Origin of the sequence: Halalkalibacter lacteus, assembly GCF_036663595.1 — a bacterium.
GTDB lineage: Bacteria > Bacillota > Bacilli > Bacillales > Bacillaceae_D > Halalkalibacter > Halalkalibacter lacteus.
The window spans coordinates 1-57671 of sequence record NZ_JAWRVL010000023.1 but is presented as its reverse complement, the minus strand read 5'-3'; the positions used below and the strand labels follow the sequence as shown (position 1 = coordinate 57671).

The 57671-nt window shown below is 36.7% G+C and carries 44 protein-coding genes and 5 pseudogenes (1 of these 49 running past the window's edge); 39 read left to right on the top strand and 10 right to left on the bottom strand.

What is annotated here, in order from left to right; genetic code table 11:
- The 8 genes and pseudogenes from SAZ04_RS15965 to SAZ04_RS15930 form a co-directional block, all read left to right on the top strand.
- Positions 1–898: the 3' portion of a sugar ABC transporter substrate-binding protein gene (locus tag SAZ04_RS15965; protein ID WP_332697025.1), read on the top strand. It extends 65 nt beyond the left edge of the window; 898 of the gene's 963 nt are visible here — the last part of the coding sequence; the start codon falls outside the window, past its left edge; the stop codon is at positions 896–898.
- A gap of 49 nt (positions 899–947) precedes the next feature.
- Complete coding sequence (locus SAZ04_RS15960) at positions 948–1214, top strand: phosphocarrier protein HPr (RefSeq protein ID WP_332697023.1); 267 nt, start codon at positions 948–950, stop codon at positions 1212–1214.
- Entirely contained in the window at positions 1214–2935 is a 1722-nt protein-coding gene (gene ptsP / locus SAZ04_RS15955) for a phosphoenolpyruvate--protein phosphotransferase (protein WP_431309019.1), read from the top strand. Before SAZ04_RS15960 ends, ptsP begins: the two co-directional genes overlap by 1 nt.
- Before the next feature lie 127 nt (positions 2936–3062).
- Positions 3063–4409 carry a glucose-6-phosphate isomerase gene (locus SAZ04_RS15950; RefSeq protein ID WP_332697021.1) on the top strand — a complete coding sequence of 449 codons (1347 nt, stop codon included), beginning with the start codon at positions 3063–3065 and terminating at the stop codon, positions 4407–4409.
- 104 nt (positions 4410–4513) lie between these two features.
- A pseudogene (locus tag SAZ04_RS23530) lies at positions 4514–4615 on the top strand (transposase); the annotation flags it as partial.
- 646 nt (positions 4616–5261) lie between these two features.
- Positions 5262–6080, top strand: a complete 819-nt coding sequence (locus SAZ04_RS15940; RefSeq protein WP_431309018.1) for a pyruvate, water dikinase regulatory protein — start codon at positions 5262–5264, stop codon at positions 6078–6080.
- Positions 6073–8742, top strand: a complete 2670-nt coding sequence (gene ppdK / locus SAZ04_RS15935; protein ID WP_332697017.1) for a pyruvate, phosphate dikinase — start codon at positions 6073–6075, stop codon at positions 8740–8742. Before SAZ04_RS15940 ends, ppdK begins: the two co-directional genes overlap by 8 nt.
- Positions 8743–9538: 796 nt before the next feature.
- A complete protein-coding gene (locus tag SAZ04_RS15930; RefSeq protein WP_332697015.1) occupies positions 9539–9691 on the top strand; it encodes a hypothetical protein in 153 nt (50 codons plus the stop codon).
- 595 nt (positions 9692–10286) lie between these two features.
- Here SAZ04_RS15930 and SAZ04_RS15925 read toward each other — a convergent pair.
- Positions 10287–11255 (bottom strand): aldose 1-epimerase, encoded by a 969-nt coding sequence (locus tag SAZ04_RS15925; protein ID WP_332697013.1) that lies wholly within the window; start codon positions 11253–11255, stop codon positions 10287–10289.
- Positions 11256–11739: 484 nt separating this feature from the next.
- Positions 11740–12009: pseudogene (locus SAZ04_RS23525) on the bottom strand (IS110 family transposase); the annotation flags it as partial.
- Positions 12010–12044: 35 nt separating this feature from the next.
- Here SAZ04_RS23525 and SAZ04_RS15920 point away from each other — a divergent pair.
- From SAZ04_RS15920 to SAZ04_RS15895, 6 genes are all read left to right on the top strand, one after another.
- Positions 12045–13682 (top strand): GMC family oxidoreductase, encoded by a 1638-nt coding sequence (locus SAZ04_RS15920; protein ID WP_332697011.1) that lies wholly within the window; start codon positions 12045–12047, stop codon positions 13680–13682.
- A gap of 430 nt (positions 13683–14112) precedes the next feature.
- Positions 14113–14544: an IS200/IS605 family transposase gene (gene tnpA, locus SAZ04_RS15915; RefSeq protein ID WP_332697009.1), complete on the top strand. Its 432-nt coding sequence runs from the start codon at positions 14113–14115 to the stop codon at positions 14542–14544.
- 413 nt (positions 14545–14957) lie between these two features.
- On the top strand, positions 14958–15758 hold the full coding sequence (locus tag SAZ04_RS15910) for an SDR family oxidoreductase (RefSeq protein ID WP_332697007.1): 801 nt from the start codon (positions 14958–14960) through the stop codon (positions 15756–15758).
- Between the two features lie 413 nt (positions 15759–16171).
- Positions 16172–16717, top strand: coding sequence for a PTS glucitol/sorbitol transporter subunit IIC (gene srlA, locus SAZ04_RS15905; protein ID WP_332697051.1), 546 nt, complete (start codon positions 16172–16174; stop codon positions 16715–16717).
- A gap of 12 nt (positions 16718–16729) precedes the next feature.
- Positions 16730–17743, top strand: coding sequence for a PTS glucitol/sorbitol transporter subunit IIB (gene srlE / locus SAZ04_RS15900; protein WP_332697005.1), 1014 nt, complete (start codon positions 16730–16732; stop codon positions 17741–17743).
- Between the two features lie 300 nt (positions 17744–18043).
- Entirely contained in the window at positions 18044–18241 is a 198-nt protein-coding gene (locus SAZ04_RS15895) for a hypothetical protein (RefSeq protein WP_332697003.1), read from the top strand.
- Positions 18242–18281: 40 nt separating this feature from the next.
- Here the strand turns inward: SAZ04_RS15895 and SAZ04_RS15890 are convergent.
- Positions 18282–18512, bottom strand: a pseudogene (locus tag SAZ04_RS15890) (recombinase family protein); the annotation flags it as partial.
- A gap of 641 nt (positions 18513–19153) precedes the next feature.
- Between SAZ04_RS15890 and SAZ04_RS15885 the strand changes: the two are divergent.
- Positions 19154–19303, top strand: coding sequence for a hypothetical protein (locus tag SAZ04_RS15885; protein WP_332697001.1), 150 nt, complete (start codon positions 19154–19156; stop codon positions 19301–19303).
- A gap of 350 nt (positions 19304–19653) precedes the next feature.
- On the opposite strand, the gene SAZ04_RS15880 is transcribed toward SAZ04_RS15885, so the two are convergent.
- Together SAZ04_RS15880 and SAZ04_RS15875 are read right to left on the bottom strand one after the other, a co-directional pair.
- Positions 19654–19992: an EamA family transporter gene (locus tag SAZ04_RS15880; RefSeq protein ID WP_332696999.1), complete on the bottom strand. Its 339-nt coding sequence runs from the start codon at positions 19990–19992 to the stop codon at positions 19654–19656.
- An 8-nt stretch (positions 19993–20000) separates the two neighbouring features.
- Positions 20001–20312, bottom strand: a pseudogene (locus SAZ04_RS15875) (transcription termination factor Rho); the annotation flags it as partial.
- A 50-nt stretch (positions 20313–20362) separates the two neighbouring features.
- Between SAZ04_RS15875 and SAZ04_RS15870 the strand changes: the two are divergent.
- Positions 20363–20575, top strand: a complete 213-nt coding sequence (locus tag SAZ04_RS15870) for a hypothetical protein (protein WP_332696997.1) — start codon at positions 20363–20365, stop codon at positions 20573–20575.
- Between the two features lie 224 nt (positions 20576–20799).
- Here SAZ04_RS15870 and SAZ04_RS15865 read toward each other — a convergent pair whose 3' ends face one another.
- Positions 20800–20973, bottom strand: coding sequence for a hypothetical protein (locus SAZ04_RS15865; protein ID WP_332696995.1), 174 nt, complete (start codon positions 20971–20973; stop codon positions 20800–20802).
- An 87-nt stretch (positions 20974–21060) separates the two neighbouring features.
- A complete protein-coding gene (locus tag SAZ04_RS15860) occupies positions 21061–22170 on the bottom strand; it encodes a DUF4062 domain-containing protein (protein ID WP_332696993.1) in 1110 nt (369 codons plus the stop codon).
- A 687-nt stretch (positions 22171–22857) separates the two neighbouring features.
- On the opposite strand from SAZ04_RS15860, the gene SAZ04_RS15855 reads away from it, so the two are divergent.
- The 18 genes and pseudogenes from SAZ04_RS15855 to SAZ04_RS15770 all read left to right on the top strand — a co-directional run bounded on the left by SAZ04_RS15855 (position 22858) and on the right by SAZ04_RS15770 (position 50404).
- Positions 22858–23667 (top strand): DnaD domain-containing protein, encoded by an 810-nt coding sequence (locus SAZ04_RS15855; RefSeq protein ID WP_332696991.1) that lies wholly within the window; start codon positions 22858–22860, stop codon positions 23665–23667.
- Positions 23664–23999, top strand: coding sequence for a replicative helicase loader/inhibitor (locus tag SAZ04_RS15850; RefSeq protein ID WP_332696989.1), 336 nt, complete (start codon positions 23664–23666; stop codon positions 23997–23999). The genes SAZ04_RS15855 and SAZ04_RS15850 overlap by 4 nt, the downstream gene beginning before the upstream one ends.
- Positions 23992–25290: a replicative DNA helicase gene (dnaB, locus tag SAZ04_RS15845; RefSeq protein ID WP_332696987.1), complete on the top strand. Its 1299-nt coding sequence runs from the start codon at positions 23992–23994 to the stop codon at positions 25288–25290. The genes SAZ04_RS15850 and dnaB (SAZ04_RS15845) overlap by 8 nt, the downstream gene beginning before the upstream one ends.
- 129 nt (positions 25291–25419) lie before the next feature.
- On the top strand, positions 25420–26559 hold the full coding sequence (locus tag SAZ04_RS15840) for a hypothetical protein (protein WP_332696985.1): 1140 nt from the start codon (positions 25420–25422) through the stop codon (positions 26557–26559).
- A gap of 15 nt (positions 26560–26574) precedes the next feature.
- Positions 26575–26886 carry a hypothetical protein gene (locus SAZ04_RS15835; RefSeq protein WP_332696983.1) on the top strand — a complete coding sequence of 104 codons (312 nt, stop codon included), beginning with the start codon at positions 26575–26577 and terminating at the stop codon, positions 26884–26886.
- A 736-nt stretch (positions 26887–27622) separates the two neighbouring features.
- On the top strand, positions 27623–27961 hold the full coding sequence (locus tag SAZ04_RS15830; RefSeq protein ID WP_332696981.1) for a hypothetical protein: 339 nt from the start codon (positions 27623–27625) through the stop codon (positions 27959–27961).
- A 431-nt stretch (positions 27962–28392) separates the two neighbouring features.
- Positions 28393–29352, top strand: coding sequence for a helix-turn-helix transcriptional regulator (locus tag SAZ04_RS15825; protein ID WP_332696979.1), 960 nt, complete (start codon positions 28393–28395; stop codon positions 29350–29352).
- A gap of 81 nt (positions 29353–29433) precedes the next feature.
- A complete protein-coding gene (locus tag SAZ04_RS15820) occupies positions 29434–29895 on the top strand; it encodes a hypothetical protein (protein ID WP_332696977.1) in 462 nt (153 codons plus the stop codon).
- Positions 29896–29925: 30 nt separating this feature from the next.
- Positions 29926–30510, top strand: coding sequence for a hypothetical protein (locus SAZ04_RS15815; RefSeq protein ID WP_332696975.1), 585 nt, complete (start codon positions 29926–29928; stop codon positions 30508–30510).
- A 229-nt stretch (positions 30511–30739) separates the two neighbouring features.
- Positions 30740–32425, top strand: a complete 1686-nt coding sequence (locus tag SAZ04_RS15810; protein ID WP_332696973.1) for a hypothetical protein — start codon at positions 30740–30742, stop codon at positions 32423–32425.
- A 14-nt stretch (positions 32426–32439) separates the two neighbouring features.
- Positions 32440–34011, top strand: a complete 1572-nt coding sequence (locus SAZ04_RS15805; RefSeq protein ID WP_332696970.1) for a hypothetical protein — start codon at positions 32440–32442, stop codon at positions 34009–34011.
- On the top strand, positions 34008–39068 hold the full coding sequence (locus SAZ04_RS15800; protein ID WP_332696968.1) for an FtsK/SpoIIIE domain-containing protein: 5061 nt from the start codon (positions 34008–34010) through the stop codon (positions 39066–39068). Before SAZ04_RS15805 ends, SAZ04_RS15800 begins: the two co-directional genes overlap by 4 nt.
- A gap of 377 nt (positions 39069–39445) precedes the next feature.
- Positions 39446–40339 carry a DUF4007 family protein gene (locus SAZ04_RS15795; protein WP_332696966.1) on the top strand — a complete coding sequence of 298 codons (894 nt, stop codon included), beginning with the start codon at positions 39446–39448 and terminating at the stop codon, positions 40337–40339.
- A 1-nt stretch (position 40340) separates the two neighbouring features.
- On the top strand, positions 40341–43802 hold the full coding sequence (locus tag SAZ04_RS15790) for a DUF6079 family protein (protein WP_332696964.1): 3462 nt from the start codon (positions 40341–40343) through the stop codon (positions 43800–43802).
- An 18-nt stretch (positions 43803–43820) separates the two neighbouring features.
- A complete protein-coding gene (locus tag SAZ04_RS15785; RefSeq protein WP_332696962.1) occupies positions 43821–44774 on the top strand; it encodes a hypothetical protein in 954 nt (317 codons plus the stop codon).
- A gap of 139 nt (positions 44775–44913) precedes the next feature.
- Complete coding sequence (locus SAZ04_RS15780) at positions 44914–45708, top strand: phosphoadenosine phosphosulfate reductase domain-containing protein (RefSeq protein ID WP_332696960.1); 795 nt, start codon at positions 44914–44916, stop codon at positions 45706–45708.
- A 333-nt stretch (positions 45709–46041) separates the two neighbouring features.
- A pseudogene (locus SAZ04_RS15775) lies at positions 46042–47970 on the top strand (MrcB family domain-containing protein); the annotation flags it as partial.
- Entirely contained in the window at positions 47939–50404 is a 2466-nt protein-coding gene (locus SAZ04_RS15770) for a restriction endonuclease-like protein (RefSeq protein ID WP_332696958.1), read from the top strand. The pseudogene SAZ04_RS15775 and the gene SAZ04_RS15770, both read left to right, overlap by 32 nt.
- A gap of 37 nt (positions 50405–50441) precedes the next feature.
- Here the strand turns inward: SAZ04_RS15770 and SAZ04_RS15765 are convergent, their stop codons facing one another.
- Positions 50442–51170: a hypothetical protein gene (locus SAZ04_RS15765; protein WP_332696956.1), complete on the bottom strand. Its 729-nt coding sequence runs from the start codon at positions 51168–51170 to the stop codon at positions 50442–50444.
- Positions 51171–51443: 273 nt separating this feature from the next.
- On the opposite strand from SAZ04_RS15765, the gene SAZ04_RS15760 reads away from it, so the two are divergent.
- Complete coding sequence (locus SAZ04_RS15760) at positions 51444–51959, top strand: NUDIX hydrolase (protein ID WP_332696954.1); 516 nt, start codon at positions 51444–51446, stop codon at positions 51957–51959.
- 65 nt (positions 51960–52024) lie between these two features.
- On the opposite strand, the gene SAZ04_RS15755 is transcribed toward SAZ04_RS15760, so the two are convergent.
- The gene (locus SAZ04_RS15755) at positions 52025–52579 is read right to left on the bottom strand and encodes a hypothetical protein (protein ID WP_332696951.1); all 555 of its coding nucleotides are present in this window, start codon (positions 52577–52579) and stop codon (positions 52025–52027) included.
- A gap of 761 nt (positions 52580–53340) precedes the next feature.
- Here SAZ04_RS15755 and SAZ04_RS15750 point away from each other — a divergent pair.
- The 4 genes from SAZ04_RS15750 to SAZ04_RS15735 all read left to right on the top strand — a co-directional run bounded on the left by SAZ04_RS15750 (position 53341) and on the right by SAZ04_RS15735 (position 56124).
- Positions 53341–54156: a DnaD domain-containing protein gene (locus SAZ04_RS15750; RefSeq protein WP_332696948.1), complete on the top strand. Its 816-nt coding sequence runs from the start codon at positions 53341–53343 to the stop codon at positions 54154–54156.
- A complete protein-coding gene (locus tag SAZ04_RS15745; protein WP_332696945.1) occupies positions 54153–54488 on the top strand; it encodes a replicative helicase loader/inhibitor in 336 nt (111 codons plus the stop codon). The genes SAZ04_RS15750 and SAZ04_RS15745 overlap by 4 nt, the downstream gene beginning before the upstream one ends.
- The gene (gene dnaB / locus SAZ04_RS15740; protein WP_332696942.1) at positions 54481–55773 is read left to right on the top strand and encodes a replicative DNA helicase; all 1293 of its coding nucleotides are present in this window, start codon (positions 54481–54483) and stop codon (positions 55771–55773) included. Before SAZ04_RS15745 ends, dnaB (SAZ04_RS15740) begins: the two co-directional genes overlap by 8 nt.
- A gap of 192 nt (positions 55774–55965) precedes the next feature.
- Complete coding sequence (locus SAZ04_RS15735; RefSeq protein ID WP_332696939.1) at positions 55966–56124, top strand: hypothetical protein; 159 nt, start codon at positions 55966–55968, stop codon at positions 56122–56124.
- 283 nt (positions 56125–56407) lie between these two features.
- Here the strand turns inward: SAZ04_RS15735 and SAZ04_RS15730 are convergent, their stop codons facing one another.
- The gene (locus tag SAZ04_RS15730) at positions 56408–56590 is read right to left on the bottom strand and encodes a hypothetical protein (protein WP_332696936.1); all 183 of its coding nucleotides are present in this window, start codon (positions 56588–56590) and stop codon (positions 56408–56410) included.
- Between the last annotated feature and the right edge of the window lie 1081 nt (positions 56591–57671).

Sequence of the window (57671 nt, the reverse complement as noted above, 5' to 3'; positions counted from 1 at the left end):
AATAAATATTGTATATTCTCATGTGAATGACAGGAAGCCTAGGGTTGTTGTTGTTTTGAAAGCATTAGAATCTGAGTCAGAGTATTGGACAATTGTAAGTGAAGGAGCCAAAAAAGCCTTCAAAGACTTTAAGATTGATGGTCAAGTGATTGGTACTCATAATTTACAAGTCACAGAACAAATAGAAATCTTAAGAGATGTTCTGAAAACAAAACCTGATGCACTGATTGTTGCCGCCATCCAACCTACTTCGATTATTCCTATTTTAAAAGAATATAAGAATAACAATATTCCTATTCTACTTGTTGATACCGACTTAGATTGGGATGGTCAGACAATGTATATAGGTACGGATAACTATGACCTAGGTGTAAAATCCGGTCAATTGTTGGGTTCTATGCTGCAGCCTGGGAATCAAGTGGCGCTTATTCATTCAACTAATGTCAATCCTGATATGGTTAAAAGGTTGAAAGGGAGTAGAGATGCTTTGGAGCCCATTGGGGTCAACATTGTTACGGAACGGTCTGCTGATAACGTATCGGGAGAAGTAGAAATAGCAATAGATGAAATTTTACAGAAGTATCCAAACATTAAAGGGATATTTGCAGTTACCGATACAATTGCAATCAATACTATGAGGGAATTGGAGAAAAATGGATACAAAATCCCCGTCATTGGTACGGACGGTACATTGAAGATGTTAAAAGAAGTTTCAGAGGGTAGAATAAGTGCTACCATAGCTCAAAACCCTTATGATATGGGATATTTAAGTGTTTTGAATGCACTTAATACGATAAAGGGAAAGCTCTCTGAAGATAGATTGGATACTGGGGTAGATATCATAATCAAAGAGAATTCGGTAGATCGAATGAATTTTCTAGCTACTAAACTAAAATAATGGCTTAATAAGGAGTTATTTAATCTTTCATAAAAAGGAGAATACGAATATGGCAGAAAAAATATTTACAATAATTGATAAAACGGGTATTCATGCACGACCAGCAACGCTTTTAGTTAAAACCGCGGGTCGCTTTAATGGAGAAGTAAATCTTGAATATAAAGAGAAAAGTGTAAATTTAAAATCAATTATGGGTGTTATGTCTCTTGGAATTCCTGAGGGAGCTCAAGTGAAAATCGTTACAACAGGTTCAGATGAAAACGAAGCACTAGAAGCAATCACTGAGACATTAGAAAAACAGGGGTTAGCAATATGATGATTCATAGTATTAAAGGCATTGGTGCATCGGCAGGGATATCAATTGCAAAAGCATATTGCTTAGAAGAACCTGAATTAAAAATAGAAAAAAGAGTAATCGAAAATACTGAAAGCGAGCTTAAACGTTTTCAGGATGCAGTTAATCAATCCGAATTGGAACTTCAACAAATAAAAGAACATGCGCATCAGGAACTAGGTGCGGATAAAGCAGAGATATTTGAAGCACATTTATTAGTATTAAACGATCCAGAATTAATAACTCCTGTAAAAGAAAAAATTAAAAACGAAAGCATAAACGCTGAAGGAGCAATAAAAGAGATTGCTGATATGTTTGTTTCTATGTTTGAACAGATGGAAAATGAATATATGAAAGAACGTGCTGCTGACATCCGGGATGTAACAAAACGAGTTATCGCCCACTTGTTATGTGTTCCCGTACCGAATTTAAGTTTGGTTTCTGAAGAAGTCGTAATTGTTGCAGAAGATCTTACGCCTTCAGATACGGCTCAATTAAATCGTCAATATGTGCAAGGGTTTACGACGAATATTGGTGGCCGAACTTCCCATTCAGCTATTATGGCAAGGTCTATGGAAATTCCTGCTGTAGTTGGCGCAAAGGTAGTAACACAAGAGATTAAAAATGGTCAATTAATCATTGTTGATGGTATTGACGGTAATGTGATTATAAATCCTTCTTCAGAAGTAGTAAAAGAATATGAAAAGAAAAAGGCTCAGTTTGAAGCACAAAAAGTAGAGTTGGCAAAGCTCGTAAATGAAAGTACCATTTCAGCTGATGGCTGCCATATAGAACTGGCGGCTAATATTGGTACTCCTGATGATGTAAGAGGAGTTCTTGAAAATGGTGGTGAAGGTGTCGGTTTATACCGTACAGAGTTTCTATATATGGGCCGCGACCAGTTACCAACAGAAGAAGAGCAATTTGAAGCTTATCGAACGGTATTAGAATCTATGGAAGGAAAGCCTGTTGTTGTACGTACGCTTGATATTGGTGGGGATAAAGAGCTTCCATATTTAGATCTTCCAAAAGAAATGAACCCGTTTTTAGGATTCCGTGCCCTGCGACTCTGTCTAGAAATGCAGGACATGTTCCGCACTCAGCTTCGTGCTTTATTGCGAGCAAGCATGTACGGAAACTTAAAAATTATGTTTCCTATGGTTGCAACACTAGAGGAGTTCCGCCAAGCAAAAACTATTTTGTTAGAAGAAAAAGAAAAACTGAAGAGTGCAGGTAGCACTATATCCGACGATATTGAAATAGGGATAATGGTCGAAATTCCATCTACTGCCGTGACGGCAGATTTATTTGCAAAGGAAGTTGACTTCTTTAGCGTCGGAACCAATGATCTAATTCAATACACAATGGCTGCCGATCGTATGAATGAACGTGTTTCTTACCTTTACCAACCATATAACCCAGCCATTCTTCGATTGGTTAAAATGGTTATTGATGCTGCACATAATGAAGGAAAATGGGTAGGAATGTGTGGAGAAATGGCAGGAGATGAAGTGGCGATTCCAATATTACTTGGACTTGGCTTGGATGAGTTTAGTATGAGCGCGACTACTATCTTACAGGCAAGAAGTCAAATTAGTAAACTATCAAGAGTTGAAGTCAGCACTGTAATAGAACAAATTCTAAATATGAAGTCAGCTCAAGAAGTGGAAGAGTTAATTAAGCGGAAGTTTTTGACTAAATAAGCTATTGATAATGGAAGTTAACGAATCATCTTATATGAGACATGTTTACCTTTAAACTTTATAAGAGATTAGAGTATCAAAATAAAAACTTTAAAATATAAATCGGAGCAAAGGAGAATGAAAAATAATGCCTATTTCTTTTAATTATTCAAACGTATTACCATTTATGCAAAAATCTGAGGTAGAGAACTTAAGAGACTTTGTTTCAGTAGCCCATACCAATCTACATGAAAAAAGAGGTGCAGGGTCTGATTATCTTGGGTGGATAGACCTGCCAAATAGTTATGATAAAGACGAATTTTCTAGAATTAAAAAAGCTGCTGAAAGAATACGTGGTAATTCTGAAGCTCTAATTGTAATAGGGATTGGAGGATCTTACTTAGGTTCACGGGCCGCGATTGAGTCATTATCGCATACATTTCACAATCAAATGAGCAATACTACTCAAGTGTATTTTGCTGGTCAAAATATTAGCTCTACTTATGTAACTCATTTGTTAGAGATCTTGGAAGGTAAAGATATTTCAATTAATGTCATATCTAAATCTGGTACTACTACTGAACCTGCTATTGCTTTCCGTATCTTCCGCGACTATATTGAGCAAAAATACGGTAAAGAAGAAGCAAGAAGACGTATTTATGTTACCACAGACCAAGAAAAAGGAGCATTGAAACAACTCGCGAACGAAGAAGGTTATGAAACTTTTGTTATTCCTGATGATGTAGGTGGAAGATTTTCCGTACTGACAGCAGTTGGTCTTTTACCAATTGCTGCTGCAGGACTTAATATTGACCAAATGATGGCTGGAGCTGCTGCTGCTGCTCGTAAATATAATAATTCGGATTTATTAACAAATGAATGTTACCAGTATGCAGCTGTAAGAAATGCACTTTATTCTAAAGGAAAGTCAATTGAGCTGTTAGTAAACTATGAGTCATCTCTTCATTATGTTGCTGAGTGGTGGAAACAATTATTTGGAGAGAGTGAAGGGAAAAATCATAAAGGACTGTTTCCTGCTTCTGTTGATTTTTCAACAGATTTACACTCCTTGGGACAATATGTCCAAGAGGGCCAACGTAATATGATTGAGACAGTAATACAGGTTAAGAAACCACAGACTGAAGTAACCATTCAAGAAGATCCAGCTAATACCGATGGTTTGAATTTTCTAGTTGGAAAAACAATGGATGAAGTGAATAAAAAAGCGTTCCAAGGTACAGTATTGGCCCATGTAGATGGTGGAGTGCCAAACATGGTTGTAGAACTGGATCAATTAAATGAGTTTACATTTGGTGAAATGGTTTACTTTTTCGAGAAAGCTTGTGGAATTAGTGGATATTTGTTAGGCGTTAATCCTTTTGATCAACCAGGAGTTGAAGCGTATAAAAAGAATATGTTCGCTTTACTGGGGAAACCCGGTTTCGAAGTCGAGAAAGAAAATTTAATGAAGCGTTTACTAAATGGATTGGAGTAGTAATAAAAAAATAGACATAATCTGAAAAAATGGTGAAGAGCCCTTGTTTTCAAATCATAAACTCTGGCAATCCTAGTGATAATTTCACTCGCTAGTTCCTCAAGGGTATATCAAAAGGCGTGAATAATACGACAAAAGTGATTAAACGAATGTCGTATGGAATTAAGAGTTTTGAACGATTACGAAAGAAAAAATTGTGGAGACAAAATAGTCCGAGTACAGCTGCTAGCCCAGCTGTACTCGGAAAAGAGTCTGTGAAAGAGAGTAGATTGGATAAATCTGCACCACCATAATTGACAGAGAGCCTCATTTTATTAATGCCATTAATTAGGGATTCTAAGTATTCTATATGTTATCAGTATTGTTTGATCATAAATAGTTCTAAAGAGTCTTTTTTATCCTTTTTAGTCCTTAAATAGAAAGGAATTCTACCGAAAATTAGATTCTAAAATAGTAATTTTTTAGCCTGGTTCAATTAAGGGCTAGGATTTTTAATTAAAGGTTTAAAAAAATGGCAACAATACGATAACGAAATTGCATTTTCCTTTCGTTGTTAGAAGGAGTGTAATCATTTTATGATAGAAATGTAAGGGTCTTCACAATAACAGAGAAGCTTTTATTAAATCCTTTGGCTGATTCGAGATATCGTACTTAGACATTTAATAATTTTCTGTTGATTAAATAGGTAATACAATCATACTTCGTATAAAAAAATATAGATTAATTGTTAAATAGTTTCCTGTTTGCTTCAAATTAAGTTCGTATATATGAAGTAGATCACCAACGAAGAACCGTTAAATTTTTCAAATCGAACAATTAAAACACAAAAGAATAAGGAGATCGGATGTGAAGATGAAGGAAAATATCTATGTGGTTTCTGACTCAGGTTGCGAAACAGCTGAGTCCATAGTAAAAGCAGTTACAGCTCAATTTAATGGAGGAGATATCAAAATCAAATATATTTCTTATGTAGATGATATCAAGGATCTTAAAAATGTTATTGCTGCCTCCAAGGATAGTAATTCTATTATTGCTTATAGTATTATAATTCCGTTTTTAAAGCAATATCTTGATCAGAATGCAAGAGAAGAGGGAGTTATAGCGGTTGATTTAATGAATCCACTTATGGAAGTATTTATTCAAAAATTTAATAAAGTTCCAAAAGGTGAACCAAAACTAATTAGAAAATTGGATGATGACTATTTCCGACGAGTTGAAGCAATTGAGTTTGCGGTGAAACATGATGATGGACAAGATATTAGAGGCATTAAACTTGCTGATATTGTATTAGTAGGTGTATCCCGAACATCAAAGACACCGCTTTCTATGTATTTAGCACATAAAGGATATAAGGTGGCGAATGTACCTTTAGTACCAGAGATAGCACCTCCTGGTGACCTTTTTGAGATCCGAAAAAATAAATGTGTTGGCCTAGTGATAACACCAGATAAATTGAATGAAATTCGAAGGGAACGGTTAAAAAATTTAGGATTAACGATTCAGGCGAATTATGCAAATTTAGAAAGGATCCTTGAGGAATTAGATTATGCTGAAAATCTTATGAAACGAATAGGCTGTCCAATCATAAATGTTTCAAATAAAGCAATTGAAGAGACGGCTGATTTAATATTAGCAATGTTAAAAAAGAGAGGAGTCGTATATCATGAATAAATTTGTATATATGTTTGATGAGGGGAATAACAAAAAGGAACTCTTAGGGGGAAAGGGAGCTAATTTAGCTGAAATGACCCGAATAGGGTTACCAGTCCCTTTTGGTTTTACCATTTCAACAGAGGCCTGTAATACATATTATGATACAGGAAAAACCATTTCGACAGAGATCGAACTTCAGGTTTTAGAAGCTCTTAATACCCTTGAAGAAAAAACAGGTAAAAGACTTGGAGACCCAGAAAAACCGCTACTTGTTTCTGTCCGCTCCGGTGCGGTGCATTCGATGCCAGGAATGATGGATACCGTTTTAAACCTTGGCATGAATGATGAAACCGTGGAGGGGATGGCAAAGCTTACAAATAATGACCGTTTTGCATATGACTCTTACCGTAGGTTTATTCAAATGTTTAGCGATGTTGTTCTACATATAGATGGTTTTTATTTTGAACAATTATTAGAAGAAATCCGAGAAGGAAAGGGATATCATTCAGATCCTGAAATGACTGCAGAAGATTGGAAAGAAGTGATTAATGGTTATAAGGATATTGTTAAGAGGCATACGAAAAGAACTTTTCCTGAAGATCCAAAGGAGCAATTATTCCTCTCCATCAGTGCTGTTTTTGATTCATGGAATAACCAACGTGCCATTGTATACCGCCGTCTTCAGAAAATTCCTGGACACCTTGGAACAGCAGTGAACATTCAAAGCATGGTTTTTGGAAATATGGGCAATGATTCTGGTACTGGAGTTGCTTTTACCCGAAATCCATCTACAGGGGAAGCTAAGCTTTACGGTGAATATTTGATAAATGCTCAGGGAGAGGATGTTGTTGCTGGAATTCGTACCCCTCAACCAATTGCTACCCTCCAAGATGAAATGCCAGAAGTATATCAGCAGTTTGTTGAGACTTGTCACCTTCTAGAAAGGCACTATCAAGACATGCAGGATATTGAGTTTACAGTAGAACGTGGTGAACTCTTTATACTTCAAACACGGACTGGTAAAAGAACAGCTCAAGCAGCAATTAGAATAGCTGTTGAATTAGAAGAAGAACTAATTATAAGTAAAAAAGAAGCAATTCTGCGTGTAGATCCTGATCAGCTTAACCAGCTGCTTCATCGTCGAATTGATGAAGCATATGTACGGAAACAGTTAGCTAAAGGTCTACCAGCTTCTCCTGGGGCAGCAACAGGGCAAGTCGTATTTGATGCAGATGAAGCAGAAAGAATAGCAAATGACAAAATAAAGGTTATTCTTGTTCGCCCAGAAACGACACCCGACGATATTCATGGAATTGTTGCTTCTCAAGCTACCGTTACTAGCCGTGGAGGAATGACAAGCCATGCAGCAGTTGTTGCAAGAGGAATGGGAAAACCTTGTATATGTGGCTGTGAATCTATAAAGATAGATTTGAAATTAAAGCAATTTAAAGTGGGGGATACGATCGTGAAACAAGGTGATATTATTACGGTCGATGGATCTACTGGAGAAATCATGTTAGATGAGATTCCCATGATCGAGCCACAGCTTTCAGACGAGTTTCAATTGTTGCTAACTTGGGCAGATGAGGAAAGATTACTTGGCGTTAGAGCAAATGCTGACAATCCAGAGGATGCTAAAAAAGCTTTTGAATTTGGAGCAGGTGGAATCGGATTGTGCCGTACAGAGCATATGTTTATGGATGCACATCGAATCCCAATTGTTCAGGATATGATTCTTTCTGAAACATATGAAGAACGTAAAGTCTCTCTAACTAAGCTATTGCCAATGCAGCAAGAGGATTTTGAGGGAATCTTTGAAGCGATGCAAGGGCAGCCTGTAACGATTCGATTATTAGATCCACCTCTTCACGAGTTCTTGCCGGATAAGGAAGAACTACTTGTTGAAGTAACAAAGCTACAAATATTAGATTCAAATTCTAAAGAATTAAATGATAAGGAACAGCTTTTAAGAAAAGTGCGGCAATTAGAAGAATTAAACCCGATGCTAGGCCATCGAGGCTGCCGTTTGGGAATGATATATCCTGAAATTTACATCATGCAGGCAAAAGCAATCTTTTATGCAATTGCGAAAGTAATAGAAAACGGGGTGGACGTAAAACCAGAAATTATGATTCCTTTAGTTGGTCATGTAAATGAGTTAAAAGAAATGCGTCAATTAGTAATTAATGCTGGCATGCAAGTTAAGGAAGAAACAGGACTGGAATTCGATTGTCTCATTGGTACGATGATTGAAGTTCCACGAGCAGCCTTAACTGCTGACCAAATTGCTCAAGAGGCGGACTTTTTTTCCTTTGGAACAAATGACTTAACTCAAACTACCTTTGGATATAGTCGTGATGATGCAGAGGGGAAGTTCCTTCAAGCTTATATTGAAAACAAGGTTCTCCCAGAAAATCCATTTTCTTCACTTGATCAAGAAGGGGTAGGTAAACTTGTTGAAACTGGTGTAAATCTTGGTAAGGAATCCAACCCAAGGTTAAAAACAGGTATTTGCGGAGAACATGGAGGAGAAAAAAATTCAATCCAATTCTGCCAAGATGTTGGACTGGATTATATTAGCTGCTCACCATACCGTGTACCTCTTGCACGTCTTGCTGCGGCTCAAGCTGCTATTAAAAATGAACAAAAACAGTGCGAAAATGAACTACTTCAAATATAAAAATGATTAAGAAGCTCAAGCAGGTTTTTATAGCAAACTATGAAGATGAGAAATATGTAAACTAAAAATCTGAATATTGCGGAATATATTAAGGATAAGCGAAGCTCTATGAGTGCTACATCCATTTATCAAAAGCAAAAATGGAGCAGCATATAGAAACCATACTTTCTATGACCACAACAGAGGAAGTCGTATCATTTGTTTTCATATAGGAACGAGCTCAAAAGAAAAAAATTTGAGATCGTTCCTTTCTCAATTACTAGCTTTTATTTTGATTCCGCTTCGCTCTACCATTTGAGGTAGAGGTACATAGAATTGTGAAAAAAACAAGACTGATAAACAATTTATTATTTAAAGCCCCTCTAAACATGCCTTAAGGATCGATTAAAATCTTCATTTTGCGAATATCTGTTTTGTGGAAGAAAAATTAAAAGATATCCAAAAAAAGATGGAGCAAAATCCTTTTATATTGTTTTGGTGAAAAAGGTGAAGGCAACAAATAATTTGCAACAGGTTGTCCAACATATGGAGAGTAGTTTAAATACTGCAGGTTATGGTGATACGAAGAAGTCTGTGATCACATTTTGATCACAGACTTAAATAATTTAAGTTTAATAGAATTAATTAGAATTTTCACTATCCTTGCCCGAACAAATGGCTCGATGGAGAAATAAATAATTACGATGAACTGTATCAATCTTTAGAGAAGTTAGCACTTAAAATGAATGCAAACATTCTTGATGAATCTTTACAAGAACTTGGGGCTTCAAAAGGGGCGTATGTAGAATTTTAAGAAATGAATGAGCTAGGGAAATTAGAGACACATAAAGCGATTGAATTAAACCCACGTAGTAGTGAATTACAAAATATAAAAACAGTAATCCATGATATGTTACAGGCATATGAACGGCTAACAGGCTTAGAGGAAGCACCTACGTTCATTCTATAATAGATATAATTCAACGTTGTAAGATGATAACGTGGAGGGCTTACTCTCTATGAAACAGTGAAAAGGAAAACAGTCATGAGAATAGTTACTGTATAACTTCTCTTTGTATCAGTGAAAGTGGTGGCATAGTACCGTCGAAGTGTCTAATCAACATGGAGGGATAGCCACTAGACTAATAAAGATGAGTTTAATCATGCAAGGCAGTTCTTTATCGGTTAATAAGGTTCTCGTAAGAATAAAAGAGGTTCACCTCCCACGGGAGGCACCGACTTATTGAAACGGAAGAAATGAGATACAGTGACCTAGAATAGTATAGTTCGCCCACTGTATCAATGGTTCAAATGAATTGGATTAGTTGGAACGCCGTATGAGGTGAAAGTCTCACGTACGGTGTGAACAGGGGGAAAAGGGAGCGATAACTTCAAACCCTTATCTATCTGTATCAACAAGCTAAAAAAGGCGATCCTTACAGTACAGGTGATCGCTTTTTTAAGGTTAAAATTTGCTTATCGTATAATATCCGCGTTTTGTCGGCAGGACCCCACATCCATCAACTTAAGAAGTATCAGTATGTCCAAGAGCTAGAGATTATCTGTCAGTGTCTGGAAGTTTTTTGCGCCAGAGCCAAAATATCTATTGTCATTTTAAGGTTTATTGTTTCACCGTATCGAAGGGCTATTATTCCGGTTAGTTCAGGGGGCAAAGGGAGATTCGGCGCATTGGTCACCCAAGTGTAAGGTTCAATACTTATAATTTCATCAGCCATCCCCATTGTATAAATGAGCCAGTACTTATATAATTCAGAAGTTTGGATTCGAATTTCATAATCTTTTCTGGAAAGCACTGCCGTATGGGAGTGACCACCGATGGAAAACAATTTCTCCATTTCTATACCTTGTAAATTAATTCCTTTAGTTAATCCTTCATAAGGTCCTAGAGTCATCAATCTACCGGTTGGCATCAGTTCGGAATCTAACTCCCATTCATATGAAACCGGAAGTTTGAACATCCATTTTTCCGGTTCATGATCAATACAAAACCAAGGATGTAATCCGAACCCTACAGGAGCCGTTACTACGCCTCGATTTGTAATGCTTACTTTTTGTGTTAGCGTACTCCCTTTTAATTCGTAAGTCATGCTAAAAAACAAATCATGAGGATACTGCCGCAAAACATCGGGGAAGTCAATCGTAGCAAATGTTGAAGTGACAGACTGGCTGTTACCAATTTGCATAGTGGATGCGACTTTCCATGAATGCAAGGCAAGAAACCCATGGTTATTATGCTTGTTTTCCCAGTTAATGTCTAATTGATAGACTCTTCCTTGGAATTCAAAACGGCCAAAGCGTGTTCGATTCGGCGGAAACAAAACAGGTATACCATAATAAAGTGGTTCATCCTTTAACACGTTGAGATTTTTGGGCTTTCTCAGCACTTCGCGCTGTTTAACTCGATCCCATAATCTATACAAATTGTTGCCCAACGACGGACACAAACATGCAATTAGTTTATCGCTTTGTAATGTATATATTTCAAAACTATCCAGTATTTCTTTCGAAACCATTGAGTGAACCTCCTTCATATTTACGTTAATTCATATATACGTAAATTCTAAGAAACAATCCCATTTAATTAATGAAATGATCAAACTCCCTCATTAAAGTAAGGTTTTTCTCTTGTTTTCTCAGTATTTTATATTTCTTTTTATGAACATCTTGTGGATCAGCAGGCTTTCATTTCTATTTTGGTGAAGGAGGGCGTACTTAAATAAACCCGTCCTCTCCTTTTTACAGAAAAAGGATTATGATGAATAATGTGGTCGCTTATGGATCCCACACGATTCATGGCGGGACATCCTCCCACATCTCACAGCGTCATATGCGCATACATTCCTTCGTTCTGCCTATCCATGAAGCGGGGGCGGCGATGCTTTTTTGCAGGGTCTATGCCCAATAGTTTGATCGATTGCCGACTGCTCCGATCTTCTGATGTTCAAGTCTAAAAGTTAATGACCGGCTATACCTATTCTACTTAAGATCTACCTAACTTTACGCGGCTTCTTGTAAGCCGAAATGAGGGATATCCTTTAACATTTTTTTAGGGCAAAAGGCGATTTGTTTTTTTCCAAGCGTAAACAATATTCGAATTAACTTACAACACAAAGCTATCAGTGATTGTTTCTTTTTCAACGGGTTTTCATTTCTAGTTGTAAAGTATTGATGTAATGCCTTAAGGGCAGGGTTTTTAGAAACCAATGTCAGAATTACCTTAAACAATAAAGTGCGTAATTTAGGTCGTCCTCGCTTCATAAATTGACTCACATCTACATATATAGAGGTGTAAAAGAAAGGACGTGAAAGTATTGAGGATTTATGTCGCTGATGATGGAGATACCCTTAGAAAAATCTCCATAAAAAAAGATGTTGAAATCGAGGAGCTCATTTCTTTCAATCCACACATTGCAAGCCCCGATTTGGATATCACAGGTGGGCATGTAAAACTTCCTGACCTATACCAGCCAATTAGAAACAAGGTAAATATCCCACCTTGCCCAGATAACTCAATCAATTATCAAGAGCAATGGATTCCCCTAACTTCTCTAGAGAAAATGGAGCAAACGGATTATGATGTGCTTATTGTTGGTACTGGGGCAGGAGGAGGAGCTGCGCTCTGGAGATTATGTGAACAATGGGGAGAAAATGGAAAACGGATCGGTGTCCTTGAAGCGGGAGATCTCTTATTACCGACAAATGCGCAGAATATCGCTACGGTAGATCACGAACGTTTATTAAAGTATTTTTATAGTGTAGCTAAATCACCTCATCAATATCCCTCTCCACAAGTTACTGCTCTGGGGGGAAGAACTTTATTTTGGACATCGGTGAGTCCACGTATGCATGTTTCTGAAATTGTAGAATGGCCCGTAACAGTTAAAGTGATGGAGTTCTACTATAAGATTGCAGAAAAGGTCATGGACGTTACACAGGACTTTACCAAAGGATCTTCAATCACGCAAACTTTTTTAAATCGGCTTCAGGGAAATGGTTTTCCCGAATCAACTGATGAACCGATAGCAATCAACCTTGAACCGACAAAATATGGAGTGGTCAATTCCAACGCATTTTTTAGCTCTATTTCTTTCCTTGCTCAAGCCTTGAATCGCTCCTTCGATTTAGCTGTAAAGGCCCGTGCCGTTCAGGTCCTCACTGAAAAGGACAAAGTCATTGGTATAAAAGTAGTATCACCGGAGAAGAAATCCTATTTTATTAAAGCAAAGACCGTTGTTCTGTCAGCAAGCACTTTTGAAACACCGCGTATTTTGCTTCACTCGGGTATTCAAGGGAGGGCGATCGGTCATTATCTAATAAACCATTCTAGATTGGTTGGTACAGGAAAAGTGAGCCGCAACGAGTTCCCGGAGATTTTAGGACCGCTTCGTATTTTAATTCCAGGTACCGAAGATCGTCCCTATCAAGTACAGATTTGGGGACCAGGAAAGTACCCTTGGGTGCATTTTAAAGAACAACCTTTGAGAGGGGAGTGGGAGGTTAATTTTTACGGTTCTGGTAAGGTAGAATCCCAATTTGATAATAAAGTCATCCTTGATCCACTCAAGCGAGATGAATATGGGGTACCGGAAATACAAGTTAATTTTACTTTTAGTAAACAGGATGAGGTCGTTATTCGACAAATGGCAGAAGGTATGAAGCAGGCTTCCTCAGCTATGAATGTCCCCTTGATTTCAAAGGACGGTCAATCGGACGTTTGCCTAATGCCCCCTGGATTAGAAAATCATGAAATGGGAACCTGCCGCATGGGAGATGATCCCCTTACCTCAGCAACCAACCGATATGGCCAAGTCCACGGTGTACACGGCCTATATGTAGCTGACAATAGCGTGATCCCTACCAGTGGTACCGCTAACCCTACCCTCACCACCGTAGCCTTGGCAATTCGAACGGCTGATTATATTATTCATCAATTGAAATAAAGATTTTGATGCAAAAAATAGTTAATAGGAATATAGAATAGCGATACGTAGACATTTTATGTCCAAATCGACCTGCTTTAGCAGGTGGTCGTTTAATGAAAGTTTGCCTCTATTAGAAAATCATTTAATATAAAGCCTGTTAAAAAATTCGATTCAAGAAGCTCTTTTGAAAAGGTTTGCCTATTTAAATGTGTTCGAATAGACAAAGCAAAGGAACTACTATTGCAAAACATATGAAAACTGTCCAAGTTTCTGAACTAGTAGGATTCAAAGGTTCGATTCATTTTTCAACGGTTTTTTAAAAGTATGCTGGCATGCCACCGTGGAAATTTTTAATTTCCAAACGCGTGGTCTAACTCCACCGTCTTTAGACGGTATACGCTTTTAGCCTTATACTTCGATGTCCATACTTAAGGTGTGAGGAGAAAGTATGGACGGATATAAGAAGAATAGTCATGCAGTTTTTGACATCAAGTTTCATGTAATCTGGGTTACAAAATATAGATATAAGGTGTTACGTGGTCCGATTGCCGTAAGAACACGAGAATTAATCAGGCAAGGATGTGAAGCAAGAGGAATTACAATCTTGCAAGGAAGTGTTGGGAAAGATCACATCCACTTATTGTTATCATGTTCACCGAGCCTGGCGCCAAGTAAAATCATGCAGTACCTAAAAGGGAGATCATCAAGGCTTCTGCAGGATCAATTTCCCGAATTGAAAAAGAAATATTGGGGCCAGCACTTATGGGCAAGGGGCTATTTTTGTGCCACAGTAGGAACAGTAGATGAAGAGACAATAAGAAATTATATTGCAAACCAATTCAATGAAGAAAAGAACGACATATTCACGATAGAAGAGTGAGTTTAGTCAAATTTTAGTGTGGTTAAGCATATAGGCCTTTAAGATGACTTCAGTCTTAAGAAACGACTTTAGTCGTAGACATTTTATGTCCAAATCCACCTGCTTTAGCAGGTGGTCGTTTAAGCAGAATATAAAAATAATGATCAGAATCTGAAAATGAATTGAATTGCAACTTGTCAAGCTGTGAGTTAGAACTAGTATCAAACGAGTTTAATAGTGGACAACCTCTTCAATGCAAAATAATTGAGGAGGTTATTTCTTGTTACAGCTGTATCTTTCAAAAAAGTACACAATGATAATGCAACCCTTTTCACTTTTTTGTGAAAAAGTATGTATTAATTTATCTTTACAAAAAATTTATACTTAACATAGTTTGAAAAGGCTTTCAGGAAAAAGATATGGAGGGATAGAAGATGGACAATACTTGGCTTGAATTAGATGGGAAAGTTGCCATTGTAACCGGTGGCGCTTCTGGAATTGGATTGAATATTTCCAATGAATTAGTAAGAAATGGAGTAAAAGTGGTTGTTGCCGATTTGAATGGAGAAGAAGGACAACAAGATAACGGTGCTTATTTTGTTAAGTGTGATGTAACAAGTAAGGAAAGTGTAGATCATACGGTTGCAAAGACTGTTGAATTATTTGGATCAGTGGATATCCTAGTAAATAATGCGGGTGTGAACCTCCCAAGACTATTAGTTGATGACAAAGGTGAGAAGCCAGAATATGAATTAAGTGAAAAAGATTTTGATTTTATGGTGGCAGTAAACCAAAAAGGTCCTTATTTATTTGCACAGGCTTCTGCTAAAGAGATGCTTAAGCAAAAACAAGGTGTGATTATTAATGTTTCATCGGAAGCAGGTCAAGAAGGGTCTGCTGGACAAAGCTGTTACTCTGCTACAAAAGGAGCAGTCATTTCTTTTACTCGTGCTTGGGCTAAGGAATTAGGAAAATACAATATCCGTGTTGTTGCGGTAGCTCCTGGGATCTTAGAAACAACAGGGTTAAGAACAGATGCTTATAATGAGGCATTAGCATATACTCGTGGCGTTACAGTAGATGGATTAACAACCGATTATAGTAAATCAATTCCTCTTGGAAGAGAAGGAAAATTAACTGAAATAGGCGATCTAGTTTCTTACCTCGCTTCAGATCGTGCTAGTTATATTACAGGAACGACTTTAAATATCTCAGGTGGGAAATCCCGTGGATAATAAAGCTAGCGCTGGTTAGGGTAAAGAAGACAGATTTTAAGCCTTTTTGGATGGGACATGGACAGGAAATAGGAGCAGCAATGCTAGTTCATTACCAATTCCTGTTAATGTCTGGCATTCATTTTTCAACAGAAGAGGTGATGAAATGTCTGACCTAAAGATTGAAGGAAGGAATTACCAGATAAATTGAGATAGCCCGAAAAAAAACGTACAGCACCTTAAGTAATCTTGCGGAAACATGGGCGTTAGTACGAGAACGATCCGAAATGACATTAAGCAGATAAATAGTGACTTAAAAAAGTGTATTTTTTGATACTAGTAATTTTTGAAAGCGATTGCGGAGTTATGTAAGATTAAAAAACTGTTCGAATAAATTAATGCACTACACTAGCTTTAAAAGGAGGTTTTATATGATGGATATTATTATTCATTTAGCAGAAGGATTTATGAATTTATTTAGACACGGTGGAGAGGTATTTGTTGATCTTGTAACAGGAATTGTTCCGCTACTTATCATGTTACTAGTTGCGATGAATGCACTAATTCGCTTTACAGGGGAAGAGAAAGTTGAAAAGCTCGCAAAGAAATCTGGAAAAAATCCAGTTACAAGATATTTCGTGTTACCTGCTGTTGGGACATTTGTTTTAGCTAACCCTATGACCCTATCACTTGGTAGGTTTTTACCAGAAAAGTACAAACCAAGTTACTATGCAGCTGCAACGTATTCATGTCATACACACAACGGATTGTTCCCACATGTAAACCCAGGTGAATTATTTGTATTCTTAGGAATTGCAGCCGGGATTACGACTTTAGGGCATGATGTAACTGAATTAGCACTTCGCTATTTCTTAGTCGGTCTTGTAACAAACTTTTTAAGAGGCTGGGTAACAGATTTGACTACAGCATATGTTGCTAAACAACAAAACATTAAACTAAAAGATACAGTTCAATTATAGGTGGTGGAAAAAATGACAACATATCATTCAATTAAAGTTTCAAAAGGCTCGGGGGGATTTGGAGGACCGTTACAAATCACTCCAACACCAGAGAAAAACAAAGTTGTTTATATTACTGGAGGGCAAAAACCCGACATTGCAGATAAGATTGCAGAATTAACTGGCTGTGAATTAGTTGATGGCTTTAAAACATCAGTTCCAGAAACGGAAATGGCATGCGTAATTATCGATTGTGGTGGAACGTTACGCTGTGGATTATATCCTCAGAAAAAAATTCCAACTATTAACATTATGCCTACCGGTCAAAGTGGACCACTCGCAAAACATATCACAGAAGATATTTATGTATCTGGCGTAAAAGTTGATAACATTGAGTTAAGCGAAGGGGCTGAAGTTACTCAATCAACGGTTGCAACGAAAAATAATGAAAATGAAAACAGTAAACCAGAAGGAAAGTATAGTACAAAAAAGAAGATAAGTGAACAACAAGCACCAAAAGGGTTTATGGCAAGAGTCGGAATGGCAATGGGGTCAATTACAAGTGTATTTTACCAAGCTGGACGCGAGGCTATTGATACAGTCATTAAGACAATCCTTCCATTTATGGCGTTTGTAGCCATGTTAATTGGAGTCATTACAGAGTCTGGTATTGGTGATCTGTTTGCAAAATACTTATCACCTTATGCTGGTTCCATTTGGGGATTAATTGTCATCGCACTTATATGCTCCTTTCCACTCCTATCACCTTTTTTAGGACCTGGTGCCGTGATTGCGCAAGTGGTTGGAACTCTAATTGGGGTTGAAATTGGAAAAGGAAATATCCCTGCAAACTTAGCATTACCTGCATTATTTGCAATTAACTCTCAAGCAGCAGCAGACTTTGTTCCAGTAGGATTGGGTCTTGCAGAAGCTGAGACTGAAACAGTAGAAGTAGGGGTTCCATCCGTTCTATATTCAAGGTTCTTGACAGGGGCACCAACAGTCTTTATTGCGTGGTTGGCTAGCTTTGGATTATACGATAGTTAATCCTTTTTTGGGAATGTGAATTCTACACTTCGTAGAATCTTGAAAATATAAAAAAATAATTGAATCAAAAAAGGTAGAATGAAAATACACCCAGGTGTTTCACTTCAAATTTTCTCGAAATAATAGAATGAAATAGGAAAAGATCATAATAGCTTAACTTTTGTTGAATTATCTTCATAATGAAGAAACATCAAGAGTTAAGCTATTGTATTATATTATCCCTTAAAAGCAATATTAAAAAGGAATGGTTAGATTTGTGCGATGAGGAAAGTATAAATTAAATTTTAGGAGGGTGAAAAAATGATAAAGGGACTTCGTCTCCTGCCATTTCTCCACACATTCCTACCTGGCGATCCAATATTACTTGGACTTGGGTTGGATGACTTTAGCATGAGCGCTACTACTAGTTTTGCCGATTACCCTCTTAAGCTTGAAAACGGGAATCTTATATTCTTTATTCAATTGGACCGTATAATTTTTCGTTCCATTGTAATCTGATGTCTGTTTTAACACTTTCACAATGTTGTTGTAACACAGTCTTGCCCTGTTTTTTTGCAGCTAAAATGCCTTCCTTTGTTCGTTCGGAAGTGAGATCTCGCTCAAATTGTGCAATTCCAGTAAAAATAGTAAACAACATTTTTCCGTGTGCTGTTGTTGTGTCCAGCCAAGACTCCTTTAAACTTTTTAAATGCGCCCTTTTTTGTGAAATTAGCTCTGTAATCTCAATCAGATCTTTCGTGGAACGAGATAAGCGAGTTAAATCCGTTACAAAATATTACTTTCCACACCATGTAACAGAAATGGTCGTTTTTGTTACAGCAATTGCATAACAAATACTACTTTATAAAAAAGTAGTAAAGTTAAAAGTTCCAGTTACTCTATTTCGCAATCGGGCCAGATTGGAGAAGATCAATTAGAATGAAATGGAGATTGTGAAGGGTTACACTTAAACTCCCTCAGTTAGATTCTATTTACTCACAAATGCTCGCTAACTGGCAGTTGTGCGGCCGAGCCTAGGTCGTATCATATAGCGGGTGGGATTACCGTCGAGCAAGAACTAGCCACTCACTCGTAGCGAGTCTTGGAGGGCTAAAGGTAACTTTAGTCTTTAAGCGTAGACAGTTAGGTTGCGGGCCGAAAGCCAAATGGTTGAAGGGATTGAGCCCCATAATGTTAGTAAATCGAGAGGGCTGATGTTTTAACTGCGACAGAAAGCAACATTTCATTCTTCGTAAATGGCAAGAAGAATGAAACCTCTCTGGGGTCAGAGACCTTGGCACGTAACACATTGATATGATACGGCAACTCGGGAGACCCTATCGGTCTTTTCTAGATAGAAGAGTATGGTGTACAAACGATACAAAGTAAGGAAACCAAATGCCAGATAGGGAGTCGGATAGCAGCGTACCAATGAAGTTGGGTAATGCCGATGGAGGAAAGGCTGCTACCCAGTTACCACCCTTGCTAGGGACACATTTACTACACACAGAGGTAGGACGAGAAATGGAAACAAAACTAGTAAGGATAGCAGGAATTACAAGTTATTTTTGTGAATGGTAACTAGGAGGAGCCGTGTGCGTGAGTAGCGCAAGCACGGTTCTGTGAGGGGGGAGAGTACAATCTACCGAAAGGTAGAGAGACTCTCTTCTACTCGACTAGTGGAATAATAAAGAAGTAGGCGGAGAAAATACCCTTTGAGGTGATTTATATGCGTGTATTGCTTCTCCACCTAATAGTTGCATTAAAGCAATAATTTCTTTTTTGAGAGGCTTACAATCTTGAAAGACCGAGTTTTGATGCAAGTACAGATAAAAATTGATAGTAAGTAGTTTATTAATATCATAACAATCTATCTACGTAAGGTTAAGAAATAAGAACCTCCAATTGCTAATACTAGGAAAAAGTGTATATTATCCTACACTCTTTTTTGTATTATTAATCCGATTATGCTTTTTCGCCCATAGTTTTTCAATATAACCTGTCCCAAATAGAACTCCAGCTACAATAAACACAAATCCAATCAATTGTGAAGCTGAAAAAGGAACAAAGTTATTAAATATGACTGTTTTCCCTACTCCTATCTGCTGAATCGCTGCATTAAAAACTATATACCCCACACCTGTTGCCACTACCCCTGACACAATAAATAAAAAGTAAATAAATAAAGAGGCTGAAGTCATTTCATTGAATCCTTTAGGTTCAGTTATAAAACTAATAATCAACAAACCTATTGAACCTAATAAGTACATTATTGTTGTTACCTGTTTTGAATCGAGAGTTGCTGTTGCCTAAATAAGTTGAGGGTTTTTGTCAAAAGCTCAACGGAATCATGCGCTGAATTTCTCCAGTTCCATAATACGTCTAAGGTATCTGGAGACAGTAGCATTTCCTCTTTTCTTGTCCCCGAACGTACTAGATCCATTGCAGGGAAGATTCATCGTTCAGCAAACTTTCGGTCTAAGTGTAATTCCATATTTCCGGTCCCTTTAAACTCTTCATAAATGATATCATCCATTCTTGAGCCCGTATCAATTAAAGCTGTGGCTAAAATAGTTAGACTGCCCCCCTCCAGCAACCTACCGGAAAAAGATTGACTTTTCTGCTAAAAACACAAAAGCAATGTGGGATTATGATGAGGGGAAGGTAGCTAGACTTATTGCCCAAATGCCAATGACGAAGTGGGCGAATAGTTCGAAGGGGTTCGTTTCGTTTGATGGAGAGCAGTTTGGTTTGACATTTGAGATTGAGGATTCTTCTTGTGAAAAAGTGTTTGAGTGGACGAAGGAAGTTTGTGAGTATCGGTTGCATCGGTATTTTGAGCGGAAGGGGTAGAGGGAGTAGTTTTTTCTTAAGAGATTAGAGACAAAGTGGAAGGTGATTTTCACTAGTTGGCTGTTGACTAAGGGAGAGAGCAATGGGGTTTTTACTGTTTTTATTTTAGCTGCTTAATTCTCTTTTTATTAACTGTCCATTTTATGGGGTACAGTTCACCTTTTGGGTTTTGGGTTAAGGGTTTTTCACTTATGAAAAATACAAAATAAAAAAGCGTAAATATTTTACGCTTTTGTTGACCTGAAAGGTTGTGGTTGAATAGTTTTTTTCTTGCTGTATCTCAGTGTTTCCAACAACTCTTTATTTGTTCTAGTAAGTTCTCTCAAATGTAAATCTTTTGCAGCGCGAGTTAGATGTCGAGGGGTTGAACCAATATAAGTTATAACTTCTCTAGACATTATACATCCCTCCTAAAATATCTACGGCTAAATCATATTGTTGTCTTTCATCCATTATAGCACTTAATATTTGTTTTTCATAGTTGGCTACTTTTTTATTGCTCCATGTTTCGCCCAATAAAAAGTGACAAGACAAGACAAGACAAGTTCGCCAATCTTTTTTGTGAGATAAACTGTTTGTTTTTCTTCTGAATAGAATATATGCTCTATTTCTCCCATGTTTTTATTGTATGTTGATGATACAAATGAGTTTGGATCTCGGAGCTTAAATTCAGCTTCGGGGCTACTTCCGATATAATCCATTAATTCCATCTTGTCTCCAAACTTCTTATACAGCGTAATCTCTGTACAATCTGAAATGGTTGTTAAAGGGGTATGCATGTAGGCGCTTGCATTCCTTTGAATTTCTCCACCATGTATATAGTCTTTTAAAGTTTTAAGAAATAATTTAAGATTGAGTTCTCCGTTATTTATACATTGTAAGAAAAGTGGAACAGATTCTTTAAAGTTAGATAGTGATTCAAATGCAGCTAAGCGCTTATTTACCTCGTACTGATTATTATAATAAGGAACCACTTCTTGTAATACTTTACTCAGAGCCTCTTTCACGAATTCGCAAATTTCTTCAGATTCTCCAATTGAATAGTTATATGTCCAATTGGTTTGGTCATAAACATCAAATACAAATGACCAGATAAAGTCATCTGCATTTATTTTATCTAATTTATTAGCTAGAGGTGTATTATTATCATTGATATCGTTAAGAACTTCTTTAACGATATCATGAGTATACTGTGGTTCACTGTCGAATTCCTGACGATAATTGTTATAGCTTTCCCAAATGTAATCTTGTAAATGTTCAGTATAGAACTTGTAAATTTTTGAATCAATGACGGGAATAATTAATTTATTTTGCGCTAATGCTGTTGTATATTCAGCATATGTAACGGTGATGTTAGGATCTTCTTTTGTAAGTGAACCTGCTTTATCAGAGATAATTAGGATAAAAACATCACACTCTCTTACTTTTTTTAAGCAATCTTCAATAGAGTCAGATGAATAAAGTCCGAAACCATTGTTTTCGAATAATAAAGGATAGTGTCCCGCTTCTTTTAAAGAATCATTTAGTTTTTGTCTAATTGTCTGAAGCTCGACCTGGGAAGATGAACTAACAAATATCCTTGTAGAGTTACTCAATATATAGCCCCCTTTACAACTATTAATCCATTAATTTTATAATAACGATTGTATTTTACTTGGACAACCTATAAACCAAATCTTTTCGCATTTCGCGGAAGGTGTTTTTTATTTTTTTATCGTTAGATTCGCCCTTAATCATCGTAATTTATTTTTGAGGTGAGTAGTTACAATATATGAATAGAAAAAACATATGATTTCAAAAAAGGGATAAACTGAAGAAAGAATTAAGAAAGGAGTTGTGAAATATGACCAAAAAATATAATAAAGGCAGCCGTAATCAAAATGCACCAGAATTACACGGCAAAGTTCCAGCTAGCGGTGATAACAATAAAGGGAATAAAAGGAAATAAAGGTTGAAAGGTGAAAACAAATAGGTTTAGCAATGTGGATTGGATTGAAATCTAAATATAGATTCTTTATCTATTTAGCATCAAGGGGGAGTGACCAGGCACTCCCCAAAATGAAGAGACCTGTTGTCAACTATTTTGGTAGAGAAATGAGGGGAATCAGAGCGCTGGAGTAGGCAATCTAAAACCGTTATTGTTATCGATATCTACTTTTTATCTGCAAGAACTTATAAATATATTTACGGAAAGTCACCTTTTTTTAAAATCCTCCTATCAAAAATCAACTTAGCTTTATATATAAAGTATGAAGACATACATACGATAGGAGGATCTTTATATGGCTAAATTCCGTATGATTCAAACAGGGTTCTGGAATGACCCAAAAGTAATGGAGGAGATGACACCGGAAGATAAGTTCTTTTTCATGTATCTGCTCACTAATCCTCAAGTGACTCAAATTGGCATCTACCGGATTACAAAGAAACAAGTGGCTATTGAAACAGGCTTCTCAGTTGAAACGGTGCAGCTGTTATTTGAACGCTTTTTGCACCAGCATGAACTCATTCGTTACAATGCTGAAACAAGGGAGCTGGCGATCAAGAACTGGGGCAAGCACAACCTCGGACGTGGAGGCAAACTAATGCTTGATTGTATTCGGAAGGAACTGGAGGGCTTCAAGGATCGTTCTCTTATTGAGTATGTTGGACAAGAAGTGACCAATGAGTCGATTCGAGACCTTTACGCATCCTTCTGCCTTAAAAACGACGATACGTCGACGTTACGTGGACAAGAAGAAGAAAAAGAAGAAAAAGAAGAAGAAAAAGAACAACAACAAGAACAAGAACCATACGCCGTCGTATTCCGTTTTTACCAAGAAAACATCGGAGTCCTGAATCCATTTATCGCAGAGTCGATTGCCCTTTGGGTAGAAGAGCTAAGTCCAGAAGTCGTTATGCTTGCCATAAAAAAAGCTTTGAAGAAGCAAAAACGCTGGGATTATGCAGAAGGAATTTTGAAAAAATGGTCGAATCAAAACTTAACGACCATCCAAGCCATTGAAGCCACCGACACCCACTTTCAGAAGCGACAAACGCGAACCTCCCCAACGGATCTACTTGAACGAGTGAAACGAGGTGATTTTTCATGACAAATGAGGAAGCAGCCGAAGTTCTCCTAACGATCCACGAAGTCTACCCATCCTACGAACTCACGGAACGAAAAATGAAAATCCTTGTCCCGGCCTTACTGCAAATGGATCTTGCTGGGGTCATGAAACGGTTGAATGAATATATCCTCACCAACCCTTGGCCGCCAACGATTTCCGATATTGCCTCTTATCCACTTCCGGAAAACGAAGTGTTGCGAAAAACGCAGGAGTATGAAAAACAGGCGGCTCGGAATCCCCCAACGAAAGAGCAAATCGAAGAATTCCAAGCTCGGTTCAAGCAGCTTGGATTGACGGAGGCAGAAGATGAGTGAGCATCCATCCGTCGCCGAACAAGCTGTTATTGGAGCTATCCTCCTTGAGCCTGAACTCATTAAAGAATGCAGTCTACAGGAAGAACAGTTCTACGAAGCCCGCCATGAGATCATCTTTCAAGCGATGCGAGCCTTAGAACAGTCCGAAACCCCTCCAGATATCGTCGCTGTCGTCACCATGTTACGCGATGTCCTCGATTCGATTGGGGGAGTGGCGTACCTATCTGATCTGATGAATGCCGTCGCTACAACAAGCAACTTCAAGCACTACGAAGAATTGATCCTCGAACATGTTCGAAAACGGTCGGCCATGAAACTCACCGAACAATTCCACAATGAAGCAAATGATGAGTCCATCGATACTCTGATAACGGAGCTCCAACAGATACAGGAGCTGACGATTAAGAAACAACACCGGACGAAAAAAGAGATCCTTGCTGATGTCGTCGAAACGTTGCATGAACCAACCGAGGATCTCTTAGGAAGACCAAGTGGCATCATCGATCTCGATAAAATGACGGGTGGCTGGCAAAAGCAGGACCTGATCATTATCGCCGCAAGACCTTCTGTCGGAAAAACGGCGTTTGCCTTGCAGATGGGAGCTGTCAACTGCCGCAGGGGAGGAGTGACGACTTTCTTTTCTCTAGAAATGGCGGATAGACAACTGGCCATCAGGTGGATCAACGCAGAAGGGCGGATTGACGGGATGAAATGGAAAAATCCGACACGGTTCTTTTCCGCTGCCGATTATCGTCAAGCCGTAAACGCCATCGGAGCCATTGAAAAGTGGGACATGGAAATCATCGATAACCCGAGTATCAAAGTCTCTGAAATTCGTTCCAAACTAAGCGAAATCAAACGTCGATATCCGAACCGAGACCATCTTGTCATCATTGATTACCTCCAGCTCATCCAGCCCTCTAACAAACGCGGAGAAAACCGCCAACAAGAAGTGTCCGAAATCTCACGTTCCCTAAAAGCAATGGCGAGAGAACTCGACGTCCCGATTATCGCCCTTTCGCAGCTATCAAGGAAGGTTGAGTCCCGCCAAGAGAAACGGCCAATGATGTCGGATATCCGAGAATCGGGCAGCATTGAGCAGGATGCGGACATTGTTGCCTTCTTGTACCGCGATGATTATTACGACAAGGAAACGGACCAACCAAACAAAATTGAAATCATGGTCGCAAAACAACGGAATGGACCAGTTGGGACGGTGGAGGTCTTGTTTGAGAAGGAATATGGAAGGTTTGTGAATCTAGCAAAAAGCATAGCTGCTGAAAAACAATAAAAAAGGAGTTCTTACAGAAAAATGTTAGTGGAAGCAGGGGGCTATTTTCCTTTTTTTATGGAGAAAGTTTTTGTTTTTTTCCATTTCGTATGCTTAAATTTGCTATGCTATATACGAGGTGATGATAGATTGGCAGAGCAATATAATGTATTCCATCGATTAGAAAGGATATCAGAAGGTTTGGATCAGGTATCTAAGACTATACGTTCATCAGAAACTGATACCAAATTAAACGTAAAAAATTGGATATTAACGTGGGTTCTAATTCCATTTCATTCTTTGCTGGATTTAAAAGGCTTATTTAAAGGATTCAAGTCACTTAACCTTTCACCTGCGCTTCCGTTATTAGCTGGAACGGTACTATTTCCGTTCGCAAGTTTGATGGTGGATACGAAGTGGTACATATTATTAGGGTGGGGTTTTCTGATAGGATACCTTGTCTCATTTACATTCGTAGCCCCAAGGAGTATGTGTGATTTTTCTAGTGGGTATTTTCGTATAGGGGCCTATTCACTATTTAGAAATCAAGAATACGAGATTTTTAAACAATCCTTGGTGCATGATGATGAATTTTACTTTTCATCCATTCCAAAGCAATTGCAGCTTCTTATGAAATCGGACGAGAACTTAAAATTAATCCATACTCGAATTGATACTTTTCTGAACCAAGAAAAGAATGAATTAGCCCAAAAAATAAAGGTATTGGAAGAAAAGTATGCAGACAAAGAAAAAGAGCTTAAAAAAGTCATTAAAGATTATGACGATGAAGCCAGCCATCTTTTAAAAGCAAATACTGAAGTCCATAAAGCTATGGGATATGTTGTGGACTTTCTTAAAGCGACAAGGTTAGCATTATTAAGAAAAACCAATAACAAATTAAACATAGCTGATATTGCAAATATGTTAGGAGCCGGGGTATCTATTTTTGAGATTAAAGAAGACCACCTTAAAATAAAGGCTGAAGAACAAACCGCTGGAGAACTTCCTGAAATCATCCGTTTTGATGATGAGGCTTTCATAAATTCTCCTTATGTGGATGCCGCTAATAATGAGCATGGTGAATCTTCTGAAGAAGTTGAACTCAATTACTTTGTTATCTCAAAACGGTTCCAAATGAAAAGAAATGAAGAATGGGTAATAAGCTTCCATATAGATGCAGGAGTAGAAAAAGCTTTATTCTTGTCCGTGGGAAATGATATATTAGAGATAAAGGAAATATACAAAATGGTTCATAGTATATGTCTTTTAAAACAAGAACTTGAACCTTAAATTGGAGGTGCTATTATGCCGGATCATAAAGCTGACATTAAAATAGGTGATGTTGCAGTTGAAGTAAAGAGCAGTGATATGAGAGATCGATTGGTAGCAAACCTTCGAAGTCAAACTAGACAATCAAGGGAGAATAGACAAGCTAATGTTGATGGAAGAAGACTGGTTCCCCAAAGACTAGGTGCTGTTGATGCTACTAAAGTTTCTATGGTTGAAGGAGACCCACAAGCGGTATTAATTCAAAATAGAAGTGAACATTTAGCAAAGGACATAATGCGGCTTAGACATAGATACGCAAAAATTTTAGCGGAACAAGCTAGCGAATAAGTAAGACCCCTTTGATTCAAAGGGGTCTTTTATTGCTCAATTTGGGATTGTATTTTTCCGGTAACCACTTTCTACGTAGTTCATTTTGACCAAGTGAGAGCCTTTCCGCGCGTTCAGAGATCAACTCACTCATAGTCTTATCCTTATATTTTAAGTGTTTTTCCAGTGCATTACGTGTCATTTATAACCCTCTCTTCTATAAACAGAATTTCCAATTTGTTATCTATGTATACTGAAAGGTTGTTTAGTTTATGTCTAAAAACAAAAGGAAATAGGGGAACTGGATATAAAAAATAGAAACCCCTCTCCAAATAAATTTTTTTAGGTAAAGACGAAACGGATTATACTACCGGCGACAGTGCCTATGATGATTCCTTTTAAAATTTTATGCCGAATCAAACATCAAGATGCCAAAAGGGGCCACCAGAGCCTTACAAATCTTATTTTTCTGATACATTGTCATTTTAAAAGAAAGCTTGACTTAAACTATAAGGGGCGTTAAGTAGACAATAAACAAATTAGTCGACTTCCATAATTTTGGAAGTCGATTTTATTATAGAAAAATCAACATCAAACGTTAACAGAGCCTAATGAAAACATAAGAATGGAGGAGTATTCAAGAGTTTTTTCTACACTCGTTATACGAACTGCATAGGAAAAACAACGGAATTTGAAGGATGAGTTTTACTTTACAAACGGCTATGATTATCTCAAATAATACTTTGAGGTGATAATTATGAAGGAGCAACCACCGTTTGAAGAATGGGGATATAAGTTAATTCCATCCTCCTATGGAGAACTAAATGAACAGAAAAGGTATTACCGTGTTTCCTATGGTACCTCATTTTGGCATACATCGGAACCAGATAATATTCATCGAGCCTTTACTATTTTTGTTCAATTTGGAACGAATCCTAATTTCAAAGTCGCATTAAAAAAAGGAGAAATTAAGATTTATTACCCTTGCCATATTCTAGATGTTGATATGGAAGATGTATTAGCCACAATGAAGGAATTAAGAGAGGAATATAAAAACAATCATTTAAAACACGTGGAAAACAATTGGCTGAAGTAGAAAAGCTATTAAATTAACGAATACTTATGTTGAAGAAGAATAACTAACAAAAAAAGTAATTTACTGTACAGTACAACGATACTATTCAATAGAATAGATAGGATATTCAACAATCAGGCGCTATTGTTGAAAAAATTCCGGAATGTGATCTCAGAAAATTGAGGTTGCTTTTTTTTGAACACATATACGCTTTGGGTGCCTTTCGATAAGGAGCTTCTACCAAGTGGGACGCACTTTACCAACTGGTGAATATTTAGCATTTGTCGGTTGCACAAGATGCAGCTATTTTTCTGTTAGGGAGAATAGAACTTTCAAACTGGTGAGATTAATTTGAAATAACACAATAATATTAGTTAATAATCAAGTTAATTGGTAAAATGGTAAAAATAGGTTGTGGTGAATAATAGAGTAATAGAAAGGATGTCCTCTCCATGTCAGAAAAACTAATAAGACTAGTCCGGATTATCAATCTCATTCAATCAAGTCCTGGGATTAAATCAAAGGAACTAGCAGACAGGTGTGAAACAACGGAACGAACGATTTATAGAGATTTAGAGATTTTAAGTGCGGCACGAATACCAATTATGAGTGATGGGTATGGAAAGGGAAATCGTTTTGTGGGCAACTTTTCTCTTTATCCTCTTGATTGGACAGAGGAGGAGGCGGTGGCGTTTGGAATGATGCCGAAGATTTTAGATCCGGTCAACCATCTTGTTCCACCGGACTTCTATACCGCCTATGAAAAGGTGATGGCGACTCATCAAAAGGAGAAGAAGGATCTAGAAGATGTTCTTCAGAAAATGGTATCCATCATTCAAATGGGGACACCTTCCTTTCAAGAAGAGCATTCTAACTTCCTCTCACCAGTTATCCAAGCGATATTAAATTCACAAACGATTGAGGTTGTCTATCACACACAAAGTCGTGACGTCACAACAAAACGTTTGCTTGATCCTTATTATTTAATTCCGAGGGATCATCGCTTTTACTTAATTGCGTATTGTCATGAGAAGAAAGGGTTTCGTACGTTTCGATTAAGCCGATTTCTTGAGGTGAAACAAACGGAGGAAACATTCACTAAACAAGACTTTAACCTTAAGGAATACTTCCAACACACATGGTCAATCATCCAAGGAACGGACAAGATTCACTTTAAGGTTTTATTTAGCTCCAATGTGGCCCGTTACATAAAAGAAGAGGAGCTCTTTGTGACACCGAAGTTAACGGAAAAGAAAGATGGAAGCTTGTTGTTTGAGGTTACATTGAACCATGACCGAGAATTCCTGCAATGGATCATGCAATATGGAATGGATTCAGAGATCATTGAACCAATTGAATACCGAGAAAAAATGAAACAGGTGCTGGCCGACTGGTTAAAAATTTACCAATAAAACATTTGTTCGCTGACAATGTGTTGTCATTTCACTTTGTTATCCTATGAATGTAAATCACATTCAATAGGGGAAAACGAAATGAATAAAACAGGGAAATTCTTCATGTCAGCTGTAGTTGCGGCAGTAATTGCAACGGGTTGTGGTGAGGAAGCAACGATTGAGAAGGTAGATGGAGAAACACAAGCAAGTGCAGAAACAGAGAAAGAAGTGAATTGGTTAGAGGAGAAGAACACTCTAACAGCAGAAGAGCAAATGATTAAAAGCTTCGTACAACATTTCTATACGACGGATGCAGAAGCACGTGAAAAAGCGATTGATGATTTCATTCATCCCGATGTTCAACCGTTGTTTCATCTGATGAACGGTTTTACCGAAGAATCTGAGTTCACAACGATTGATTTAAATCAGTTTGCGATTATTGAATCAATGGAGCATGAAGAAGACGGAGAAACGGGGATTCTTACTCTTACTAGATTACAAGGTGAAGACGGAAAGTTTGAAGAAATGTTGTTCTTTATTTACGAAGACAAACTAGGCTAGATCTTTAGCCCTACTGTTGAAGATAAAGAAATGCGTGATACGTATTATGAGTTGCGTACACTTCTATCAGCAGACACACCACCAGAAGATCTGTTAGTCAAATATGAAGCAGAAGAAAGTCAAGAAGCTGAGGTCGATTCATCAGAAGGCAATGAAAATGAAGTTGGTACACGAAACAATCCACTGACAATTGGAGAACGGGTAACTCTTTCATATAACGACCTTTTTCAAGGTGATGTTAAATTAGAAATTGAAATGCTAGAACTCATTAGTGGCGATGAAGCTTGGGAAATGGTCCGCAAAGGAAACGAATTCAATGATGAACCAGGAGAAAATCAGGAATATGTATTAGCAAAGTTCCATGTGAAAGTACATGAGGTGGAAAATGAACCATTTGATTTAAATCATGCCCTATTTGACGCCGTAAGTTCAGGTGGGAATACGTACGATGACTATATTTCTGTCTCTGGACTTGAACCAGACTTATGGAATGAAATGTATGAAGGGGCCGAACGCAAAGGGTATACGTACTTCCTTATTGATAAGGATGATGAAAATCCGTTAGCAGCATTTCAACGACGGTCGGATGCAGAAGTGTGGTTTGAGTTGAGGTAGGGAGTGTGGAGCCAGTTGAGTTGTGGGGCTTGGCTGGTTTTTAAATGTGCATAACATACTCATATTGTTTAGGATTTAAATCTCTAAATGTTAAATGATAAGATTAATGAAATTCAATAGATGAAAAGGCAATAAATAGACAAATAACAATAATAAGAGAGGATCTATTGTTTTTATTTGTAATAAAATGTTAACATTTAAAAAACTAGTCTTACTAAGGGAGATCAAAATGTACGGAAATCCATTTGTTGATTACTTAGATCAATACAACGTATTATCACCAAACCATGCAAAAATTTACGATGAGTATACTTATGATCATGGAAAAGAATCATACACTTTTAAAATTAATACAAAAATAGAAGAGCATCTATTGAATTTGTTTAGAGAGAACCCACACAGTGTTATACTCACTGGTAATGCAGGAGATGGTAAAACTAGGCTCTGTCGTTTAGTTCACGACTTTTTTAGCAATAGTGACTTGGATCATTGGCCGAATTCAGGAATTATTAATGTAACCTTTGAACAGTGTACAATTCGGATTGTTAAAGATTTATCTGAACTAAAAGAAGAAGTTATATATCAGGAATTAAGCAATTTACAAAAGAATATACAAACAAATTATGAAAGTAAAGTGTTTTATCTTATAGCTGCTAACGAAGGGAAGTTAACAAAATTCCTCTCTCAATATGACGATCTGCATTTGTTACGAGAAATGGTTGCTGTTAGATTTAATGATTATCAAAAAAATGACTTATCATTTAGTGTTATCAACTTATTAGATGTTACTTCTTCTGTGTATGTTGACAAAGTGCTCACAGAATGGAATAAGGAAGAAAATTGGAGTTCTTGCTCTCATTGTCCCGTAAGAAAAAGATGCATAATACATTTAAATCATGATAGAACTTCCAAAGAGCACATTCAAAAACGCTTAGTTGAACAGTATAGACTATTGGATTATCTAGGTACTCATATAACTATGAGAGAAATGCTTATTCATATTAGTTATATCCTTACTGGTGGATATAACTGTAAAGATGTAAACGATGCTGATTATCAATCTCTTGAAGAACAAAGTAAAAAACCCTATTATCAAAACCTTTACGGTCAAGGAATAGTTAAGGATGCACTTACTGAAATGAGAGCATTAAAAATTTTCGGGGAAATTGACCCCGGAAGTAAATCGATTTCTTTACTTGATGATTTTATTATGAATGGTGATATCTCAGGACAAGAAGAAGTTGAATTAATGCATAATAAATTATTTAATGACGAGCTAGATATGCAATTTGGTTATTTTAAAAAACGGCTTAATATGTATCGTGATCATAATAAAGAAAGTGATGACAATTTTATTGATGAATGGATCTATAAATTAAGAAGGAAGTTGTTTTTTGAGATAGAAGGAGAAGATTATCTCAAAAGAAAAGCTCTTTTACCTTATCAATATGTACAGGACTTTGCTGAATTATTTGATAATCCACATAAGAAGGCTCAAACACGAAAAGAACTTATCAATGGTCTAAATCGCGCTTTCTCAAAAAAGTTAGTCTCACCATTAAATCAATTACACGCAACTACAGAAAATCTAATGATCCATTCTTCATATAATATAAGGCAACTTGTCATTAATGAAGAACAAGCTAGAAAAGATATTGATCATATACCATCAAAATTCATTCTAGAGGTTGGTAATGAAATATTTCTTTCATTAGATCTTTCTTTGTTTGAATATTTAATGAGGCTAAACAGTGGAGACACGCACAATGTTCTAAAGCAAGATGTTGAAATTCTTATAGATACTTTTAAAAATGAACTGATTAGAATTAGTGATCCAGATCCTTATACTTTAAATATTTTACGATTTGATAAACACAAAGGACTATATATAGAAGATGAAATCTTAATACCGTAGGAGGGGGAAATGAAATGGTTGCAAATGTTGAGCAATATTCATCACAATTGTCGGCAAAGATATGGGGGCATCGATTTACTGATGGTCAACGTGGACCTGAATATGTTTTAGAGTTTCTTAATGTTCTTGTTGGAACAGACTATAATCTCAATTCGCCTTTCTATAGTCGTAGAAAGGCCCTAGGGCTAAGGAAATTTATTTTTGAAGGAGTAAAAGAAGGAAGTAAAAGAGATTTAGTTAAATTAGAAGAAGCACAAAAAAAAGTCCTTTATGAAAAAATACAGGATGATGAGAAAGTAGAGGTAATCAGAGAGTTCTTTCGTAATTTAGAAGTTCCATTGGTAGATGGAAACGGGAAAGAGGCAGACAGGTCTTGGTTTGCTAGGACACTATATCCTTTACACGAATGTCTTCTCTTTTTTGAGGTACGTAAAAAAGGAAACTCAATTGGTTATGAAAGGAATTTTTTTGCTAGAGGTGGGGAGCTTTATTATTTAATGCTTTCTTATGGTACGGAAGATCACGAAGAACTAAGAAATTCAATTGAATTAAAACTGAAAACTTTATTAAGAAAGAATGTTTCACTAAAAAAAATTGTAGGTTCAATTTGCGAAGTATTAGGAGATGAGGAGAAGGAAAAAGACACCTCTTATCCTTTAAAAGTAAGTGAAAAAGATGAAGCTGCACCAAGTTTACCTGTAGATACACTTAATAATCCACTTTTTCATACATTTGCAAAGGAACTAGATCGATTACTAGACATCAACGTAGATATTTATGAAATGTTTAGGCTCCTTACAAGTTTGGTTAATTTTCAAGTTATGAGATATATTTATGACCGTGCAAAAACAGAGGAAAATGATAAAATTTTATTCTTCTTTGATTGTTTAGATGGCCAGGAAAACCAAACGCTAAAAATATCAGCCAATACTTTTAAGAACAATGAATTATTAATTAAAAACAAATTTGAAGATTATTTTAAGGAAATTTTTAGGTCGAAAATAGGTGATGAAGAAAATGTTAATAATAATTTAGAGATATGGAAAAAGGCTCCTGAACATACATTTTTAAACTTAATGGGCCTTACAAAGTTACGTAGTAGAAGGCAACCAGTAATAAAAACTTTAAAGCAGTGTAACGATTATAATGATGTTATGACCAAGCTTTTTAATACTGTTAAAGAAGTAGTCTCAGACCATTTAAAACGTCATCAACTAAATATTGTTAGAATTTTAGCACGTGATGGCGGAATTGGTAATTTTAAATCGGGGACAAATTACAGATATACGATGTCTGATACATTTTTACAGTCACTAGTTTTTAGTAATGTTAAGCCCAACAGTTCAATTGAATTTAGTGAGTTTTTGGAGAATATCTATCAACAGTATGGTTTTGTAATTGGTGTAAAACAATCACGTGAAAGTGATATTTATGAAAATTCAAGATTAAATATAAGTTATTTTCAACGAAATGAGTTAGCGCTTCGTGAAAAACTTAAGAAGAACGGTTTACTTGTTGAGTATTCAGACGCAACAGCAATGATAAGAAATCCATACGATGTATCGGAAGGTGTGAAAATGCCATGAATGAACATCATTTATTAGGCAAATGGGTAAGTCAGTTATTAACCAATCATTTTGTAAAACAAAAGAATAATAACACAGAAAAACTCTTTATAAAAATTAATGGTCTAACAAATACTAACTTTATTTATGTATTAAAACAACTTGAAGAAGATTTTTCAAGGTTAAGTCAGCATTATGAACCTATTATTAGGTCTATTACACGGATAAATAACTATGAGCGTTTTTCATACCAGGAGTATGAAACTAGTACTTGGCTAAGAAATAATACAAAAACTAATCAAGCCTTAATTTTATTAATTAATGAATCAACCCCAGAGGGACAAAGCTTAGAAAATTTATTCACAATTGATGAAGCTTATTTGTTATCGAGAGCAGGATTAGACTCATTATATGAGGTGTTATCACAAAATGGTAAACTTGCTTCTGAAGAAATTAAAGTAATTAAAAGCTTTCTTGAGATGTATAATTTGATTTCAGAACCTCAGCTTAGAAATATTTTAAGTTTTCTTGTGAATGTAATTACTGATCCGGCACCATCGATTAGTGAAAAAGTCCAAAAATTTTTACCATATGTGAACCTATTTTCTGATTCAAAGTTAAAAATTACGAAGTCCAATGTAAATAGATTGAAAAAAAACTTCTCTTTAGCTAATTTACAGGATGGCGTCAGAAGTCTAGAACCTGAAAAACTCCAAAATAATCTATATATTTTCTTAGAAGAAGAGGAGAAAAACGAATGGGTTGAAGAAATTTGGACACAGGTTGATCCTGAAACTTTCAGGGTAGAAGCTGTTGACTTTATTAATCAGAAGAACAAAGAGTTTTTAAAATACGATTTCGAACTTGCTGAAAAAATATTTAAGTTCACAATCAAACCTTCTAAATTAATTAATCAACTTGAGGAAATTCTACAGGAGAAACAAACTGAATTAAATCAGGAACAAGTTGAGAAGTTTAATGAGGGTATGGAGGAAGTTGTAAGTGGCACAGATCCGGAATCCCTCCAAGATTTTGTCGAAGAATTTGAAGAAATACTAGACACTCAGCCTGGGCTTGTCAAGAAAGTTAATCGTCTTATTGAGAAACGTAGGAATCCTTCGGATTACGAGGATTTAACATTCGCTTTATTACATGAAGCTTTTAGTATGATTGAAGAAGAAAGAGATATTGAAAATATTAAAGAAGTTCGGTTTACGCTAGAAGTCAAAAATTCGAAATTACCTGAAAATATAATTAAGTTACTTTATGTATACCTAAACAAGATCTCATCGGTAGTTCCGCTAATTTCTTTCGTACCTAGTTCACTACCTCAAGTAGATGATAATTCTAAAGAAACTGATGTGGTGTTTGATTTATCGATGTGTCTCAACAATGAGGAAATAAGTAAAAGAAAATTTAAAGTTAATTCCTTTAATCAATTAGATCTATATACATTTATTCAACACGTGGAATTGGAAAATAGTATCCCTCATTTAAAGATTTATGCCGAAAATGAAGTTGAAACAATTGACATTAAAGCTTTGTTATATAGTAAAGTTAAGTATTACATAGCTAGTAATGACTCAGAAATGAAGGAACATTTAAAATCCTTTGATGTGTTTTTAGATAAATATTTAAAGCATTTACAAAGGATATGTACGGATGGCATTTTCACAGTAAGTGTTGATGAATTGGAGGATGAGCTAAATAAGATTCTTTTAAATATTTATACTTCCGTCCCTGTAACTAAACATATATATCAAATGATTAATTATATTGGCTCAATTGATACATATGAAAATCATAGGAATGAGTCGGGTATCACATTTGAAAGAACAGTAACGTTATTTAATCCAATTCGGTTAATCTCTTATATAAAGAGATTTTATCACATTCAAGAACAAGTGCATGATTGGATTTGTAAAGCTGCTGAAGGAATACTAGAGGTAGAAAAACTTGAAGATTATCTAGGATATGTTTTAGAAAAAACTAGTAATTTATCTCCAAGGTATTTTACAAGTAGTGGGGATGATTCTTTTTTAATAGAAAATAGTGAAGTGGGTGGAGAAGGTCATTTTATTTTAAATACGCGCACTGCTGACAATACTAATTATTTAGCGAAAGAATTTTCAGATGAATTGGTAAAAGTAGTGAAAAATTACTTTGAAGTTTATCCTTATGCAAAGGACGGACTAGACATTTTACTTTTATACTGTCAGAGTGCCGAATTGGTAACAAGAGCAGTAGAAGAACTTTATAAGAAAACAGAAGTGAAAAAATTAAATCTAACTGTTCATAGTGAAAATGCTGCCAAATTACATGACAAATTGAATAAATGGATGGAAAGTAAAGAAGAATACAATAAACCACAAATTGGAAAGAGGTTTCCTAAGGTGGAGATTAATGTAATCTCAGGGAAAAACATTAATGAAATAGCAAACCAAGCAGAAAAGAAAATGAGTGACTCAGATATTGTGGCTTTAGTCGACTATTTTGGTCAAGGAAATCAAATTAGATACAATTTTGAAAGATCTAAAGTAACTGAGTCTAATAACTGGTTTGAACCAATATATAAGGAGCCCTTAAAGGCAGACGAAGCTGTAAAAAGAATTAGTTATGTAAGTGAACATATGCCCGCAGCACTTCAACATTTCTATCAGCTTCAATATATTGTACAAAGTGACACAATGCCTGATAGGGACCAGATTAATGTCTTAAGAAATTTGATTTCAATTTCTAATGTTGCTCATAGCTCTTTAATTGACTATATGCATAATAATTTTAACTGGTCGATGATTATGGATCGTTACATTGACAAAACTTTATTGGTTAAAACATCTACACAGGCTCAGATTGTTAAATATAAATCAAAAGCTGGCTCAAACAAAAATTTCAAATTAATCATATCATCCTCAAAATATATTAGAAAATTAAGTGAGCAAACACAAGATAATGCTTATTATGACAGATTATATAAGAAGCTTGGCTTAATTCTTAAAAATGATAATATAAATCGGGATAAAATTATTGAAGCTGTGCAAAAGGTTAAAGAAATTTCTGGAGGGTTAGTGTTAAAAGTGATTGGCCGAGGGAAATATGCGCATGAAATGATGGCTACATATTTCACGGTTGAAAATCGTTCAGGTATAGAAAATGATCTATATGTTTGGGCCATTTGTGACGAACTTCCATGGTTTACAAATAATAAACGACGACCTGATATGGTGCTTACAACTGTTAGTAGAATTAACGATAGAATTCGAATTGATTTCGAATTGATAGAACTCAAATTTATCAATCACCGCATTTTTGAAAAAGAAAGATATGACGCAATTAAGCAGATTAAAACAGGAGTGAATTTGTACAATAAGTTATTTAATTTTAATGAGAATAACCTGGATGCAGAATTTTGGAGGAATGAACTTGTTCATTACCTAATTGAAAGACAAGCATATTCACCTGATAATGCTAAATTATTAAAAGAATTACAGCATATACCTATTGAGAATATAGATGTATCCATAAATGGCTCGATTGATGTATATTGCTATACTTCTAACCTTACTGAATATCAGTTTGACAATGTAAGTGAAGGAAATTTCGTCGATAATTTAGAAGGCGGTTATAGGAACAATATCTATACACGTGCATTCATTTTATCTACACTAGGTGCAACGGAACAAGCAATACCTTCTTATAAAGAACTAGAAGAAGAGACAGAGGATAAAACAATCTTGTTTGGGTCTCAAGTAGAATTACTTGAGAAACAAGTACCTGAAAAAGTAGTTGAGGAAGAAATTAATTCCGTTACTGATTTTAGCGATGAAAAAGCTAATAGAACCGGTGGAGTGAGCGGAAATGTTGATGATCAAGGCGATATCGTGGAAGAATTAGAAGACAAAGATATTAGAGATGAAAAGGTAGAGGATTTAGACATAAACGGATATCCGGAGCAAAAAGCGTTAATTAACTTAGAAATTGAATATGAAACGGACGACTCTTATAGTGAGGAACTAAAAGAAAATTTCATTAGAAAACTAATAAATAATTTTAATCAAAACGGAGTCTTTGTTAAAGTTAAGGATTCAATTGTGGGTTCTAGTGTAATAAGGTTAATACTATCTATACCCGCAGATATACCACAATCTAAGGTTACTAAGCGTGCAAAAGACATTCAGCTATGGTTAGGTCTGAATAATGAGCCACATATCTTTATTAATAGTCAAGGTATTAACATCGATATTGTTAGAGAGAACCCTGAAAATATTTATTTTGAACACTTTATGGCATTATTTAGAGAGAATAACCAAACAGAAGTAAAAAGCACGAATCTTTTAGCACCTTTAGGCCTTGATCCGTTAAATGATGTAATTACAATGGATTTCTCTAATTCTATGACTCCTCATTTATTAACAGGGGGGACAACAGGTAGTGGGAAGAGCGTAACGCTTAATTCCATTATACTAGGTATTATGTGTTTATATTCCCCTGAACAGGTTAAATTTGTTTTTATTGATCCTAAAAAGGTTGAATTTACTATTTATGAGAATCGGTCACATACTCAGAGTGTAATTACTGACATTAATGAAGCCGTAAAAGTTTTAAAAGATCTAGTAGATGAAATGGAGGAGAGATATACTCTTTTCGCAAGAGAAGGAGCTACAAATTTAGAGGAGTATACGGAAGATGGTGAAAATGAAATACATCGCATAGTTGTAGTCTTTGATGAATTTGCAGACTTTATGAGTCATGAGGGAGATGTGAAAAAGGAAGTCGAGAATGCTGTTCTTCGTCTTAGTCAAAAAGCTCGAGCTGCCGGAATACATTTAATCATTTGTACACAGAATCCGAAAGCGGATATTATTAATACAAATATAAGAAATAACTTAGGAGCAAGATTAGCTCTAAGAGCAACTGATTCAAATGCATCTAACGTCATATTAGGTCAAGAAGGTGCTGAGAAATTAGCTGGAAAAGGCGATTTTCTGGCTAAAGTGTATGGGAATACAGTTAGAGGGAAGAGTCCTTTTCTGACTTCTAAAGTTAGAAAAGCGTTACTTAAATATTTTCAAGTTTAACTATAATTGCATCTAGAATAAATTCTAGGTGCCTTTTTTGTCTTTAAGTAGTGCTGAGGCATACTGTCCTGTACTACTATTCTTAGGTTTAGGGGGGATAGGGCATTAAGTTATATGATACTAGCGTAGGCTTTTGGATAATTAATGTCCACGTTATCATGGTTGTGGGCACTTTATTGCAAAAATGGGTAAATTATTATATTAAGTGCGGTAGTGTGAAGAACATCAAGTATGTTTGTTTGTCTTATTGCTTTAATTTGATATTTTTTCGAACGAACGTTTGTAAAAAATGCTTTATGCTTAACTAACTTACTATTTTCATGTATAATCATTACTGGACAACCCTTACCAGAAGTGATGAAAGGAAGATTATTGTTATGGCATATGCTAGACATCAAAGCTTTTATTTAAGAGATAAATGGATCAGTAAAGGTCTAAAGGCGATAAATGAATCCCCGAGATTCTTTTATGGAGATGAGGGCCCTGAAGAAATTGGTTTAGGGAAAAATATGGTTCAATCATTAAGGTTTTGGATGTTAGCGACTGAAGTTATTAAAGAAGATAAGACGAATGGACCAACAGAACATCATTTAACTGAATTAGGAACTTTACTTTATCATAAAGATCGTTTATTACAAAGAAACGACTCTGTTTCTATACTACATTATCATTTAGTGAGAAATCGTGAGGATTTGGCAACTGTATTTAGTTGGTATTTCAATACTTACAAGGAAACTATTACACAGAGAGATAGCTTATTAAAGTCGTTTATTACATGGGTTAACAATAATGATAAGGGTGTATCTCCAAAATCGTTAAAGCGGGATATAGATTGTCTAGTACAGTTATATACTAAGCAGGCAGGTGAGGATGATCCTGAAGATTTTATCTTCAGTCCTTTTAATAAGTTAAGGCTATTAAAAGAAGAGCCATCTGAAGAAGGGCACGAGAATGTTCGTAAAGTAACACCCACAGTTGATGATATTGGATTTATAGCATTGTATTATGTCCTTTTATCGTACGGAGAAGAGAATGATGTTAGTTTAATTAGTCTAGATGAGATTACAAGTGAAAGTTTTCTATTGGGGAAAGTTTTTAATTTATCAAGAAATAATATTATAGAGGCATTAAATAAGTTAACCAATCATAAGCAATTTCCTCTTGAGTATGTTCGAACTAATAATCTCGATAATATACGGTTGCCGAGAGTTTCTCCTTTCGATTATCTTTGTCATGAGTATGATTTCTCTATGGGGCAGGTGACAGTTTAAGATGTCATTTAAGACAAGTGTTAATATAAAATTTGATGTTGGTAATGATGAGTTTGTTAATAGGTATATACCTAGTCCATCACATGCTGAAGCCCTTAAGGGAATTCTTAATGGGTTCAATAATAATGCTAATAGTTCACACATTGTTATAGGGCCATATGGAACAGGTAAATCATTACTTGCAACAGTTGTAAGTAGTATCGTTTCAAGCTCAACGTCAACTACTGCAGTAGAAAAACTGATTAATAAATTTAAACATTTTGATGACTACATTGCTGATCAAATTGAAAGTGCAAGTAAGTTAGAACGTAGATATTTACCTGTGTTATTATCTGGAAATGAAGGACGTTTCCGTGAAGCTATTTTATCAAATATCATTAAAACATTAAAAATAGTAAATGTTGATGTCATCTTACCGGGTATAGGTGAGAAAATTATTGATTCGATCAGTACCTGGAAGAAGGAGTTTCCGGATACTTACAATAGATTCATTAATGAATTAGAAAACAATGGTAAGCGATATGAAGACTGGGTATCTGAAATTAAGAAACAAAATGAAGAAGAGATTTTATTTTTTTCAAATCTTTATCCTTTATTAACTTCAGGTGCATCTTTTGGCGTTGGTTATAATGATGATTTCATTTCGCAAATGGAATATTTGTCGGGCAAATTAGATGAAGAAAATATTGGGGTTTTTATTGTTTATGACGAATTTGGGCGGTTTTTACAAGGATTAGATCCTTCTAAATTAAATGAAACTATGCAAGATATACAGGATCTTGCAGAAATTGTGAGTCGTAGTCAAGCATTACAACTAATGCTTATTACTCATAAGAGCTTTAGGCAGTACTTTACAGGTAATAATAACGATGTCTCAAAAGAGTTTCAAAGAATTGAAAAAAGATTTTCACAGTATCACATCACAAGTGATCAAGTCACATTCTTAAAGATCGCAGAAGTTATACTAACTGAGAACATTACTAATAAACCTCTTGTTACTGGTAATCAATATGAGAATACACTAAGTAGATTGAAGAGATATCCTTTATTTCCGAGTTTAAACCCAACTGATCGAGAAGAAAAAATAATTAAAGCGATGTATCCAATGCACCCAATTGCTTTATATTTATTGCCTAACTTGTCGGGGATTTTCGGACAGAATGAGAGAACGTTATTTACATTTCTTGAAAGTGAAGAAACTGGTGGACTTAAAAATCATATGACTAAATCAGATGATTATTATAAGTCATATCAGCTTTTTGATTATTTCTTTCCTAACCTAAGTGATACAGACGCTGATAGTGAAGTAAGAGAACACCTATTAATGTATAAAAAATCATTAGCAAGAATTCCTGATGATATTGAAGATCGAAAGTTAGCTATAAATACATTGAAGTTTGTCTCTTTGTGGAATTTATGTGGCTTGCAAAATCAACAAAAGCTGTCAGATGACTTTTTGAGTTTTGCCATGCAAATAGGTAATGAAGAATTAAAAAGCTTACTTGCTGTGCTAGCTGGACATAAAGTAGTTAGGTTTAATAGAGTTAATGATTATTGGGAAATTAATTCCGGGAGCGCAATAAATATTCAAGAAAGAATTCAAACACGAAAAAACAATTTTGATTTGAAACCGAAAAATATTCTCTCAGTTTTAAATCAAAACCTAGCTAAAAAATACTTTTTCCCTGAAGAGTATAACGACATTAAAGAGATGACGCGCTTTGCAAAAGTTGAGATCTTACTTGGGAATGAATTGTCAAAACTTAACATGGACGTAGTTAACAAGTCTGATATAACAATACTATATATTATTCTTAATGAAGATAACGACATAATAAAAATAAAGGAGCAAATTCGAAAAAACGATTTACAGAATAAAGTAATCTATGCAATTCATTCAACACCTTTAGATATTATTATGGATGATATCGTAGAGAGTTATATCATACTTGATTTCCTCAATGATAAAGCCCTATTAGCTGAAGATAAGGGGATTAAAGAAGAGCTAACGTTAATGTTAGAAGAAGTAAACCATGTGATATCTGACTATCTATCATCATTAATAGAATTTAAGGATGACATTATTTGGTTCGCTAATAATGATGAAATAAAGGTAAAAGATATAATTGAATTTTCTAATTTGCTTTCAGGAATTTGTTTTGAGTTATATGGATCCACACCAGTTATCTTAAATGATTCTTTTAACAGAATAAATATTACGTCTGCTCAGAGGAAAGCTGCCATTTCAGTTGTTAACGGGGTAATATTAAATCCTAGAGATGAACAGTTTGGTATCGTTGGAAATGGTCCTGATTATGCAATTTTCGCTTCCATTTTCAAGAGGAATGGTAGCTTTAATCAAAATGTAAATGCTAATGATTATAAAGAAATTCAGAATGAGTATTATAAGCTTATTCGCAATAAGATAATAAATTTGCTTGATGAAAATCCTAAAGGCTCATTAAATGAAATTATTAAAGTGTTCACAGATTCTCCGTTTGGTGTAAGAAAACCAATCATTCCAATTTTGCTCGTTGCAATGCTAAGAGATCGATGGAATGAATTTATGTTGTATAGAAATGAAATGTATATCTCCGGTTTAAATGGTGAAACATTATTTGAAATTTTATATGAGGAAGGCCCTGAAAATTACCAATATGTATATGAAAAATTTGATGAGGAATATATTGAACTTTTTAATTATATTGAGGAGAATTTTGAGGACTATTTAGAAGAAAGATTAGAGGGGAAATCTCGTTTAATTAAAACTTGTGGTACTTTACTGAAGTGGCTGCGATCTTTACCTAGGCTGACACAGCTGTCGAATTCAGTAGAGCAGGATTTTGCTTGGTTAAGGGATTGTATCCGTAAAACAGAGGTAAAACCACAAGAAAGTATAGCTGAATTATATTCTGAATTTATTGACAATAATCAAGGTGAATTGTTACGTATTAAAGGCTATGCTGAGAAGTACTTGGACATATTTAAAGATGGTATCATTTCTAGATTTTTTGAAACTTGTGATGTTACATCTTTTGAAGAATTAAGAGATTGGGCAATAAGTAGACACGAATATTTGAAAAAAAACAATAAGTTGGTTAAAGTTATCCTAAGGGTTGATAGTGAAGATATTTGGTTAAGTCAATTCATAGAAGAATATATAGGTGTACACGTAAATGACTGGTCCGATACTACGTATAATTTATTTTTTAATCAATTAACTAGTGATTTTAAAGAGGCTATTGATTTCAAAGAAACAATTGAGGAAAGTGTCCATCAAGAAGAATTCATTTCTATAGACATTGCAGGAGAAAAGAAAGTAATCTCTAAGGTGGAGTTTTCCGTTAAAACTAATACTGTTTATAAAAACGTAGACCGAATGATTCAAAATGCGGGTAGAAATATCCCTAAAAAAGAATTAGAATATATGATCTATAGATTGTTAGACAAATATGTAGAATAATAAGTGGGTGAGCTTAAATTGTCTCAAAATAACCGTAAACCCGTTCACATAGCAATGTTTTCCGGTGGTGCAGGAAGTGCCTACGTTGCCTATCAAATGGTACAAGCCCATGGTAGAGAAAATTGTAAATTGTTCTTTACAAATACATTATGGGAAGATGATGACAACTACAGGTTTATGGAAGAAATTGCGGAATATATTGGAATTGAAGTGACAGAGGTTGTTGATGGAAGAACTCCAGAAGAAGTTTTTTATGATTATAAATTCCTAGGAAACTCTAGGTTAGCCAAATGCTCTGAAGAACTCAAGGTGAGACAAACGTTAGTCTACATGGAAGAACTTAGAGATAATGAGAATCTAGAACCAATTCTTTACTTTGGGATAGCCCCCCATGAAAAACACCGGAGAGGTAACGATGAATTCTTGGAAGATAGTATTCTGATAACACCTGAAAGCCGAGATGAGAATATAAGAAAAGCTGCTGGAATTCGTTCATTTTATGAACATTACCCAATTGAGGCAATAGAGTCCCGGTTTCCTTTAATTGAGACACATCGCAAGGACATTGATGCAAAAGGTATTATAGAACATGAGTGGGGAATTAAGCTTCCTAGAATGTATACCGTAGCTATTGAAAAGGCTGAAAAAGAGAACAATGCGTTAGCAAAATTGTTGGTTGAAAATAATGTTTACGGCTTTTCTCATGCTAACTGTGGTGGTAGATGCGTTAGAGGTGGTCTTCAGCATTATGCGACTCTCTATGCTTTATGGCCAGATCAATATAAAGAGCAAGAGGAAATGGAAAATCGGTTCAATGAATATTTTGAAAAAGAGAAATTCGTTACAATATTAAAAAAGAATGGAACTAGTTATAGTCTTAAACAGTTTAGAGAAGAAATGGAACACGTGGGGATAGAAAAGTATTTATTTTCAAAAGATGAAACCATTCCTTGTGTTTGTTCATTTTCATAATTAACAAAAAAGTTAACAGGACTTATACCTGTTAACTTTTTTTGTTAATTAATTTCAGAAAATTATATCCGGTGTTGATCCTTATAATAACCAGTGTTAAAATCACTATATAGAACACACGTTCGAAAGGGTGATTTGGATGAAGCATATCGTTATGTACTCAGGAGGTATTGGAAGCTTTATGACTGTAAAGAGAGTCATGGAGAAAGAGAATTCAAAGGACATTATCCTATTATTTACTGATACCTTGACAGAGGACGAAGATCTCTATAGGTTTATTGAGGAAACTAAAGAACATTTAGGAGTTACCTTTGTTAGATTATGTGACGGTAGAGATGTGTGGGAGGTATTTAAGGATATTAAATACCTTGGTAATTCTAGAATTGCACCATGTTCTAGAGTTCTTAAACAAGAGCCAGCTAGGAAATGGATTGAGGAGAACTATCAGCCGGAAGAAGTCACATTGTACATCGGGATCGATTGGACAGAATCTCAACGATTGATTAAGGTGAAAAAGAATTGGCTACCATATAAAATAGTTGCACCTTTATGCGAGGAACCTTACATTACTAAGGATGAAATGATTAATCAGTTAGAAAAGTTGGGAATTAAAAAGCCAAGGTTATATGATCTAGGGTTTAGTCATAATAATTGTGGAGGTTTCTGTGTTCGCGCTGGACAAGCACATTTTGCTAATCTATTAGAACATATGCCTGATAGGTATAAATATCATGAAGAAAAAGAATTAGAAATTGCTTCTTATTTAAAAAAAGATGTAACCATATTAAGAAGACAGCGAAATAAAAAGATTGAACCACTTACTTTAAAGAAGTTTCGAAGTGAAATTGAGTCAAAAGAAACTAATTATGATCTTTTTGATTTTGGTGGTTGTGCTTGTTTTATTGAAGAGAGTAAAAGTGAATATATTGCGTAGGAATTGTGGTTTAGGATTAAGAAACTATAATTTATTGTTTAAACATCTAGGTCTCTTAGCCTAGGTGTTTTTTATTGGAGTAACCATTAAATAATTGTAAATGTTAAACTAGATAATATGTTATAAAATGAATAAATGTGAGTGAAGCTCAATTGTTTATCTTATTCTTATGTGCCCTTTACCACTGAAATAAACAAGTAAAGGGGTTATTTACATAGATGGAAAATGCAGTAATGATATGAAAATTCTTATTGATTAGCGAAAAGAATCAATTCAGTTAAAGATCTATCATCAGGGAATCTATATCAGATTACTAAAGTGGACGAAGAAGGTATATATGTTGAAGCTGTAGCTGAAAATCATAAGTCAGATGAAGAGAAAGAAATCCTACATCTTGTTCGTAATTCAATGGGAGATAACCTAATGGTTGAGTCTGTAGCCAAAAGGCGTACGAATCATATCATATCTTGGCTTCAGCAAGTATCCCTAATTGATGATAACTTGAATCCATTAATAAAACTGTATGAGTACAAGGAGCAACCAACCATGACCACCAATCTCCGCAATCAATTCTTACATATCATGAACAACTACATAAAAGCCAGACAACAATCCTTCGCGGGCAACCCAATGGGCTCTGTCCTTCGAAACGAGGTACCTAACGAGATTAGGAGCCTACCATTTATTCACTCAACCTATACAGTAACCGGCTCTGTTGGACAAGGCAACTGGGCGATCGTTCCATGGGTTGCGATTATGAACAATGCGATTACCACTTCAACACAGCGTGGATATTACATCGTTTATCTGTTTAGTGAGGATATGAAACAGCTTTACTTAACGCTGGCTCAAGGAGTAACGGAAACAACAAAAGACGAAATGGCTGCGATCAACCAAGAGATTCGCTCTAAGATTGATATGGATCTAAAGGTAATAAAGGATGACCAGATTGATCTTGGTCCATCCAAACGGGCACGCGATTATGCGTATTCGACAGCTGCTTATATTCAATACTCAGTTGATGAGATGCCTTCTGAAGCGGAACTTGTTCAGGATTTAGAAAAGATGACATCCTATTACGAGGAGTATATCGCTTTAAAGAGACAGTATGATGAAGTGAGTCCTGGTGTATCTCCTGTTGCGGAAGAGGGTGGGAAGTTGATGAATTCTAGAGATGTGATTGAGCATGTGCATTCCTACATAACAAGCAAAGGCTTTTACTATGAAAAAGAAGAACTCATCAATTTCTTTTTCTCCTTAAAAACCAAACCCTTTGTCATCTTATCGGGGATATCCGGCACAGGAAAAACTAAAATCGTTCAGTGGTTTGCCGAAAGTGTAGGAGCAACAGAAGAAAACGGTCAATTTGCCTTAATTCCTGTTCGCCCCGATTGGAGTGATGGATCGGATCTACTTGGATATACGGACATCAAGGGGGATTTTAAAGAAGGTCCTTTGACGAAAGTGTTGAAAGAAGCCATTGATCATCCCGACCGTCCTTATTTTGTTTTACTAGACGAGATGAACTTGGCGCGGGTGGAGCATTATTTTAGTGACTTGCTTAGTGTGATGGAAATTCGGAAGTGGGAGGATGGAAAGCTGATCACATCGACGATTCTTTCAGAGGAGATTGCGGGAAAAGAGATTTATCTTCCTGCGAATGTGTACATCATTGGAACGGTAAATATGGATGAAACGACTCATCCTTTCAGCAAGAAGGTATTGGACCGGGCGAATACGCTTGAGTTTAATCGGGTGAAGCTTGATTACCTACAGTTTTTGTTAAATATAGAGGAGAAGGACGCGGTTGTTTTACATAATGATGTGTTTGCGACGAAATATCTTCATTTAAAGGATGTGTATACGGCCTATCCGGAGCTCGTAGAAGAGGTGACGGATGTTCTGGTGGAGATCAACAATGTCATACAAATCAATTCAGCAAACATTGGCTATCGTGTGCGCGATGAGATTTGTTTTTACCTTGCTTATAACGAGGAAAGCAAGCTTATAGAACGTAAAGAAGCTCTGGATTATTGCATTTTACAAAAGATCTTGCCGCGCTTATCTGGGAGTGACACGAGGATTGAGCGAGTGCTGAAGGCGTTGTTTAAACTGTTTACGAATAAGGAGATTGAGTTTGTTCAGGATGCGTCGATGGAGGATGTGACATATGGCGTGTATCCAAAGAGTGCGGAAAAGGTGTTAGAGATGATGAGGAGGTTAGAAGACGATGGCTTTACTTCCTTCTGGATCAGCTCCTAAGGAAGTTGAGCTGGTTGTCATTGAAACATCAACGTTCTCACTTGTTATAAAAGGAAGACCATATCATGAACGGTACGAGGGATTGCAACAGTATCGCAAACTAGATTTTCATGATGTCATGCAATTTGATTGGCGCGGGGAATCGGTGGAGCAGGTGTTGGTGTATGACGTCGATCAGCAAGCACTTGTCCGTGATTCGAATCTGCGACCGATTTTCTTTGAAAATAGTGTGTATCAAGTCATCATTCATCCAAAGGGAGAACAGGAGCTGACGTTTTATCATGATCATCCTGGGCTTCGGAAAGCGATCAGCCGGGTCAAACTGGGGACGTCCTATCTATTAATGGGCAATCTTCAGTTTCAAAATGAAGTAGGGCTTTCGACGTTTGAAATTCGAGATGAGCGCGAATCATTACTGCAAGTGACGTTGGAAGTCTTTCCGTCGAAGCTTGATTACAAACGAGATTACCAAAGGTTATTAGAAGAAGTGAATGATGAGATTTATAATCTGGCTTATCATTTTTTGAAAAAGACGTACTTAGGGGCAAAGGTGAAGCTTGATGGACAACCATCTTTGACGGAGTTTTACCGATTGATAACGGTTCATTTTCAATCATTTTTACGAGCGATTGAACGAATTGAGCGGCAGCCGCATCATAAGCTGGTGAAGAAGCATGAGAAAGCGAGAGGGGATCAGCTGCAGCGACTCGATTCAAGAGGTCGCAGTTATCTACGAAAGAATCCGCATGTGTTTGTCGAAGTAAAAAATGGTGTGAGGGTTGCGGATCAGACGGTGATGCCAAGGGAAGGGTTAAAGATTAAAAAAGAGTTAACTTACGATACACTTGAAAACCGTTATGTAAAATGGATGATGACACGGTTAATGGAGAAGCTTGAGTATTTGTATGACAAGCTCACCGTTCAGAAGTGGCGGAAGGTTGAGGCGGATCAAGAGCTGTTGGAGAAAGTGAAAGAGATGATCCATAAGCTTAGCGTGAAAAAGAAGAACCCGTTTTGGAAGGAAGTCGGGGTGTTGAACCGCTCGGTGATGAGTCTTGTGTTGCAGATGGCACCAGGATACCGCGATGCATTTCAAATTTATTTAACCGTTTCAAAAGGTCTTGCCTTGCAAGGGAAGCTCTATCAAATGTCAGTGAAGGATGTTGCGGAGCTTTATGAAGTGTGGACGTTCTTGAAGCTTGGACAACTATTGCGGAGGAAATACATTTCGGTGAGTCAAAATATCGTCAAGGTGAATCGGGACGGACTGTTTGTTCGCTTAGATACAAACCAATCAGCGAAACGAGTGTTCAAGCACCCCGTGACGGATGAGAAAATCATTTTAACGTATCAGATGACGGAGAAAAATCCGACAACGACGCAAAAACCAGATAGTGTGCTAAGTATTGCAAAGAAAGGGAAGGGCTACTCCTTTAATTATGTGTTTGATGCGAAGTACCGAATTGATTTTGCGGTGGAGGATAGTTATTACGGAGGTCGCTACAAAACTCCTGGGCCATTAGAAGAAGATATTAATACGATGCACCGGTATCGTGACTCGATTGTGGCCAAGCAGAAGGGTCCTTATGAGCGCACAGCGTTTGGGGCATATGTGTTGTTTCCGTGGGAAGATGAAGCGATCTATTCAGAGCATCATTTTTATAAAAGTATTGATGAAGTAAATATCGGAGGTCTGCCGTTTTTGCCATCAGCCTCGGATTTAGTGGAACGATTTGTGGAGCATTTAATTGAGAAAAGTCCAGAGGAGATTCAAAAGGAAGGGATCTTACCAAGAGGAACGAGGGACGATTGGGAATCTTCTATGGATGAAAAGGTGCTAGTTGGAGTGGTGTCAACGGAGGAGCAATACCGGAGATGTATGCAGGAGGCTTCGTTTGTGTTGGATATAGGTGCGTTGAATAGAGGGTGGCAGGAAGCAGCATATGTGGCACTGTATGTGAGTAAGGAAGCTGGGATGGCTCGAAACGGTGTGTGGAGTTATGGGAAGGTGAAGGATGTTGCGGTTCGTGATGAGGGCTCTGTTCAGTTTACGGTTGAATCGTGGATCAATCTACCTGATGTGATTAAGCCTGTGAACTATGGCATTGCTGGGTATGCGATGACAACGTTGACTCATTTAAAGGAAGCGAAGGAATTGCCGGAGCTCTTTATGAAATCAAAGGATGAGCTGGCGGTTTGGAGGATGCTGAGGAGAGTGTCGGATCGGATTACGGTTGAGTTGGATTCGGAACAGTTGGATAAGGCGAGTGAGGTGCAAAGTTATCGGTTTAAGGATGTTGAGGTTCGGATGAACGGGGTAGAGAGTCAGGTTGTGATTGTGAAGGGTGAGTTTTATAAAGTGGTTGGGTATGAGGAGTTGCGGAGGAAGCCGAGTGGGGTATTTCGAGAGGTTTTGCGGGTGATTGAGAATTAACCTAGCACACTAGAAGCCTACATTCCCGTAGGCTTCATTACTTATCTAAAAAGTCATCGATCATGTTTTGAATGATACCTACAAACTCACCTTTAAAAGACATGCAGCGTTTTAGTACTTTGATTTGTTCCTCTTCAGTTAATTTATTAAATTTCCTAACACTTTTTAATATATAATCAATAAATTTCACTTTTTCTTGCGTTAGTCTCTGAGGATTTCCTTTTTTTAGACAGGCTCTTTTGTAAAGGAATTCTTTGACCAATTGAGTGAAAGGTTGTTGAACTATCCAGTTCAATGTTGTAATTGTTGCATAACTATTTTTATATTCGTCTTCCACATCGTCGTGATAATGGAGGTCTTGAAAATAATTTTTTTTGAATCCTGTGCTTCTTAATATTGTCTTAAAAGAGACGGGTAAATCTTTGAGCTTAGCTAGTAATTTGGTTTTGTTATCTTTGCTCCAGGAATCTCCTTTATTGTGTAGTCTTCTCATAACTTTTAAGTGCTGCTGGACAGGTCCTGAATATTTTTCAATGATACAAGGTGCATAGGTTCGCCCTTGTTCTTTTAAGAATTTGTACTTATCATAGCCGCCAACTAATGTGTATTTTCCTGGTATTTCATTTTTCTCGACCGCGATGATTAAATCGTACGTTTGTAAATAATTTGATGTTGATATCATTCGGGTTAAAAATGTTTGTGTTATATATGGTGTATAGAGAGGTTGTATATCGTTAAGTTGGATCAAGATGATTTTTTCGTCCATATACACCAACTCCTTGTTGGAAGTATATGAAAAGGTGAAATTGTCCTATTCTAGATTCAAAGATTGCTATTCTGCTAACAAGGCAAAAGTCTCGATGGAACTCTCAAGTTTCACCATCTCGAATGAACTAGTTGATCTCGTTCGCGCTAAGCTTAAGTGTGCCTGTCCCTGTCCCCACTAGTGTACTGGAATTCAGGCACCTTTTTTGGGAATGATATGCTATTATAAAATGAAAGATTAATGGACTGGAATCTATTTGAAAGGAAGATAACTTTGGAACTTTGGGATATCTATGATAAAGACAAAAATGTCACAGGTAAAACGATGAGGAGAGGGGACCCTTTTGAAAAAGATGCGTACCATCTAGTCGTTCATGTGTGTATGTTCAACAAAAATGGGGAAATGTTGATTCAGCAAAGACAACCTTTCAAGAGTGGTTGGGCCAATATGTGGGACATTACTGTGGGAGGTAGTGCCGTTGCTGGGGATACAAGCCAACAAGCTGCGGAGCGTGAAGTACTGGAAGAATTAGGTTATAAAATTGACTTACACGGTATAAGACCTTCTTTAACGATAAACTTTCAAGTGGGATTTGATGACTATTATCTCGTTGAAGTAGATCTTGATATTAGGGAATTAACGTTACAGCCAGAGGAAGTACAACGAGTGAAGTGGGCGACAAAAGAAGAAATCTTAACGATGATCGACCAAGAAATATTTATACCATACCGTAAGAGTTTGATAGAATTATTATTTGATATGAGAAAATACATGGGTAGTCATAGTTAACCGTGGGGTATGGTCCCCCGCTGTTTTTAAGCGTTAGTGGATTGGGGGACAGGCACTGTTTCACACTACAAAGTTTCTACCGGTATAATATCTGAAATGAGCGGAGATTTTAATGAAAAAAGACAATACAAGTCAGTAACCCCATTTTGTAGTTTGCAATTTTGAATGACAAAGCCTTCATACCCCTGACGAATAAGGCTGTTACGAAATTTTTCATTGGCTTCCTCCATATTTAAAAGGATAGCCTCATCTTTCCAGGTAAAGTTTCTTTTTCCGGCATGAATATATTCACAATATTTGTCACGATCATTCATAAACAAGTCATACGAATCCACGGTATTAGAATCATATATTTTAAGGTTTGGCTCATCTATATATAGTTTGTAAATAAAGCCAGTTACTCGCCTTTCAACTTGAATAACCTTAGGTTTTCCATCTTCCCAAAATTCCGTTTCTGACTTTTGATAAACCGTCTCCGTTCCTATTGCATAGGGTTTAGCAGAATGAATATCAGATGTAAGCCAAAATCCAATAGTACCAATAACGTTATTGACGTTTTGAACCTTTACTTCACTAGTAAAATCTTCAATTTTATTCATAGTACCAAAATAAGCGATCATTTTCATACCTCCCTTTTTTAGATTGTCCAATTCTGAGTTTATCATTTGTGGATAAGTTTATTAAAAAATGTCAGAAACACTTTGGGTCTCGATGCACAGGCACGCTTATTACGACCAGTATCATACATACAGAAACGCCAGCGTATTATCAACGCTTTTCGCATTTCGCGGAAGGTGTTTTTTATTTTTTTATCGTTAGATTCGCCCTTAATCATCGTAATTTATTTTTTAGGGTGAGTAGTTACAATTATATGAATAGAAAAAACATATGATTTCAAAAAAGGGATAAACTGAAGAAAGAATTAAGAAAGGAGATGTGAAATATGACCAAAAAATATAATAAAGGCAGCCGTAATCAAAATGCACCAGAATTACACGGCAAAGTTCCAGCTAGCGGTGATAACAATAAAGGGAATAAAAGGAAATAAAGGTTGAAAGGCGAAAACAAATAGGTTTAGCCAATTGGATTGGAGTGAAATCTAAATATAGATTTTTTATTTTTTTAGCCTCAAGGGGGAGTGACCAGGCACTCCCCAAAATGAAAATACCTGTTGTCAACTATTTTGGTAGAGAAATGAGGGAAATCAGAGCGCTGGAGTAGGCAATCTAAAACCGCTATTGTTATCGATATCTACTTTTATCTGCAAGAACTTATAAATATATTCACGAAAAGTCACCTTTTTTTAAAATCCTCCTATCAAAAATCACCTTAGCTTTATATATACAGTATGAAGACATACATACGATAGGAGGATCTTCATATGGCTAAATTCCGTATGATTCAAACAGGGTTCTGGAATGACCCAAAAGTGATGGAGGAGATGACACCGGAGGATAAGTTCTTTTTCATGTATCTGCTCACCAATCCGCAAGTAACTCAAATTGGCATCTACCGGATTACGAAGAAACAAGTGGCTTTTGAAACAGGCTTCTCCGTTGAAACGGTGCAGCTGTTATTTGAGCGCTTTTTGCACCAGCATGAGCTCATTCGTTACAATGCTGAAACGAGGGAGCTTGCGATCAAGAACTGGGGCAAGCACAACCTTGGGCGTGGAGGCAAACCGATGCTTGATTGTATTCGGAAGGAACTAGAGGACGTTAAGGATCATTCTCTTATTGAATATGTTGGACAAGTCGTGACCAATGAGTCGATTCGAGAACTTTACACGAACTTCTACCCGGAAAACGACGATACGTCGACGTTACGTGGACAAGAAGAAGAACAAGAAAAAGAACAAGAAAAAGAACAAGAAGAAGATAAACAACAACAAGAACCATACGCCGTCGTATTCCGTTTTTACGAAGAAAACATCGGAGTCCTGAATCCATTTATCGCAGAGTCAATTGCTCTTTGGGTAGAAGAGCTAAGTCCAGAAGTCGTGATGCTTGCGATAAAAAAGGCTTTGATGAAGCAAAAACGCTGGGATTATGCAGAAGGAATTTTGAAAAAATGGTCGAATCAAAACTTAACGACCATCCAAGCGATTGAAGCAAGTGTTACCCACTTCCAGAAGCGACAAACGCGACCATCCCCAACTCATTTACTTGAACGAGTGAAACGAGGTGATTTTTCATGACAAATGAGGAAGCAGCCGAAGTTCTCCTAACCATCCACGAAGTCTATCCATCCTACGAACTCACGGAACGAAAAATGAAAATCCTTGTCCCGGCCTTACTGCAAATGGATCTTGCTGGGGTCATGAAACGGTTGAATGAGTATATCATCACCAACCCTTGGCCGCCAACGATTTCAGATATTGCCTCTTATCCACTTCAGGAAAACGAAGTGTTGAGAAAAACGCTGGAGTTTGAAAAACGTGCTGCTGAGAATCCACCAACCCAAGAGCAAATCGAAGAATTCCAAGCTCGGTTCAAGCAGCTTGGATTGACGGAGGCAGAAGATGAGTGAGCACGCATCCGTCGCCGAACAAGCTGTTATTGGAGCTATCCTTCTTGAGCCTGAACTCATTAATGAATGCAGTCTACAGGAAGAACATTTCTATGAAGCCCGCCATAAGATCATCTTTCAAGCGATGCGAGCATTAGAACGGTCCGAAACCCCTCCAGATATCGTTGCTGTCGTCACCATGTTACGCGATGTCCTCGAATCGATTGGGGGAGTGGCGTACCTATCTGATCTGATGAATGCCGTCGCCACAACAAGCAACTTCAAGCATTACGAAGAATTGATCCTCGAACATGTTCGAAAACGGTCGGCCATGAAACTCACCGAACAATTCCACAATGAAGCAAATGATGAGTCCATCGCTACTCTGATAACGGAGCTCCAACAGATACAGGAGCTGACGATTAAGAAACAACACCGGACGAAAAAAGAGATCCTTGCTGATGTCGTCGAAACGTTGCATGAACCAACTGAGGATCTCTTAGGAAGACCTAGTGGCATCATCGATCTCGATAAAATGACGGGTGGCTGGCAAAAGCAGGACCTGATCATTGTCGCCGCGAGACCTTCTGTCGGAAAAACGGCGTTTGCCTTGCAGATGGGAGCTGTCAACTGCCGCAGGGGAGGAGTGACGACGTTCTTTTCCCTAGAAATGGCTGATAGACAACTGGCCATCAGGTGGATTAACGCAGAAGGACGGATTGACGGGATGAAATGGAAAAACCCGACACGGTTCTTTTCCGCTGCCGATTATCGTCAAGCCGTAAACGCCATCGGATCCATTGAAAAATGGGACATGGAAATCATCGATAACCCGAGTATCAAAGTCTCTGAAATTCGTTCCAAACTAAACGAAATCAAACGTCGATACCCGAACAGAGACCATCTTGTGATCATTGATTACCTCCAGCTCATCCAATCCTCAAGCAAACGAGGAGAAAACCGCCAACAAGAAGTGTCTTCCATTTCACGTTCTCTAAAAGCAATGGCAAGAGAGCTCGACGTCCCGATTATCGCCCTTTCACAGCTATCAAGGAAGGTTGAGGCCCGCCAAGTGAAACGGCCAATGATGTCGGACATCCGAGAATCGGGAAGCATTGAGCAGGATGCAGACATTGTTGCCTTTTTGTACCGCGATGATTATTACGACAATGAAACGGATCAACCAAACAAAGTTGAAATCATTGTCGCAAAGCAACGGAATGGTCCAGTTGGGACGGTGGAGGCCTTATTTGAGAAGGAATATGGAAGGTTTGTGAATTTAGCAACAAGCATAGCTACTGAATAAGAATAAAAAAAGGGGGGCGCGAAAAAGTACCTCGAAAAAGCGCAATGGCTCCGCACGTTACACGCCTTTCTATGACAAACCCACTCATAGCAAGGCTTTCAAAAAAGGGTAACGGCTCCGCGCATTGCCTAAAGGACCACTAAAAAGGAAAAGCACCCTTTTTCAGTGGTCTATAAAAAAGGAGGCCGATAAATGGGAGAAGTCCAGCAATTAAAAGTAGCGTACGATCTGTCACTGTTGAAAAAGCAAATTCGCGAATACCAGTTGGAGAATGAATTACTAGTAAGAGAAAACCAGTTGCTTAAGCAGCAGGTTCGGGTGTTGAAGGGGAGGTCTGGGAGGAAGGGGTGAGGGATGGAGGGACAGTTCCTTGGTTATCTGTGACAAAAACAGTGATTGCAGTTTGAGGACTGTGGTTCCGCTATTTCGTGTTTTATGGGTGTAATGCAATCTTCTGTAAATAGCGGACTCTGTGTCCGTCAAACCTTTCAAAATGGTAGTTTTTGATGAAATAACGGAACTCTTGACCTCTTCCATTAAAAAGTGCTTGGCGCTGCTCGAAATTTGGAAAAAACAGATGTGAACCCTAAAAAATGAGTGAAGACAGCCCTGAAAAAGCAGAGATTGTCTCTTTTCATTCAGTGATCAAATCATACACCTCATCGACTACTTCTTCATCTTGAACGTCAAATTCCATTCTGAGACTATGTCGAATCATCGTTTTATTAACTGATCCTTCCGTAATATGCACAACATTTGTTTTTAGCCAATCGGCCATCTGTTGAATTTGGTTTTGGTCATTTAAATGACTCATCATGCATTCTCCTTCCTAAAAACCCTTTCTTACTAGCATTTTCTAAACGAACATTTATATACTTGATCAATCCGTTTCTTTCCGAGTACGGCGGAATATGTGTGGAATACTTTTTGTTTTGGAGGTTCGGATTTCAGTTTTTCGATGAACCGAGGTTTCGTTTGTTCCAGTAACAAACTCTTTAGTTGCTCAAGTCTTACTGTGTCGAACCCAAGTATTTTTTTAGGGATGGTAATAAGGAAATCCTCTTGTTGTGGTTAAAACCGAATGCTAGCATGTTCTGCACTTTTGGTTTTCCCTAATCTGTAATCAAATTTAAATGGCTGTTATATATAAGAAGAAAACTGGCGGAGACCTAAGTTTTCATAAATGGCGGGAAATTGATGAAAGACTGGAGGATTGGTAAACGATATTGAAGTTATGTTCAAAATGTAGCTCCTTTCTCGTTTGGATTGATCCTATTATTCCCCAATACTGGCTGGAGCAGACGATCATGAGTGACCTGATCAGCTTCCATCTGTTTTTAATAGAGAAGCAAGAGGGGTGGATCTTTTGCTTCTTTCGTTTTTTCTCTAACCAGAAAGAAGCATAAAACCGTCTCGTTGGGTCAGTAATTGAATTTTTTAAGGAGCATTGGGGAAGTACAGAAATTGTTATTTGCGTGAACATGTAAAAGCGATGGGAGAAGCTTACTTATGTAAAGAGTAATGTCTTCTTTTTCTTGTGTTGGGGTAAAGTTTATATAAAAAGAACTGTGGTATAAGTATAGTAGCGCAAATGATTGTTGCTATTCGTGTCGAATTATGATAGATTATTAAATCTAGCCGCAAAAATTAATTTTAAATTAACTATTGCGCAGAATTATTTGTTGTGATATATTATTACTTGTCGCTACGAACGATTGATTGATTCGTAACGAGTTGCGAAAATAACTTTTAAAAAGTTGTTGCGCAGAACAAATTGTTATGTTATGATAATAAATGTCGCTGATGAAACAGCGGTTAACGAGTTCTTTGAAAACTGAACAAAAGCCAAGCGAAATAGAGATACATGATATCTCGTCAACTTTTAGTAATTTAGTAAA

Coding starts and splice junctions, on each gene's coding strand:
- SAZ04_RS15770 (WP_332696958.1), top strand. CDS start 47,939: ATGGCTTTACTTCCTTCTGGATCAGCTCCTAAGGAAGTTGAGCTGGTT.
- SAZ04_RS15800 (WP_332696968.1), top strand. CDS start 34,008: ATGAATGAACATCATTTATTAGGCAAATGGGTAAGTCAGTTATTAACC.
- SAZ04_RS15815 (WP_332696975.1), top strand. CDS start 29,926: ATGCGTGATACGTATTATGAGTTGCGTACACTTCTATCAGCAGACACA.
- SAZ04_RS15885 (WP_332697001.1), top strand. CDS start 19,154: ATGAAGTTGGGTAATGCCGATGGAGGAAAGGCTGCTACCCAGTTACCA.
- SAZ04_RS15930 (WP_332697015.1), top strand. CDS start 9,539: ATGAATGAGCTAGGGAAATTAGAGACACATAAAGCGATTGAATTAAAC.
- SAZ04_RS15835 (WP_332696983.1), top strand. CDS start 26,575: ATGCCGGATCATAAAGCTGACATTAAAATAGGTGATGTTGCAGTTGAA.
- ppdK (WP_332697017.1), top strand. CDS start 6,073: ATGAATAAATTTGTATATATGTTTGATGAGGGGAATAACAAAAAGGAA.
- SAZ04_RS15960 (WP_332697023.1), top strand. CDS start 948: ATGGCAGAAAAAATATTTACAATAATTGATAAAACGGGTATTCATGCA.
- SAZ04_RS15895 (WP_332697003.1), top strand. CDS start 18,044: ATGATAAAGGGACTTCGTCTCCTGCCATTTCTCCACACATTCCTACCT.
- SAZ04_RS15855 (WP_332696991.1), top strand. CDS start 22,858: ATGGCTAAATTCCGTATGATTCAAACAGGGTTCTGGAATGACCCAAAA.
- SAZ04_RS15865 (WP_332696995.1), bottom strand. CDS start 20,973: ATGTCTAGAGAAGTTATAACTTATATTGGTTCAACCCCTCGACATCTA.
- SAZ04_RS15730 (WP_332696936.1), bottom strand. CDS start 56,590: ATGATGAGTCATTTAAATGACCAAAACCAAATTCAACAGATGGCCGAT.
- dnaB (WP_332696942.1), top strand. CDS start 54,481: ATGAGTGAGCACGCATCCGTCGCCGAACAAGCTGTTATTGGAGCTATC.
- srlE (WP_332697005.1), top strand. CDS start 16,730: ATGACAACATATCATTCAATTAAAGTTTCAAAAGGCTCGGGGGGATTT.
- SAZ04_RS15735 (WP_332696939.1), top strand. CDS start 55,966: ATGGGAGAAGTCCAGCAATTAAAAGTAGCGTACGATCTGTCACTGTTG.
- SAZ04_RS15780 (WP_332696960.1), top strand. CDS start 44,914: ATGAAGCATATCGTTATGTACTCAGGAGGTATTGGAAGCTTTATGACT.
- ptsP (WP_431309019.1), top strand. CDS start 1,214: ATGATTCATAGTATTAAAGGCATTGGTGCATCGGCAGGGATATCAATT.
- SAZ04_RS15755 (WP_332696951.1), bottom strand. CDS start 52,579: ATGATCGCTTATTTTGGTACTATGAATAAAATTGAAGATTTTACTAGT.
- SAZ04_RS15750 (WP_332696948.1), top strand. CDS start 53,341: ATGGCTAAATTCCGTATGATTCAAACAGGGTTCTGGAATGACCCAAAA.
- SAZ04_RS15820 (WP_332696977.1), top strand. CDS start 29,434: ATGAATAAAACAGGGAAATTCTTCATGTCAGCTGTAGTTGCGGCAGTA.
- SAZ04_RS15810 (WP_332696973.1), top strand. CDS start 30,740: ATGTACGGAAATCCATTTGTTGATTACTTAGATCAATACAACGTATTA.
- SAZ04_RS15870 (WP_332696997.1), top strand. CDS start 20,363: ATGTGGGATTATGATGAGGGGAAGGTAGCTAGACTTATTGCCCAAATG.
- dnaB (WP_332696987.1), top strand. CDS start 23,992: ATGAGTGAGCATCCATCCGTCGCCGAACAAGCTGTTATTGGAGCTATC.
- SAZ04_RS15790 (WP_332696964.1), top strand. CDS start 40,341: ATGTCATTTAAGACAAGTGTTAATATAAAATTTGATGTTGGTAATGAT.
- SAZ04_RS15805 (WP_332696970.1), top strand. CDS start 32,440: ATGGTTGCAAATGTTGAGCAATATTCATCACAATTGTCGGCAAAGATA.
- SAZ04_RS15950 (WP_332697021.1), top strand. CDS start 3,063: ATGCCTATTTCTTTTAATTATTCAAACGTATTACCATTTATGCAAAAA.
- SAZ04_RS15940 (WP_431309018.1), top strand. CDS start 5,262: ATGAAGGAAAATATCTATGTGGTTTCTGACTCAGGTTGCGAAACAGCT.
- SAZ04_RS15850 (WP_332696989.1), top strand. CDS start 23,664: ATGACAAATGAGGAAGCAGCCGAAGTTCTCCTAACGATCCACGAAGTC.
- SAZ04_RS15925 (WP_332697013.1), bottom strand. CDS start 11,255: ATGGTTTCGAAAGAAATACTGGATAGTTTTGAAATATATACATTACAA.
- SAZ04_RS15880 (WP_332696999.1), bottom strand. CDS start 19,992: ATGTACTTATTAGGTTCAATAGGTTTGTTGATTATTAGTTTTATAACT.
- srlA (WP_332697051.1), top strand. CDS start 16,172: ATGGATATTATTATTCATTTAGCAGAAGGATTTATGAATTTATTTAGA.
- SAZ04_RS15830 (WP_332696981.1), top strand. CDS start 27,623: ATGAAGGAGCAACCACCGTTTGAAGAATGGGGATATAAGTTAATTCCA.
- SAZ04_RS15795 (WP_332696966.1), top strand. CDS start 39,446: ATGGCATATGCTAGACATCAAAGCTTTTATTTAAGAGATAAATGGATC.
- SAZ04_RS15910 (WP_332697007.1), top strand. CDS start 14,958: ATGGACAATACTTGGCTTGAATTAGATGGGAAAGTTGCCATTGTAACC.
- tnpA (WP_332697009.1), top strand. CDS start 14,113: ATGGACGGATATAAGAAGAATAGTCATGCAGTTTTTGACATCAAGTTT.
- SAZ04_RS15825 (WP_332696979.1), top strand. CDS start 28,393: ATGTCAGAAAAACTAATAAGACTAGTCCGGATTATCAATCTCATTCAA.
- SAZ04_RS15765 (WP_332696956.1), bottom strand. CDS start 51,170: ATGGACGAAAAAATCATCTTGATCCAACTTAACGATATACAACCTCTC.
- SAZ04_RS15745 (WP_332696945.1), top strand. CDS start 54,153: ATGACAAATGAGGAAGCAGCCGAAGTTCTCCTAACCATCCACGAAGTC.